This is a genomic window from Algoriphagus marincola DSM 16067 (assembly GCF_000429405.1).
Lineage (GTDB): Bacteria > Bacteroidota > Bacteroidia > Cytophagales > Cyclobacteriaceae > Algoriphagus > Algoriphagus marincola.
In genome coordinates this window covers 252,992-310,662 of the sequence record NZ_AUBU01000001.1, presented here as the reverse complement: position 1 = coordinate 310,662, position 57,671 = coordinate 252,992, and the positions used below count along the sequence as shown (strand labels likewise).

At 42.6% G+C, this 57,671-nt stretch carries 52 protein-coding genes (1 of these 52 cut by a window edge); 26 read left to right on the top strand and 26 right to left on the bottom strand.

Annotated elements, in window-relative coordinates; genetic code table 11:
* Window positions 1-254 precede the first annotated feature (254 nt).
* Window positions 255-2,042, bottom strand: coding sequence for a TPR end-of-group domain-containing protein (locus G457_RS0101440; RefSeq protein ID WP_026944889.1), 1,788 nt, complete (start codon window positions 2,040-2,042; stop codon window positions 255-257).
* Window positions 2,043-2,101: 59 nt separating this feature from the next.
* Between G457_RS0101440 and G457_RS0101435 the strand changes: the two genes are divergently transcribed.
* Window positions 2,102-2,320 carry a PspC domain-containing protein gene (locus G457_RS0101435; RefSeq protein WP_024281691.1) on the top strand — a complete coding sequence of 73 codons (219 nt, stop codon included), beginning with the start codon at window positions 2,102-2,104 and terminating at the stop codon, window positions 2,318-2,320.
* Here G457_RS0101435 and G457_RS0101430 read toward each other — a convergent pair.
* Entirely contained in the window at window positions 2,317-3,312 is a 996-nt protein-coding gene (locus G457_RS0101430) for a glycosyltransferase family 2 protein (RefSeq protein WP_026944888.1), read from the bottom strand. The two genes, G457_RS0101435 and G457_RS0101430, sit on opposite strands and share 4 nt — an antisense overlap.
* Window positions 3,309-3,644, bottom strand: coding sequence for a YbaB/EbfC family nucleoid-associated protein (locus G457_RS0101425; RefSeq protein ID WP_024281689.1), 336 nt, complete (start codon window positions 3,642-3,644; stop codon window positions 3,309-3,311). Before G457_RS0101425 ends, G457_RS0101430 begins: the two co-directional genes overlap by 4 nt.
* 143 nt (window positions 3,645-3,787) lie before the next feature.
* Here G457_RS0101425 and G457_RS0101420 point away from each other — a divergent pair, with 143 nt between their 5' ends.
* Window positions 3,788-4,069, top strand: a complete 282-nt coding sequence (locus tag G457_RS0101420) for a hypothetical protein (RefSeq protein WP_024281688.1) — start codon at window positions 3,788-3,790, stop codon at window positions 4,067-4,069.
* On the opposite strand, the gene hisS is transcribed toward G457_RS0101420, so the two are convergent.
* On the bottom strand, window positions 4,070-5,434 hold the full coding sequence (gene hisS / locus G457_RS0101415; RefSeq protein ID WP_026944887.1) for a histidine--tRNA ligase: 1,365 nt from the start codon (window positions 5,432-5,434) through the stop codon (window positions 4,070-4,072).
* A 164-nt stretch (window positions 5,435-5,598) separates the two neighbouring features.
* Here hisS and G457_RS22950 point away from each other — a divergent pair, with 164 nt between their 5' ends.
* The gene (locus G457_RS22950) at window positions 5,599-5,742 is read left to right on the top strand and encodes a hypothetical protein (protein ID WP_165967632.1); all 144 of its coding nucleotides are present in this window, start codon (window positions 5,599-5,601) and stop codon (window positions 5,740-5,742) included.
* Between the two features lie 53 nt (window positions 5,743-5,795).
* Here the strand turns inward: G457_RS22950 and G457_RS0101405 are convergent, their stop codons facing one another.
* Window positions 5,796-6,299, bottom strand: a complete 504-nt coding sequence (locus tag G457_RS0101405) for a metallophosphoesterase family protein (RefSeq protein WP_026944886.1) — start codon at window positions 6,297-6,299, stop codon at window positions 5,796-5,798.
* 68 nt (window positions 6,300-6,367) lie between these two features.
* On the opposite strand from G457_RS0101405, the gene G457_RS0101400 reads away from it, so the two are divergent.
* The 3 genes from G457_RS0101400 to G457_RS0101390 all read left to right on the top strand — a co-directional run bounded on the left by G457_RS0101400 (window position 6,368) and on the right by G457_RS0101390 (window position 9,196).
* Window positions 6,368-6,769, top strand: coding sequence for a rhodanese-like domain-containing protein (locus G457_RS0101400; protein WP_026944885.1), 402 nt, complete (start codon window positions 6,368-6,370; stop codon window positions 6,767-6,769).
* The gene (locus tag G457_RS0101395) at window positions 6,766-8,133 is read left to right on the top strand and encodes an NAD-dependent succinate-semialdehyde dehydrogenase (protein ID WP_211230213.1); all 1,368 of its coding nucleotides are present in this window, start codon (window positions 6,766-6,768) and stop codon (window positions 8,131-8,133) included. Before G457_RS0101400 ends, G457_RS0101395 begins: the two co-directional genes overlap by 4 nt.
* A gap of 82 nt (window positions 8,134-8,215) precedes the next feature.
* Complete coding sequence (locus G457_RS0101390) at window positions 8,216-9,196, top strand: pyruvate dehydrogenase complex E1 component subunit beta (RefSeq protein ID WP_026944883.1); 981 nt, start codon at window positions 8,216-8,218, stop codon at window positions 9,194-9,196.
* 134 nt (window positions 9,197-9,330) lie between these two features.
* Here G457_RS0101390 and G457_RS0101385 read toward each other — a convergent pair whose 3' ends face one another.
* Window positions 9,331-11,835 carry a TonB-dependent receptor domain-containing protein gene (locus G457_RS0101385; RefSeq protein WP_035483012.1) on the bottom strand — a complete coding sequence of 835 codons (2,505 nt, stop codon included), beginning with the start codon at window positions 11,833-11,835 and terminating at the stop codon, window positions 9,331-9,333.
* Window positions 11,836-12,093: 258 nt separating this feature from the next.
* Here G457_RS0101385 and G457_RS0101380 point away from each other — a divergent pair, with 258 nt between their 5' ends.
* From G457_RS0101380 to G457_RS0101355, 6 genes are all read left to right on the top strand, one after another.
* Window positions 12,094-13,176 carry a sensor histidine kinase gene (locus tag G457_RS0101380; protein ID WP_026944881.1) on the top strand — a complete coding sequence of 361 codons (1,083 nt, stop codon included), beginning with the start codon at window positions 12,094-12,096 and terminating at the stop codon, window positions 13,174-13,176.
* Window positions 13,173-13,916: a LytR/AlgR family response regulator transcription factor gene (locus tag G457_RS0101375; protein ID WP_026944880.1), complete on the top strand. Its 744-nt coding sequence runs from the start codon at window positions 13,173-13,175 to the stop codon at window positions 13,914-13,916. Before G457_RS0101380 ends, G457_RS0101375 begins: the two co-directional genes overlap by 4 nt.
* A 137-nt stretch (window positions 13,917-14,053) precedes the next feature.
* Window positions 14,054-14,530: a nucleoside deaminase gene (locus G457_RS0101370; RefSeq protein WP_026944879.1), complete on the top strand. Its 477-nt coding sequence runs from the start codon at window positions 14,054-14,056 to the stop codon at window positions 14,528-14,530.
* 447 nt (window positions 14,531-14,977) lie between these two features.
* Window positions 14,978-16,225, top strand: a complete 1,248-nt coding sequence (locus tag G457_RS0101365) for a hypothetical protein (RefSeq protein ID WP_026944878.1) — start codon at window positions 14,978-14,980, stop codon at window positions 16,223-16,225.
* Window positions 16,218-17,015, top strand: coding sequence for a hypothetical protein (locus G457_RS0101360; RefSeq protein WP_155847061.1), 798 nt, complete (start codon window positions 16,218-16,220; stop codon window positions 17,013-17,015). Before G457_RS0101365 ends, G457_RS0101360 begins: the two co-directional genes overlap by 8 nt.
* Complete coding sequence (locus tag G457_RS0101355; protein WP_155847060.1) at window positions 17,005-17,580, top strand: porin family protein; 576 nt, start codon at window positions 17,005-17,007, stop codon at window positions 17,578-17,580. The genes G457_RS0101360 and G457_RS0101355 overlap by 11 nt, the downstream gene beginning before the upstream one ends.
* Before the next feature lie 309 nt (window positions 17,581-17,889).
* On the opposite strand, the gene G457_RS0101350 is transcribed toward G457_RS0101355, so the two are convergent.
* On the bottom strand, window positions 17,890-18,114 hold the full coding sequence (locus tag G457_RS0101350; RefSeq protein WP_155847059.1) for a hypothetical protein: 225 nt from the start codon (window positions 18,112-18,114) through the stop codon (window positions 17,890-17,892).
* 238 nt (window positions 18,115-18,352) lie between these two features.
* Window positions 18,353-19,690: a signal recognition particle protein gene (gene ffh, locus G457_RS0101345; protein ID WP_026944874.1), complete on the bottom strand. Its 1,338-nt coding sequence runs from the start codon at window positions 19,688-19,690 to the stop codon at window positions 18,353-18,355.
* Between the two features lie 145 nt (window positions 19,691-19,835).
* On the opposite strand from ffh, the gene G457_RS0101340 reads away from it, so the two are divergent.
* The 3 genes from G457_RS0101340 to G457_RS22710 are packed head-to-tail and all read left to right on the top strand — an operon-like array spanning window position 19,836 to window position 23,490.
* On the top strand, window positions 19,836-22,253 hold the full coding sequence (locus G457_RS0101340) for a YfhO family protein (RefSeq protein ID WP_026944873.1): 2,418 nt from the start codon (window positions 19,836-19,838) through the stop codon (window positions 22,251-22,253).
* Complete coding sequence (locus tag G457_RS22715; RefSeq protein WP_026944872.1) at window positions 22,237-22,959, top strand: class I SAM-dependent methyltransferase; 723 nt, start codon at window positions 22,237-22,239, stop codon at window positions 22,957-22,959. The genes G457_RS0101340 and G457_RS22715 overlap by 17 nt, the downstream gene beginning before the upstream one ends.
* A gap of 3 nt (window positions 22,960-22,962) precedes the next feature.
* The gene (locus G457_RS22710; RefSeq protein ID WP_026944871.1) at window positions 22,963-23,490 is read left to right on the top strand and encodes an FKBP-type peptidyl-prolyl cis-trans isomerase; all 528 of its coding nucleotides are present in this window, start codon (window positions 22,963-22,965) and stop codon (window positions 23,488-23,490) included.
* Between the two features lie 38 nt (window positions 23,491-23,528).
* Here G457_RS22710 and G457_RS0101325 read toward each other — a convergent pair whose 3' ends face one another.
* From G457_RS0101325 to G457_RS0101305, 5 genes are all read right to left on the bottom strand, one after another.
* Complete coding sequence (locus G457_RS0101325) at window positions 23,529-24,488, bottom strand: ABC transporter ATP-binding protein (protein ID WP_026944870.1); 960 nt, start codon at window positions 24,486-24,488, stop codon at window positions 23,529-23,531.
* Window positions 24,485-24,835, bottom strand: a complete 351-nt coding sequence (locus tag G457_RS0101320) for an MmcQ/YjbR family DNA-binding protein (protein WP_026944869.1) — start codon at window positions 24,833-24,835, stop codon at window positions 24,485-24,487. Before G457_RS0101320 ends, G457_RS0101325 begins: the two co-directional genes overlap by 4 nt.
* A gap of 225 nt (window positions 24,836-25,060) precedes the next feature.
* Window positions 25,061-26,101, bottom strand: a complete 1,041-nt coding sequence (locus tag G457_RS0101315) for an MBL fold metallo-hydrolase (protein ID WP_026944868.1) — start codon at window positions 26,099-26,101, stop codon at window positions 25,061-25,063.
* 4 nt (window positions 26,102-26,105) lie between these two features.
* On the bottom strand, window positions 26,106-27,014 hold the full coding sequence (locus G457_RS0101310; RefSeq protein ID WP_026944867.1) for a helix-turn-helix domain-containing protein: 909 nt from the start codon (window positions 27,012-27,014) through the stop codon (window positions 26,106-26,108).
* A gap of 1 nt (window position 27,015) precedes the next feature.
* Window positions 27,016-28,074, bottom strand: coding sequence for an NAD-dependent epimerase/dehydratase family protein (locus tag G457_RS0101305; RefSeq protein ID WP_026944866.1), 1,059 nt, complete (start codon window positions 28,072-28,074; stop codon window positions 27,016-27,018).
* A gap of 199 nt (window positions 28,075-28,273) precedes the next feature.
* Between G457_RS0101305 and G457_RS0101295 the strand changes: the two genes are divergently transcribed.
* From G457_RS0101295 to G457_RS0101285, 3 genes are read left to right on the top strand one after another with little or no spacing between them, the layout of a single operon-like run.
* The gene (locus G457_RS0101295; protein WP_026944865.1) at window positions 28,274-29,410 is read left to right on the top strand and encodes a Re/Si-specific NAD(P)(+) transhydrogenase subunit alpha; all 1,137 of its coding nucleotides are present in this window, start codon (window positions 28,274-28,276) and stop codon (window positions 29,408-29,410) included.
* 3 nt (window positions 29,411-29,413) lie between these two features.
* Complete coding sequence (locus G457_RS0101290; RefSeq protein ID WP_024281668.1) at window positions 29,414-29,725, top strand: NAD(P) transhydrogenase subunit alpha; 312 nt, start codon at window positions 29,414-29,416, stop codon at window positions 29,723-29,725.
* A 1-nt stretch (window position 29,726) separates the two neighbouring features.
* Window positions 29,727-31,139 (top strand): NAD(P)(+) transhydrogenase (Re/Si-specific) subunit beta, encoded by a 1,413-nt coding sequence (locus tag G457_RS0101285; RefSeq protein ID WP_035482921.1) that lies wholly within the window; start codon window positions 29,727-29,729, stop codon window positions 31,137-31,139.
* 39 nt (window positions 31,140-31,178) lie between these two features.
* On the opposite strand, the gene G457_RS0101280 is transcribed toward G457_RS0101285, so the two are convergent.
* The 4 genes from G457_RS0101280 to G457_RS0101265 all read right to left on the bottom strand — a co-directional run bounded on the left by G457_RS0101280 (window position 31,179) and on the right by G457_RS0101265 (window position 35,926).
* On the bottom strand, window positions 31,179-31,541 hold the full coding sequence (locus G457_RS0101280) for a transmembrane 220 family protein (RefSeq protein WP_026944863.1): 363 nt from the start codon (window positions 31,539-31,541) through the stop codon (window positions 31,179-31,181).
* Between the two features lie 11 nt (window positions 31,542-31,552).
* Entirely contained in the window at window positions 31,553-32,089 is a 537-nt protein-coding gene (locus tag G457_RS0101275) for a gluconate 2-dehydrogenase subunit 3 family protein (RefSeq protein WP_026944862.1), read from the bottom strand.
* A 76-nt stretch (window positions 32,090-32,165) separates the two neighbouring features.
* Window positions 32,166-34,448, bottom strand: a complete 2,283-nt coding sequence (locus G457_RS0101270; RefSeq protein ID WP_051260656.1) for a patatin-like phospholipase family protein — start codon at window positions 34,446-34,448, stop codon at window positions 32,166-32,168.
* A 53-nt stretch (window positions 34,449-34,501) separates the two neighbouring features.
* Window positions 34,502-35,926: an amidohydrolase gene (locus G457_RS0101265; RefSeq protein ID WP_026944860.1), complete on the bottom strand. Its 1,425-nt coding sequence runs from the start codon at window positions 35,924-35,926 to the stop codon at window positions 34,502-34,504.
* A gap of 216 nt (window positions 35,927-36,142) precedes the next feature.
* On the opposite strand from G457_RS0101265, the gene G457_RS0101260 reads away from it, so the two are divergent.
* The 3 genes from G457_RS0101260 to G457_RS0101245 all read left to right on the top strand — a co-directional run bounded on the left by G457_RS0101260 (window position 36,143) and on the right by G457_RS0101245 (window position 41,257).
* A complete protein-coding gene (locus G457_RS0101260; protein ID WP_026944859.1) occupies window positions 36,143-37,135 on the top strand; it encodes a c-type cytochrome in 993 nt (330 codons plus the stop codon).
* Between the two features lie 163 nt (window positions 37,136-37,298).
* On the top strand, window positions 37,299-38,969 hold the full coding sequence (locus tag G457_RS0101255) for a bifunctional metallophosphatase/5'-nucleotidase (RefSeq protein WP_026944858.1): 1,671 nt from the start codon (window positions 37,299-37,301) through the stop codon (window positions 38,967-38,969).
* Window positions 38,970-39,172: 203 nt separating this feature from the next.
* Window positions 39,173-41,257 carry a penicillin acylase family protein gene (locus G457_RS0101245; protein ID WP_026944857.1) on the top strand — a complete coding sequence of 695 codons (2,085 nt, stop codon included), beginning with the start codon at window positions 39,173-39,175 and terminating at the stop codon, window positions 41,255-41,257.
* Between the two features lie 3 nt (window positions 41,258-41,260).
* Here G457_RS0101245 and G457_RS0101240 read toward each other — a convergent pair whose 3' ends face one another.
* Window positions 41,261-42,217, bottom strand: coding sequence for a carbon-nitrogen hydrolase family protein (locus G457_RS0101240; RefSeq protein WP_026944856.1), 957 nt, complete (start codon window positions 42,215-42,217; stop codon window positions 41,261-41,263).
* A gap of 119 nt (window positions 42,218-42,336) precedes the next feature.
* Between G457_RS0101240 and G457_RS0101235 the strand changes: the two genes are divergently transcribed.
* Window positions 42,337-43,431 (top strand): endo-1,4-beta-xylanase, encoded by a 1,095-nt coding sequence (locus G457_RS0101235; protein ID WP_026944855.1) that lies wholly within the window; start codon window positions 42,337-42,339, stop codon window positions 43,429-43,431.
* Window positions 43,432-43,504: 73 nt separating this feature from the next.
* On the opposite strand, the gene G457_RS0101230 is transcribed toward G457_RS0101235, so the two are convergent.
* The 3 genes from G457_RS0101230 to G457_RS0101220 form a co-directional block, all read right to left on the bottom strand.
* The gene (locus tag G457_RS0101230) at window positions 43,505-44,365 is read right to left on the bottom strand and encodes an ROK family protein (protein WP_026944854.1); all 861 of its coding nucleotides are present in this window, start codon (window positions 44,363-44,365) and stop codon (window positions 43,505-43,507) included.
* 63 nt (window positions 44,366-44,428) lie between these two features.
* On the bottom strand, window positions 44,429-46,756 hold the full coding sequence (locus tag G457_RS0101225) for a PIG-L family deacetylase (RefSeq protein ID WP_026944853.1): 2,328 nt from the start codon (window positions 46,754-46,756) through the stop codon (window positions 44,429-44,431).
* Window positions 46,757-46,988: 232 nt separating this feature from the next.
* Window positions 46,989-48,485 carry a DUF294 nucleotidyltransferase-like domain-containing protein gene (locus G457_RS0101220; protein WP_322786328.1) on the bottom strand — a complete coding sequence of 499 codons (1,497 nt, stop codon included), beginning with the start codon at window positions 48,483-48,485 and terminating at the stop codon, window positions 46,989-46,991.
* On the opposite strand from G457_RS0101220, the gene G457_RS0101215 reads away from it, so the two are divergent.
* From G457_RS0101215 to G457_RS0101205, 3 genes are all read left to right on the top strand, one after another.
* Complete coding sequence (locus G457_RS0101215; RefSeq protein WP_026944851.1) at window positions 48,484-48,978, top strand: gluconokinase; 495 nt, start codon at window positions 48,484-48,486, stop codon at window positions 48,976-48,978. The two genes, G457_RS0101220 and G457_RS0101215, sit on opposite strands and share 2 nt — an antisense overlap.
* A gap of 67 nt (window positions 48,979-49,045) precedes the next feature.
* The gene (locus G457_RS0101210; RefSeq protein WP_026944850.1) at window positions 49,046-50,419 is read left to right on the top strand and encodes an amidohydrolase family protein; all 1,374 of its coding nucleotides are present in this window, start codon (window positions 49,046-49,048) and stop codon (window positions 50,417-50,419) included.
* Window positions 50,420-50,460: 41 nt separating this feature from the next.
* Window positions 50,461-51,597: an aldose epimerase family protein gene (locus G457_RS0101205; RefSeq protein ID WP_035482920.1), complete on the top strand. Its 1,137-nt coding sequence runs from the start codon at window positions 50,461-50,463 to the stop codon at window positions 51,595-51,597.
* Window positions 51,598-51,618: 21 nt separating this feature from the next.
* On the opposite strand, the gene G457_RS0101200 is transcribed toward G457_RS0101205, so the two are convergent.
* From G457_RS0101200 to G457_RS0101180, 5 genes are all read right to left on the bottom strand, one after another.
* Complete coding sequence (locus G457_RS0101200; RefSeq protein WP_035482918.1) at window positions 51,619-53,118, bottom strand: glycoside hydrolase family 3 protein; 1,500 nt, start codon at window positions 53,116-53,118, stop codon at window positions 51,619-51,621.
* 115 nt (window positions 53,119-53,233) lie between these two features.
* The gene (locus G457_RS0101195; protein ID WP_026944847.1) at window positions 53,234-54,499 is read right to left on the bottom strand and encodes an MFS transporter; all 1,266 of its coding nucleotides are present in this window, start codon (window positions 54,497-54,499) and stop codon (window positions 53,234-53,236) included.
* Window positions 54,496-54,975, bottom strand: coding sequence for a GNAT family N-acetyltransferase (locus G457_RS0101190; protein ID WP_026944846.1), 480 nt, complete (start codon window positions 54,973-54,975; stop codon window positions 54,496-54,498). The genes G457_RS0101195 and G457_RS0101190 overlap by 4 nt, the downstream gene beginning before the upstream one ends.
* Window positions 54,972-56,603, bottom strand: coding sequence for a glycoside hydrolase family 10 protein (locus G457_RS20835; protein WP_155847058.1), 1,632 nt, complete (start codon window positions 56,601-56,603; stop codon window positions 54,972-54,974). Before G457_RS20835 ends, G457_RS0101190 begins: the two co-directional genes overlap by 4 nt.
* Window positions 56,604-56,609: 6 nt before the next feature.
* On the bottom strand, window positions 56,610-57,293 hold the full coding sequence (locus G457_RS0101180) for an N-acetylmuramoyl-L-alanine amidase (protein WP_026944845.1): 684 nt from the start codon (window positions 57,291-57,293) through the stop codon (window positions 56,610-56,612).
* Between the two features lie 161 nt (window positions 57,294-57,454).
* Between G457_RS0101180 and G457_RS0101170 the strand changes: the two genes are divergently transcribed.
* Window positions 57,455-57,671: the 5' end (the start) of a DeoR/GlpR family DNA-binding transcription regulator gene (locus G457_RS0101170; RefSeq protein WP_026944843.1), read on the top strand. It continues 533 nt past the right edge of the window; the window shows 217 of its 750 coding nt (coding positions 1-217); it begins with the start codon at window positions 57,455-57,457; its stop codon lies beyond the right edge, outside the window.

Genomic DNA, 57,671 nt, shown 5'->3' with positions numbered 1-57,671 from the left:
CTCTAAGTTTTAATTTCCATAGGCTAATATTAGGTTTTAGGACTGTTCTTAATCATCAATGTTAAAGAATCTAAAACAAAATTCAAATTTCTTTTCATAAATATTCTTTCGAAAAATTTTATCCGCACGAAACCTAATTTGTCAATTTTTGAAAATTAGACATGGTTATTTCAGTATTTCAGTGAAAAACAGTGCCTTTCACAAAAAAAGATGTCAATTTTTGAATAAATAGAAGTTCTAGAATATAAAATTTCCTAGGATTGGGTTTTTCGCTCAGATTCAAAAAAATCATCCATTCCCCGGATTTCCTCGAAGCTTGGATCATAAAGCATCCATCGATAGAGCTCTTCATTGAGTGAAACTGCCCGCTGAAGTTGAATCAAGGCCACTTCCTTCTGACCGGCATTTATTGCTAGAAGCGCCAATCCATAGTATCCATACCCAAAGGATCTATTCTGGATCACCGATTCTTCAAATGCGATCGAGGCCTGAGAAAAATCACCAGCAAGAAAGAATGCCAGTCCTTTATTGAAAAGGTCTTTTGCATTATCAAAAGAATAATCAAATCGTAAGGTAGCAAGCTTGTAATCTCCACGAATAATATCCAAAGCTCCTCTTAGAGCTTCATTCCTTTTTAAGAAGTCTGCATTCTTCGTGAGAGTGGATGCCTCCGAAAGCAATCTGTAAGCCTCCCAGAAGTTTCCTCTCAAAGCTGCTATTTGACCTTTATTATGTAGAGAGTACCCATTAGGCTCCAATCGAATAGCCTGGTTGAGAAGCCATTCTGCCTCAGTCCATAGATTCTCTTTGATATCCTCATCAAAAGTTCGCTGGGCTTCCCTCATTTTTATTACCGCTAGATTATTATAAGGTAATACCGAGCGAAAAAGCTCTGTCATTTTGGTATAAATTTCAGTCTTCTCGTTCATCCTGGCAGAGGACTCTGCTGCGGTAGCCCAATCCACAAAACTCAATTCACTGACTGATGAATTACCGGTCAGCTCTTTTTCCAAAATAGCCATCTTCTGCATGCCTATCCCCCTCCCGGGTTTGGCTCTGACTTCTATTTTGGCAGCTCTAAGTTTAGGGTACAACTCTCTCGATACTTGATCAAACCCCCTGACTCTTTTGAGGCTTTCCTGCTGAGTCAGGTAATCCTCTCCGTTCATCAAAATATCATACAACTGATCTTTGACCGAGGTTGAAACTTGTTCATAATCCCTCAGCAGTAGTCTAAAGTCAAACCAATCGTTCCACCTGGCTTCTAAGTCTATCAGAGAGTCCCTCAAAATGATGTTCTTGTTCAAAATCGCGGACTTTACCGCTTCCGCTCGTTCCATTCCTAGTCGGCTTGATTTGCCCTCTTGAGTTTCTGGAGATTGAATTCCAGTAATTTTAATGGAAGTTATGTCAGGATTCGTTGTTACAAACTCACGCAACTGGCTTAGCTGAGCTTCATTCGCTCGAGTAGCCTCAAAATCAGAAGATCCTGGCCGAAACTGAATCAGGTATGTCACAGTCTGATCATTCCCTCGGTCCGCGACTCCTCCGGGAATAAAAAGTCCAACATCTTGAATCTCTTCACTTGGAGCAAACCGACCAACTTTCGCTAAAAAGGGAGTGGTAATGATTCCTTTAGCCAATACCCTTTTTTCAAATGGTTCGGACTGTTCTCTTTTCCCCTGAAAAAATGACAATTCTAGAAAACTCTCCTGCATCCAGGGCTCAAAAGCAAACCGATAGGATTCGCTGAAAGTATATTTCGAGAGGTTTTTTTCTAGGGGTATTTCTCCCAATTCTAAAATATTACCTGCAGCTTTCAGGGAAAGCGTCATCCTAGGATTTCGGGGCGTGACTACGGATTCTATCGGAATACTGCCTTCGAGTTGAAACCGTACTGAATCTCGAAAATATTCAAGTTTAGCCGGTCTTAGGTTTACTTCTTCGATAAAGCGATATTCTTGAGCAGAAGCTGACCATCCTAAGAAAAAAAAGAGGAGAAAGATGATTTTTTTACAGTTTTGAAACAATCGGGCAGGCATTTTGCTTTATAGTTCCTAAATAATTTTTTTATACATTCGAATACTAAATCAACACAAAAATGGAAAAATTAAAACTGTTTTTCGAAGAAAGAGCATTCGGAGTTTGCTCTCGATTGGGTGAAAAACTCAATTTTCCCATTGATAGTATCAGACTCTTCTTTATTTATTCATCCTTCGTCACTATGGGTTCACCGATCATTATCTACGTGTCGATGGCCATGATGATGAAGATTCGAAAGTACTTCAGAAAAATGAATAACCCGGTTCTTTTTGATTAAAGGTCAGAGAATTTCTTTTTTCCTCTGAAAAAGAAATCCAGAAAAACATACTTAGAAGGCCCCAGGAATGGGGCTTTTTTTATAGCACTTCTTTGGAGGAATTCTTTCCTCATTTTAAAAAATCCTGTGTACCCTTTCCAAACTGCATTAGCAGAATCCCTTTGACCTTTTAGCAAATAACCAAGAGCAGCAAGTCCTTCTAAAATGGCCTTTTGCCCAAAAATCCACCAGAATCTTGATCTACTTTCATTTTTGTAGATCATGGCTAGGCTATTTCTGATATTCAATTCCAACTTTCGCGGACTACTTCTATCAAGGGTCGCCCCTCCCAAATGATATACTGCTACTTTTCCAGTATACCCCATTCTAAAACCTTCCTGTCTCATACGCACACAAAGATCTATTTCTTCCATATGGGCAAAAAAGTGCTCATCAAAGCCCTGGAATTGATGAAATAGATCACTTTTGATCACAAAACAGGCTCCTGAGGTCCAGTCAACCTCCAAATCATCGTCATACTGACCTTGATCTATTTCTATCTCGTTCCAAATCCTACCTCTGCAGTACGGGTAAAAAAGATGGTCTAAAAAGCCTCCCCCTGCTCCGGCATAGTCGAAAAGCCTCTTGTCCTTCGCCGATAGAATTTTTGGTTGGGCGCTAGCAAACTGCCGATTCGTCTCTAAAAATTGGACTAAATCTTGATCCCAGCGGGAAGTAACTTCCACATCTGAATTGAGCAAAATATAATATTGATAGTCACCTTTCAGCTGCGCCAGGCCCTGATTGTATCCACCGGCGTACCCAAAGTTCTGACTAAGGCGAATTACCGAAATCTGAGGAAATTCCTGCTCAAGAATGGCAACCGACTCATCCTGACTGGCATTGTCAATCACCCACAGATCAAAAGTAGAATACTCTACAACTCCAGGCAGGAATCGCTTGAGCATCTCAGCTCCATTGTAGTTGAGAATTACAATGGCGCAGTGGTTCATCGAAACATTCCTCCCAAGTCCATTCCAGGAATATTTGGCATCATTCCTTCTGTGGCCGATTTCATCTCTTCCTTGATTTTCCCTTCGATTTGCTCCATGGCAATGTTGGTAGCCGCTACGATCAAATCACTCAGCATCTCTTTGTCCTGAGGAGTAATCAATGATTCATCCATATCGATCTTGACCACTTTGCGATCTCCATTGACGGTCACCTTTACCATTCCTGCTCCAGCTTCTCCTTCGGCAGTCAAGTGTACCAATCGCCCCTGTACCTCTTTGACCTTGGCCTGTACTTCCTTGACCTTATTCATCATATTCATGAAATCAAACATAGCTCTTGTATTTTAATTCTTTTTTATTTCTAAACACAGAATATTATTCTGTAAAAATGATTTTTATATAACCTATAAGTAAATTTTCTGTAACCCTAGCCTAATTTTCTCTGTTTCTATTATTTGTAACCGAATTATCCATCATGAGAACAATAGAACAAATCGAAAAGGAGCAAGTCAGCATGATCAATTTTGCCAAGCAGGACGTTCTTTCTGACCCTCAAGCCATTAAATTAAGAATGGCAGACCTTCATCGTTCACAAACGCTCGGCAATCTACTTCAGACCAAGGTCCGATTGACTTTCCGATCCATCGACGAGCAAGTTTACGAAGTCCATACGACCGTTTGGGCTGTCGGTTCGGACTTTGTGGTTCTTAAAGGAGGAGTTACAATACCTATTCGCTCCATCCTTCGAGTGGAATAATTAGATCAATCGATTAATCGCATCCTCCACTTTCATAGATTCCTGCTCTCCGGTTTCAAGATTTTTGAAAGCGATGGTCTCATTTTTTATTTCATCGTCACCACAAATCGCTACGAAGGGTATTCCTTTTTTGCTTGCGTAGTCGAGCTGCTTCTTCATTTTGGTCAGATCCGGGTATACTTCTGCCCGGATTCCTTGAGTTCTGAACTTACTCAAAACTCCCAAGGCATATCCATAGGCCTTTCTATCGAAATGTGCCAATAGTATCTGAGAACCTGTCAGCGTCTGATCCGGAAATAATCCCAATTCCTCCATGACATCATAAATCCGATCAACGCCAAAGGAAAAGCCTACCCCTGACATATCAGGCATTCCAAAAACCCCTGTCAAATCATCATAGCGTCCACCTCCACTCACAGAACCGATCTGCACTCCGTGAGCCTTCACTTCGAAAATAGCTCCTGTGTAGTAGGAAAGCCCTCTTGCCAGTAGAAAATCCAATACCAAATGCTCTTGATCTGCACCAAGACTATTTAGTAGCTGAAGCATCTCATGAAGCTCTTTAATCCCTTGTAGTCCTATCTCACTCGCTTGAAGAAAGTCCTCCAAGAAGTTCAGTACTTCAGAGATACTCTCTGCATTACATTCAAATAAGGGTGCAAGCTTTTGAATCGCGAACGGACCAAAACCTCTTTCTAATAACTCCTCCTCTACTTTCTCCCGGCCAATTTTATCCAATTTATCAATCGCCACACATAGCGGTCCTTCTTTTCCAGCCTCACCGATGACCTCTGCAATTCCTGTCAGCACTTTTCGATTGTTGAGCTTAATGCTGTAGTCCTGAATTCCCAACTTTTCGAAGACACGCCGAATCATCAAAATAATCTCCGCTTCGCAAAGCAGACTGTCGGTTCCAATCACATCAGCATCGCACTGATAAAACTCTCTGTATCGTCCCTTCTGTGGCCTATCTGCTCTCCAAACAGGCTGAATCTGAAAGCGCTTGAACGGAAAAGTCAATTCATGCCGATTCATCACCACATATCTCGCAAAAGGTACAGTCAAGTCATACCTTAGCCCCTTTTCCGCCACTTTGGGTAAGGTCGCAGCTGCTCCCTCTTGAATATCTTGTGGAGTTACTTTTTTGAGAAAATCCCCGCTATTTAGAATTTTAAATAGCAACTGATCTCCTTCATCACCATATTTTCCTGTCAGGGTGCTGAGATTTTCCATCGCAGGAGTTTCCAATTGTTCGTAGCCGAATAGTCGGAAGGTTTCCTTGATAGTATCCAAAATAAAATTTCGTTTGGCCATTTGAACCGGGCCAAAATCTCGCGTGCCTTTGGGCAAAGTTGGTTTCTGCATGGAACTCTTTGGTGATTGAAAAGCCAAATTTACCCAAAAAATTACGGAAACACCCGACGAATCAAGGAATTCCCAAATTATTTCCTTTAGGGTTTTAGGCTTTGAAGAAATGTTTTTCTACCTTTGCCGTCCGATTCGGATCTAACACATTAAAATATATTGTCATGGCAGTTACTACTCTTAAAAGAAAACTTCGAAGAAAAAGACAGAGTCAAAATACACGCGTCGCTCAAATCAAGCAGCTGACTGCGAAGCCTGTCATCAAAAACGTAGATGTGGAAGAATTGAAAAAGTCTTTCGACAAATAATAAAACTAAACCACATTTTGAAAGCGGCTTTTTGCCGCTTTTTTTTGTCCGAACTACCTCCCTCGCCTTCCAAGTTCGACAACATTTAAGTTTTTTACCTTTCCATCTTCCAATTCGAAAAGCAGAAAAGTACGCATCTGATGGAATCCTTGCTGACCAATTGCTCCTGGGTTCATATACAAACAATTAAGCTTTTGATCAAACTCTACCTTGCAAATGTGAGAGTGCCCACAAATAAATAACTGGGGCATTTCGGCCTTGATCCTAGGCAGAACCCCTTTCGCATAGCGTGGCGGTTTTCCCCCTATGTGGGTCAAGAGCACTTTTACCCCTTCCACCTCAAAAGCATCCCACTCAGGATAGCGAGCCCGGCAATCTTCATCATCGATATTTCCATATACCGCACGAATCTTTTTGCTTTTTGGTAATTGTTCCATCACCTCTTGAGCTCCAATATCTCCTGCGTGCCATATTTCATCGACACTTTCCAAGTATTGGAGTGTTTTGTGATCAATGTAACTGTGGGAATCAGAAATCAGGGCGATTTTAGTGGACATTTGTGGAGAAAGGAATTAAATTCTCCTCGAATATGTATGGAAAGTACCGCACTCAAAAATTCAACACGATGAAAATTTATCAAAAAACTCTTTTTATCGCCCTTTTATTCATGGGCACCGTCTTTTTCTCACAGGCACAAACTGCCAAAGATTCAGCGAAAGTTGTCTCTGTAGAAAAGTTTGATAAACTTATAAGTAAGAAAAAAACGACGCTACTTGATATTCGGACACCAGAGGAAATGGCAGAAGGTCATATTCCAGGAGCTGGAAATATGGATTTTCTTGCCGAGGATTTTAATGAAAAAATTCAAGAACTAGACAAATCCAAGACCTACTTACTTTACTGTCGAACAGGTAAGCGTACTGCCAAAGCCGGAGCAGCAATGAAAGCAGCTGGATTCAAAAAGGTCATCATGCTAGATGGCGGAATTACGGCATGGAAAGAAGAAAATAAACCCGTCAAAGAATGAGCATTCAATCCATCAATCCCTACACAGGAAAACTTTTAAAGGAGTACGATTTATATGATGAAAAACAAATAGAAAAAGCCTTATCCCTTGGCCAGGAAACTTTTCAAGATTGGCGGAAAGAGGAATTCAAGAAGCGAAAAGAATTAATGCTTGCTGCAGCCGCTGAGCTTCGGGATAATCAGGAGGAATATGCGCTTTTGATCACTTGGGAGATGGGCAAAGTAATTCAGGAATCTAGAGCTGAAATCGAAAAGTGTGCATGGGTATGCGAGTATTATGCCGAGAAAGCCGAAGAATTTTTATCAGCTAGAGCTATTTCCTTGCCTGACGGAAAAAAGGCCAAGGTTTTATACCAGCCATTGGGAATAGTCTTAGCCGTTATGCCATGGAATTTTCCGTTTTGGCAAGTTTTCAGATTCGCAGCCCCGACCCTGATGGCAGGAAATGTAGGAATCTTGAAACATGCATCCAATGTGCCTCAATGTGCTTTAGCAATCCAGCGGGTTTTTGAAAATGCAGGCTTCCCAAAAGGAACTTTTCAGTCCCTTCTGATCGATTCTAAAGCTACTAATGAATTGATAGCAGACCCAAGAGTAAAAGCAGTCACGCTCACTGGTAGTGAAAAAGCAGGCTCGGCCGTAGCCTCAAGTGCAGGCAAGCACATCAAAAAATCACTGCTTGAATTGGGGGGAAGTGATCCATTTATAGTGCTCGAAGATGCTGATGTGGAGAAAGCTGCCAAAACAGCCGTCAAAGCAAGAATGATCAATTTTGGGCAAAGCTGCATTGCCGCTAAGCGATTTATCGTCGTAGAGGAGGTTTTTGAATCTTTTTTGGAAGCTTTTACTGAAGAAATGAAAAAGCTCAAATCCGGAAATCCTGAAGACGATGATGCTGACTTTGCCTGCATGGCAAGACCTGATTTGGCGATGGAACTTTACGAGCAAGTCAAAAAAAGTGAAGAAGCCGGCGCGAAAATTATTTTGGGTGGCGGCAAGCCAGCTGAGGGCAAAGCAGCCTTTGAACCAACCATTCTGATCGACATCCCAAAAAACAGCCCTGCTTATTCAGAAGAGCTATTTGGGCCTGTGGCGACAATTTTCAGGGTGAAAAATGAAAAGGAAGCCATTGCACTTGCCAATGATTCTGAATTTGGCTTGGGAGGATCACTTTGGTCCCAAAACCTAAATCGTGCAGAGACTCTAGCCGCTCAGATTGAGACAGGAGCAGTCTTTATCAATTCCATGACTGCTTCCAATCCACACCTCCCTTTTGGAGGAGTCAAAAAGTCAGGATATGGGCGAGAATTAAGTCAGGAAGGCATTCGGGAGTTTGTAAATGCAAAAACCGTCTTCCTCGGCTGATTTAATGCCACAATAGCCTCAGCTATTTTTGCTTTTGAGGGATTCCTTCCTATTTTTACGAGCCATAATTTTGACCTAAAAAATGAGAGAAATACAGTTTCGAGAAGCCCTCAGAGAGGCCATGTCTGAAGAGATGAGACGTGATAAAAACGTCTTTTTGATGGGTGAGGAAGTAGCAGAATACAACGGAGCCTACAAAGTGTCTCAAGGAATGCTTGACGAGTTCGGTCCCGAGCGCGTTTATGATACTCCTATTTCTGAATTGGGATTTGCAGGTCTCGGTGTCGGAGCAGCCATGAATGGCCTTCGTCCGATCATCGAATTCATGACCTTCAACTTTTCTTTGGTAGCCATCGATCAGATCATCAACTCGGCTGCCAAGATGTATGCCATGTCTGGCGGAGCTTACTCCGTTCCGATTGTCTTCCGAGGTCCTACCGGAAATGCCGGTCAGCTAGGTGCTACCCACTCTTCCAACTTCGAAAACTGGTTTGCTAACACTCCAGGTTTGAAAGTAGTCGTACCTTCTAACCCTCATGATGCAAAAGGATTGCTCAAATCCGCAATTCGGGACCCAGATCCGGTGATTTTCATGGAATCTGAATTGATGTACTCCGACAAAGGAGAAGTGCCTGAGTCAGAATACCTTCTTCCTATCGGAGTAGCAGATATCAAGCGAAAAGGAAAAGACGTGACTTTGATTTCTTTTGGTAAAATGATGAAAGTGGCTCTAGAAGCTGCAGAGCAAATGGCCAAAGAAGGGATTGATTGTGAGGTGATTGACCTACGAAGTGTCCGTCCGATCGATTACGCTACTTGCGTAGAGTCTCTCAAGAAAACAAACCGAGCAGTCGTAGTAGAGGAAGCCAATCCAGTAGCGGCTATTTCTTCTGAATTGACCTATCACTTCCAGCGATATGCTTTTGACTATTTGGATTCTCCGGTGATTCGAGTGAATTCAATGGACATCCCACTCAGCTATGCTCCTACCTATATCGATGCAACCATCCCAAATGTAGAGCGAACAATAGCAGCTATCAAAAAAGTTACTTACAAGGATTAATCCTGTTAAATTTTCAAGTACAAAAAAGCCCTGACCTAGCAGTCAGGGTTTTTTGTTACCCAATCTATCTATCTACAAAAAAAGGGCTGGTTCAAATTGAGCCAGCCCCGCTTATTTTGATTCTGGATTTTATTTTAGCGGTTTTGGTTCATTTGTCCATTCATACCTCCATCATCTCCTCCTTTAAGGTCATCATTGCTGACTGACTTCTTTTTTCTTCTGTCATTCATCGATAGCTTTCCAATTCGGTAGCTAAAGTTGATCTTGAAGTTCATATTTCGAATGGCATTGGTACTGTTCTGAATGATGGTAGGCGTGATTGTTTCATTTCGAATTATGAATTCACGGGCTAAGAAGTTTTCAACTCCAAATCCAATACTTCCACGCTTCTCTTGGAATTGCTTATTGAAACTCAATCCATAAGCTGCGAATCCTCCGCTTGTTCCCTGCAACTGCACTCTTCTACCTCTGGCAAAGGTGAAAAGCTGTGCCTGCCAGTCTTTAGGCAGAGTATAGTTTGCGAACATCCGTCCACTGATTACCCATCCTTCATTTTTCGCAGCTGTCATGGGATCGGACAATCCATTGTCAAGCATGCTGTAGAAAAGGTCCATTCCACCATTAAGTGAGAACTTATTATTGATATTCACATTGGCAAAAATATTGGTACCTACTGCCTGCTCCTGACCGATATTTTCAAACGTGGTGTAGATTACATCATTCTCCTGAAGTGTTTGAACTGCTTGAATCGAACCGGTGGTGTTCCGGTAGAAACCGGTGAAGTTTAACATCGTTCCTTTGATGAAGGTGCTGTATCCCAACTCGAAATTATCGGTGAATTCAGGATCCAAAACCGGATTACCCTGAGTAATCTGCTGTGGATTGACTGCTTCGATGTTTGGATTCAGGAATCGCAAAGAAGGACGAGCCAATCTTCTATTGTAAGCTGCTTTGATCAAGTTGCCGTTCTTTAATTTTCGGCTGGCATTTAAGCTAGGAACCAAAGAACCATATGAAGGAATATCCACATCAAATTCATCAGAAAAATCAGCTGTAATCGTCGTGTACTCATAGCGTACCCCTGGCTTTAAGGTGTAGTTTTTCAGGAAGTTAAAAGTGTATGAAATATACCCTGCTGTCACATTTTGATCATAGCTGAATTCGTTGCTTAGTGTCGGGTCAACCAATTCAATAAACTCACCATTGGCACCTTCTCCTCGGAAATACGCAAAGTCAGAAAAAGCTCTTCGTGTAATCGTCTTCGCACCATATTCCAAGATCTGCTCTCCGTTTTCACCCATTGGTGTTACAAAGTCTAGCTGGGCAGTAAACTCCTCGTTTCGGCTTGGGTTGTCATTTTTAAGGCGAGAATCGATGGTTTGGAAGTCCTCTTCAAAAAGCGTGTTGATGAAGAAGTTTTCCCGATTATCACGGCTATACAAAGTCAAGAGGCTGATTTCCTTTCCTTTTTTGTCAAAAGTTCTGGTGTAGTTCAAACTCACATCCAATGAATTTGACCGATCCTCAGAATTGGTTTCACGAAGCGCTGAGCTCAAAAGCGTTTGTCCGGCAAATCGCTGTGTCAAGAAATCATTCTGTACATTATCAGAATTTCTAAGACCAAAATTGGCAGAACCCGTGATGAAGTTGTATTTGTTGATTTCGTAATCAACCCCAAAATTATATCTACCAAACATGAAGTTCCGCTCGGTATCTGCCGATTGGGTCAGGCGAGTTTGAGAACCATCCGAGTTTAAAAGCAACTGAGTATTATCAAAACTACCAAAGGTATTGTAGCCGGCACGACCAAATCCACCCAAAGAGAAACCAAATTTTCCAATTCTAGCACCACCATTCAATCCCAAATTCGATCCTCGAAGCCCCACACCACTATTGATGCTCAGGGTCATTCCTTCGAGGTTGTTTTTCTTAGTCACGATATTGATGACTCCCGAAGTACCCTCTGCGTCAAATCTTGCTGAAGGAGAAGTAATCACTTCCACCTCTTTGATTTCATCCGCAGGAATCTGACGAAGTGCATCCGTTATAGAGCTTGCAGCGATGGCAGATGGTCTATTATCGATCAAGACGGTAATATTGCTACTTCCTCGCATAGAGACATTTCCGTCCAGATCTACAGAAAGCATAGGAACCCGACGAAGTACATCTGTCGCATCACCACCAGCTACCGTTTTATCATTTTCAGCTTTGTAAATCGTACGATCTACCCGCTCTTCAATCAATTCCCGCTGACCTTGAACGGTCACTTCTTCCAAAGCCACACCTTCATCAGACATGGTCAATTCACCTAAATTGATATCACCGGTTAGGCTTTCGACATTAATATTATCTACTACAAGGGTTTCATATCCTATAAAGGTGAGTTGAAGGGAATACTCTCCCAATTCAAAACCTGTGATAAAAAATTTGCCATCGCCATCAGCTACGGCACCCGCCATACTGACATCCATGCCTTTTTTGTAAAGTGCCGCTGTGGCATAGCCAACAGGGTCGCCAGTTTTTGCATCCTTGGCAATCCCTACGATACGGGCTGGTTCTTTGCCATCTTGCTGCGCCAACAGGATATTATTGCCAGCAAGGATTAGGACAATTGATAGTAAATTGAATAGTTTTTTCATGGTTTTGTTTTCAAATAAAGAGCTGTCACTCATTCAATACCCCAAAACAAATAGCTTTGTTGTTGATAAAAGTGTCCAATAGACCAAACCCCAAGACTAATCGACAAAGCCTAGAATTCATCAGATGAATATTCACCGCTTCCTTACTTTGAGATTCATCGGTTTTGATTTGCTTTTTATCGATAGAAAGTTTGGTTTGGTAGATTATTGAGCTAGAAAAGCCAAACTTTATATTAGTTTGCGTTGAATATCAGTGATATGGCTATTAACACCTCCCGTAAAAATCTCTCCATACTAATACATACCCTTGGCTGGGTCATGCTATGCGTCGTATTGATGCTACTCTCACCCCTTTCTTGGAGAATGGGAGAAATCGACCTTCCTGTGGAATATTGGTGGAAACAGGTGTTTTTGGTGATTTCTCTGATTGCCATTTTTTATGCAAACCAATTCCTGATCGTTCCCAAAATTCTTTTGAAAGGGAAAACCTATGTCTATTTGCTTCTGGTTTTGGGCGCTGGCCTGCTGTTTTATTACACTGTTATCACTTTTGAGCAGCTGATCCAATATCCACTCCGAATGCATGAAACTTTCAATCCAGACAAGCCTTTCGTCCCAGGGAGAAGGTGGATTTATGGAGATATGTTTCAGGCCATGCTATACCTAGTATCCATTGGACTGAGTACCTCCTTGGCTCTGGTGCAGAAATGGCAAAACGATGAAGAACATCGGCAAGAGCTGGAAAAGCAGCGGATCAAAACCGAGCTTTCCTACCTCAAAGCCCAGATCAACCCTCACTTCTTCTTCAATACGCTCAATAATATCTATTCTTTGACCAACCTGGATATCAAAAAAGCACAAGAAGCTTTGCTGAAGCTTTCACGGATGATGCGCTATGTGCTCTATGAAAATCAAAAGGAAAATACGCTGCTGAGCAAGGAAGTTGATTTTATCCGGGATTATATTGAGCTAATGAAAATGCGTCTGACAGATAAGGTTAAGCTGCATATTCAGCTGGATGAGCCCACGGATAATCACATCATTTCTCCTATGTTGCTATTGCCATTTTTAGAGAATTGCTTCAAACATGGCATCAGTTCCCAGACCGAAAGCAGCATTCATGTCAAACTGGAAATTATGGGTAAAACAGTCTTTTTTGAGACCCGAAACCATATTTTCCCGGTAAATACCGAAAGCCCCGAAGGCAAAGAGCATGGCATAGGGTTGGTCAATACCCAACGAAGACTGAGTCTTTTATATCCGGGCAAACATCGCCTGAAATTTGGCAAATCCGACGATAATCAGGAATATTATGTAAACCTGACCCTCAATCTGGAATGAAACTCAAATGCATTGCTGTCGACGATGAACCCTTGGCCCTTCAGTTGGTTTGTAAGTACATCGAGCAAACGGCTTTTTTAGAATTAATTGGCCAATTTTCCAGCGCGATCGAAGCCTTGGGATTTATCAATCAGCATGAGGTACAATTGATATTCATGGATATCCAAATGCCCGACCTCTCCGGAATGGAGCTTGCCCGGGTCTTGGATGGGAAAAAGGATTCGGATCAGACCCGGATTATTTTTGCGACAGCCTATCATCAGTTTGCCATCGAGGGATACAAGGTTGATGCTTTGGATTACCTTCTAAAGCCTTACAGCTACGAGGATTTCTTAAACGCAGCCACCAAGGCCTACAATTATTTTGAGCGAAAAAGCCGGTCCCAGGAAAGCGGGTCTACCAAGTCAGATCAGGCTCTAGACTACATTTTTCTGAAAGTGGAATACCAACTTGTCAAGGTCATGCTCAATGACATCACCCATGTAGAAGCCTATAAGGACTACGTGAAGGTACATCTGCGGTCCAAAAGCAGTCCCCTTCTCTCCCTGACCACCTTAAAAAACATGGAGGAACTTCTTCCAGAGGGTAAGTTTATGCGAATTCATCGCTCCTTTATCATCTCTTTGGACCATATCGAGTCCGTTTCCAAAAACAGTGTACATATCGGAAACCATGAAATTTCGATCGGAGAAAACTACAAAGAGGCATTTTTGGCTTTTATGAGCCGATGGATGAGTTGAAAGAAATTAGAAACTAGAAGCTAGAATCAAGACTTTTTACCATTTAAGGGTAGAGGCCCCAATCTTTTAGGAAGCTAGCTTATTCCTAAAACAAAGGATTACCAATATCTTCCAAACAAAACCTGTAACTTCACCTGATGACAGATTCTCAAAAAGAATTTATGCGAAAAGCGATTGCCCTTGCCAAAGAAGGGATGGAAGCGGAAAAAGGCGGTCCTTTTGGTTGTGTGATTGTCAAAGACGGAAAGATCATCGGACAAGGCTCAAACATGGTACTCACCAGCAATGACCCCACAGCCCATGCTGAAGTAGTTGCTATCCGGGATGCCTGTAAAAAGCTTAACCATTTTCAACTCGAAGGCTGTGAAGTCTATACTTCCTGCGAACCTTGCCCCATGTGCTTGGGAGCTATTTTCTGGGCCAGACCGAGTAAAGTCTTTTATGCCTGTAGCAAAGATGATGCAGCTGATGCAGGGTTTGACGATGATTTTATCTATGAAGAAATCAAAGTCGATCCAGCCGACCGAAAGATTCCCATGCTGAATGGAATGAGAGAAGATTCTCAGAAAGTCTTTGAGCTATGGAAGAAGAAAGAGGATAAGAAGGTGTATTGATTTTCTAATTATCCGCAATCATGCCTTTGCCTTATTTTCTTTGCTTGACTGGTTGGAAGACCGATGACCGAAGACCGAAGCCTACGGATTCTAATCCTTTCAACAGAAAATAAGCCGTCTTTTTGTCAATACTAGTTAGAAAGCGGCTATCCTTAATTAATTTTTAAAATTTAGAAGCGAGAGGCTAGAGAAAAACTATAGTCTCCAAAAAACATTTCACACCAATATTTTTTCAAAGAAAAAAGCAAGTTCTATTGAAGAGTTTTGCTCTATAACCTTCAAAAGCTATAATTCATTCTTATTTTCTATATAAAAACTTTTTCAAGGAATTTTTCAAACTAAGGAAACTATTGTTTTTTCAATTACGTCAGAAATACCAACTACTCTTTATGTATTTCTTACTTTAACTTTTCCAAGCAAATAAAAACCTTACAAATACTATTAGTATTGGGAATTATTTTCTCTTCCTGTCAAGAAATAGAATTGGCGCCGGCAACCAATATTGGAAATGAAAATGCTGAACTTGAAATTCTTCCACCGCAGCTTGATCCTTCGGGTAGAATCAGTTTTTCCAACTTACCTAGTTTTTCAAATTATTTGGAAAAAAATATCGATCGACCAGTTGAAGAATTAGATCTTTTTGAAAAGAACTTTATCTCACTCAGGAAAAGAAAAATTCTGCTCGCTGAGTCCAACCCAGAGTTGTTTCGAGTCAATGGAGGGAATTTTGAAGAAGATTCGATCATCGTCGATGAATTTACAGCATCACTCGTAAATGAAAAGCGGGAACTGATAATCGATGGAAAGGTCGTCCGCTACACGGCCTTTGGAACCTGGGTGTATCATGATGACTTTACGGCTAGAGTAGATGAACTCCTTCCCACCATGACTGACGCACAAATGAAAGAGATCTACGCCACCCATGATTTTGCCGAAGATCCTTTTTACGAAATAGAGCCCGGAATATTCTTGTTTGGTACCACCGAGCAAGCAAATGCCGAAATGGAGCTGAAAACGGTGGATTATTCCAATGCGGCGTTAGCCCCATGGAGTCCTAATCCATTCCACTTTCCATATTGCAATAGAACTACAAATCGAAGAGACCCATATATCCATCCAGATAATAGGTGGAGAGGCTCAGTTGAAATCACCAGTCAATGGGTGTTTGATAATAATCGAAGATTCAGAGCCAAGGCCTGGTCCACAAATTACGTAACGCATGCCACAAGTGGCTTCCATACAAAATTACAGAGGAGAAGACTTGGTATATGGTGGGCTTCTGAAGCTGACGAGATATCAGTTGCTGTCAGAGGAAAAGTTTACTTTCCATATTTATTATCTGACCCAAATTTAGAAGGATTATATATTCCGATTAAGTTGGATCCATGGCTATACAATAATGGATTTAGACTAGAACAAACTCAAAATAAAGCAAGCGTTAGCTTTGGTTTAATTACCGCACAGGTAGGGTTAACTAGTAACCTAAATAACTTTATTAGCTCTTTTGCTTTCTGCGATCCTAACAAAGACTTTGGTCAAAACTCCGGAAGCTTTATAAACGGTAGTTCCAAATTCTGTAAACCCAAATGGAAAGCTGCGAAGAATGTCAAAATAAAAGAAAGTGAATCTTGCCATTATGTCAAAAAAGGCTCCTTTCAAGGTGAATTGCAGATCAAAATGAAATTTAATGACTAAACTTCTGTTACTAATTTCTGTTTGTTGCTTAATTCATACTACTTCTTTCCCCCAAGGAAAGTGGTCCATGGGATTTACTATGGCTAGCCGATCAGAATGGAGACAGTATCAGGATTCCTACCAATACTTATTTAAGGGTAGTGGACAGGGCTTTTCTTTTGGTGGAAGTTTAGCCTATCAGCACAATGAAAAGTGGCGCTGGGAAACCGGTCTTTTCAGCACCCCTTATTCGAATACTGTCGGCGTCTACTACAATGAACCCGGCTATCGAAGAATGCTAAACAGACCAGTAATGTATGTAAGCCATACAAATACGCTCGAAATTCCACTAAAGGCAATTTATTCCACTCCATTGAAATGGAGAAACATTCAAATAAATGTAGTAGCAGGGTTTAATACCTACCTTTTGGCAGAGAACATCAATAGTCAAGGATATGCGGGACTTCCGGCTATTCCAGTTTCACCTGCACCCCCAACCAACTTGTCAGTCGTATATAATGACCGAAACCTCTCAAAAGTGAATTTTAGCTTGGAAGCAGGAGGTGAGGCATTTTGGAAATTGAGTGAGCGGTTTCATTTTATCTACAGACTGTCAGGAAGAGTGGGCTTTATAGAGATGGTAGAAATGCAGGGAGATTACAGAACTGGAGATAATCTAACTCTCAGTCCGGATAAAATATATCCATTTCGTGTAGTTTCTAGAGGTAGTGCTTTGCATCATACCTTTAGTCTCCGATTTGTAATGGGAAGAAAAAAATGGAAAGAAAACTGGTGGGAAGATGAAGACTAAACTATGTATACTTGCTCTTTTTGGCTTTTTGACAATAGGTGATCAACTCTATGCTCAAAGTAGAAAAACTGGAAATCCACTAGAGAAAAACGGGCTTAACTATATTGGCTTGGGGCTTGAGGTTGGTCCTACACTTAATCAATTTAGCAAAAGCTACCCCGTTCATTTCGGTCTTCCAGTCAAAGTGTATTTAGGAAGGCAAAAAAAAGGAAGGCTTATTTTCAGAACTGGAATTCATTATTTTCCTGCACCTGACAAGAATCTATCTACTGATTTAAGAAGTGCTCACTATCTCATTATTCCTCTTGCCATTGGGTACCGAAGAAATTTCCAAGATTGGTATGTAGAAGGATCAATTGGCGCGGCTTCTACCCAATTTAGAAGAACCTATACAGATGATGTATTCCCACCCACAAAAATCTACTATCAAGAAATCAACTATGGGCTGGAGGTGGGGAAGCAACTGGGCAATCTGGACGTAGGAATAGCCGCATACAACACAGGTCCTTTCCCATTGAATATTCTTTGCTTAGGAATCAAAGCGAGCTACAGATTGAAATGGTGAAGCGGAAAGAATCCCAAAAAGTCTTCGAGCTATGGAAGAAGAAAGAGGATAAGAAGGTGTATTAAAGCTTAGAAGCGAGAGGCTAGAAGCAAGAAAAAACCCGATCCTTTCAGACCGGGTTTAAATTGATTTATAATAATTCGGATAATTTTCAAATCACAAGGGTGAAAAGGAATACCCAACACAAACATCCAATTCAACATTTCCTCCTCCTCACTTGAAATGGTATAATGGAAGGTAGTACTATATTGATCTCAATTCGTGATCAGGGTGTCCTCAATGCCAACCTTTGACCTTGAATTATTGATCCTATTCCAACCATACCTCAAATTGCAAATCACCGATAACTTCACCTTCTGGTTCATACCGAAAGATATAACTATCCGAATAATAATCGGATCGGATCAGCGTGTCATAGGCTCCATTTCCTTCTATTTTGAAAAAACCGGCAAGGTATGCAACTCCTTCAAAGTCTCCTGAAATCCGAATATTTTGATAATGAACGTAGCCCAGATTACAATTGCTAAAATCCATTTTCTGTTCATAAACTTGATTTAAATCGAAATCAGGGACTATTTTTTTACAGGAATCTGGCGAACATGCAAATAAGCCCAGACAGAAAGATAAAAATGTTGTGACTTTTAGATTCATTGAACTCAAGAAGACTTAAATTAAAACTATTAAATCAAAGCCTCATCAATTTTTTTACAAAAAAACCCGATCCTTTCAGACCGGGCTCATTCTAAATTCCAAATACTTTATTCTTAACGGACTACCTTCTTCCCATTCCGGGCATCAATTTACCCATGGCAGCTTTGGCGCCACCCATTTTATTCATCTGCTTCATCATCTTCCGCATATCGGAGAATTGCTTCATCAGATTATTTACCTCGGTGATGGATCTTCCTGAGCCATTGGCTATACGCTTTCTACGGCTTCCATCCAGGACATCAGGGTTTTGGCGCTCGTAAGGAGTCATACTGCGAATGATAGCTTCGATAGGCTTGAAGGAATCATCATCGATATCCAATCCCTTCATCGCCTTGCCCATTCCTGGGATCATTCCCATCAGGTCCTTGATATTTCCCATCTTTTTGACCTGCTCCAGTTGGGAAAGAAAGTCTTCAAAGTCAAAGTTATTCTTTCGGATCTTTGCATTGATTCGCTTGGCTTCATCTTCATCGAAAGATTGCTGCGCACGCTCCACAAGGGAGATAACATCGCCCATTCCAAGAATTCGCTGAGCCATCCTGTCGGGATGGAAGACATCGAGATTCTCCATTTTCTCTCCCGTAGAGATAAACTTGATCGGCTTTTCGACCACGTGGCGGATCGAAATGGCTGCACCACCTCGGGTATCTCCGTCCAACTTGGTCAAGACTACTCCGTCAAAATCCAATAGCTCATCGAAAGTCCGGGCTGTATTTACAGCATCCTGACCGGTCATGGAGTCCACCACAAAAAGTGTTTCCGAAGGATTCAAGGCTTTTTTCAGCGCCTCGATCTCATTCATCATTTGCTCATCCACTGCCAAGCGACCCGCGGTATCAACGATGACCGTCTTTTTCCCGGTCTTCTTCGCATAGGCAATCGCATTGTTGGCGATTTCCAGCGCATTCTTATTCTCAGGCTCCGCATAGACCTCCACGCCGATCTGCTCGCCCAGTACTTTCAACTGATCAATCGCAGCCGGGCGATAGATATCACAGGCAACCAAGAGGACTTGACGGCCTTGCTTTTTCAGATAGCTTCCCAGTTTACCGGTGAAGGTGGTTTTACCCGATCCCTGCAAACCGGAGATCAAAACTACTGCGGGCTCTCCGCTGAGTTTAATATCGGCCTTCGTACCTCCCATGAGCTTGGTAAGCTCTTCTTGGGTGATTTTCACCAAAAGCTGCCCTGGAGAAACGGAGATCAAGACATCCCTACCCAGCGCTTCGGTTTTGATTTTATCAGTGACTTCTTTGGCCACTTTATAGTTGACGTCAGCATCGATCAAAGCTCTGCGAATCTCTTTGACGGTAGTGGCGACGTTGATTTCGGTGATTTTCCCGGTTCCTTTCAGGGTTTTGAAGGCCCGGTCTAGTTTCGAACTTAAATTATCAAACATGTGATTTTTTCGATTTGCTGCAAAAGTAATGATTTTAGCGCCTGTAAGAAAGCTTAAAGGACCCGAATCCCATCTTTCAGACCAACGATTTGACTATTAATTCCTAATTTGCAGCCTTTGTTTCAATCCCGAACGTAATTTCTGCATGAAGCTGAATTTTCAAAAAGACCTACTTCCCCATCTGCTGGGAGTTGCCATATTTTATCTCTTGATCGTCTTTTACTTTTCCCCCTTGATATTTGATGGAAAAGTCATCTTTCAGGGGGATATCCTACAGTGGGAAGGCTCAGCCAAGGAAGTACTGGATTACCGTGAAAAAACCGGTGAGCAGGCGCTTTGGACCAATTCCATGTTTGGAGGAATGCCAGCCTATTTCATCAGTCTGGAGTTTCCGGGCGATATTACCAATGCTTTGGTGAAGGTGTTGACTCTTGGGCTACCCCATCCTATCAACGGGCTGTTTTTTGGCATGCTGGCCATGTACATTTTACTGTTGAGTTTTCGGGTACGTCCCATCTTTGCCATCGCAGGAGCCATTGCCTTTGCTTTCAACACCTTCAATCTCCTTTCTTTGGAAGCGGGTCACAATGCCAAAATCTGGGCTGTATGCTTGATTCCGCTGATTCTTGCGGGTATTCATTTAGCATTTGAGCGAAAACGAATCCTAGGAGCGGCCCTCTTGGCCTTGGGACTTCTTCTTCAACTTAAATTCAATCACTTACAGATTACCTATTACACGCTGATTGTTTCGGTGATTTATGTGCTAGTCCGATTGATTTTCCATTGGAAAAAAGATGGAATAGCGGATCTGGGAAAAATCCTGGCCTTTTTGACTCTCGGAGCTCTCTTAGCAGTGGGTGGAAATATAGGAAGGCTAGCCACGGCCTTGGAATACAGCCCCTACTCTACTCGTGGACAAGCTACTTTAGAGACAGAATCCAGCGGCCTGGATCGGGAATATGCCTTTTCTTGGTCCAATGGAAAACTGGAAACCCTGACACTCTTGATTCCGGATTTCTACGGAGGAGGCAGCCAAACACCGTTGCCTGATAACTCCGCTTCGGAAAAGGCCCTACGCGCCAATGGAATCGATGCTGCACAAATCAATGGCTTTGTCAAAAAAGCTCCCACCTATTGGGGCGATCAGGCTTTCACAGGTGGCCCGATCTACGGAGGAGCCATTTTGGTCTTCCTGGCCATTCTGGGGATTTGGGCTGCGCCAAAAGAGAGTTTGTACACCTTTGGAGCGATTATCATCTTTTCCCTTCTCCTTAGTTGGGGTAAAAACCTGGCTTGGTTCAATTATGCGCTTTTCGATATTTTACCCGGATACAATAAATTCCGGGCCGTCTCCATGGCATTGGGAGTGACGCTTTTTGCCATTCCGGTTTTGGGAATGATTTCCTTGGACCGATTGATTCAAAAGGGAGAATTGAAGCCTCTTTACCTCGCAGGAGGGATTGTTGCTGGACTGACCTTTATTCTCGCTGTTGCCTCCGGGGCATTTTTCAGATTTGAGGCCCCTGTCGATACCAATCTTCCAGAATGGCTTGCCTCAGCTATGCGAACAGATCGAAAAGCCATGCTTTCTGCTTCGGCCTGGAAAAGTTTTGGTTTTATCATCGCAGGAGTCGCATTGGTCTTTTTGAAACTGAAAGGGAAAATTTCTGATTTGGTTTTGGGAGGCGGACTGATTGTACTGATTGCCGTGGATTTGATTTCCGTCAATCGACAGTACCTCAATTCGGAATCTTTTCAAGCAAACCCGTCCAGACAATACTTCGCTGAAACTCCCGCAGAAAAGGAAATTGCTCAGGACTCAGATTATTTCCGGGTTTTGAGTTTGACCGAAGGTTTGACTCAGGGTGCCCGTACAAGCTACCGTTTTTACAGCCTTGGGGGCTATCATGGAGCAAAGCTTAGACGCTATCAGGATCTGATCGACTATCAGCTTCAGTCCGAAATTCAGGATTTTGTCAGCAAAGCGCAGGAGGGGAATTTTGACTGGGAGGGTATCTCAGTCATCAATATGCTGAATACAAAATACCTAATCGCCGGACAAGATGCTAACTCGGTTTTTGAAAATCCTGCTGCCAATGGTGCTGCTTGGATCCCTTCGGAGATCGTTCCCGTTCAAAGCAATGAGGAAGAGATTACCGAAATCGGAGAAATTGACACCCAAACTCAAGCTACGGTCAACACCGAGGAATTTGGAGATATCGCTGCGGGTTCAGGAAGTGTTACATTAGCTTCGCAAAGCCCGAACGAACTACGCTATTCCGTAGCAATGGAAAAAGCAGGTTTGGTGGTTTTTTCGGAGATTCACTATCCCAAAGGCTGGAAGGCGACCATTGACGGAGCGGAGCAGGATATTTTGCGTGTCAATTACTTACTGAGAGGTTTGGAAGTACCGACTGGAAGTCATGAAGTAGTTTTCACCTTTGAGCCATCCAACTACTATGCCACCAAGACTCCCATGATCATTTTCCAATATTTGATTTTGGCCAGCCTTTTGGCAGGAATTTTCATCACATACAAGCAAGAGAATGAATCCAGCCAATGAAGATAAAGTAGTCAGCTTTTACGATCAATTCGCTGACAAGCAGGAAAAGACGGGGATCAATTCCCGCCACCTATCCATACTCGACAAGGTAATGGCGGCAGGATTACGCTCTGATCATCATGTCTTGGAGGTTGGCTGTGGGATCGGCACAGTGTCATCTCTTCTAGCGAGACAGGTACCCAAAGGAAAAGTATTGGCAGTCGATATTTCTCCCGAAAGCATCAGCAAGGCAAAGAAAATCTGGAAAAGTCAGCAAAATCTAAGTTTCGAGGTGTCGGATATGTCGGACTTTGACAAGGTTGATCAGCAATTTGATTTCTTTGTATTTCCGGATGTGCTGGAGCATATCCCCGTGGATCAGCATCAGGCACTTTTTCAAAAAATCCAAAAACACGCACATCAGGACTCTGTGGTCTTTGTACACATTCCCGCTCCACGATACCTGCAGTGGATGATTGACCATGAACCTGAAAAGCTACAGGTGATCGACCAACCCCTGGACTCAGGGGATCTTATCAAGAGCCTGAATAACGCAGGGTTTTATTTGGAAAAAATGGAAACCTACTCGGTCTTTTTTGAAGAAAAAGATTACCAGTATTTTATCTTCCGATCCTCCAAACCGCTGGGAAAATCTACTCCACTACCCAAGTGGGACATATTAAAAGAACGAATTCGAATCCGCCTGAAATACGGCTTAATCAATTAATCTATGAATATCGAAAACCAAGCCGTCGTGGGTCTGACCTACGAACTCAAAGTCAGCAAAATCGAAGATGAAATCGAGTCTGTGCCATTCAGTGTAGAAGTCCGGGATGAGGACGATCCTTTTTATTTCTTGTTTGGACAAAGCGGTTTGCCTGAAAAATTTGAGGAGTACCTATCCGGAAAGAAAGAGGGAGACTCCTTCGAGTTTGTGCTCAAAGTGGCCGAGGCATACGGAGAGGCGGACGATGAGCTATTGATCAACTTGCCCAAGGAGCAGTTTTCCAAGGAAAGAGGTTTTGAGGAAAGTATGCTAAAAGAAGGCGAATTCCTGCCCTTGATGGATGAAAATGGGCACCCTATGCAGGCAAAAGTCCTAAAAGATCTCGGTGAAAGCTTATTGCTTGACTTCAACCATCCATTGGTGGGTTTCGACTTACACTTTGAGGGAAAAGTCCTGGAAGTGCGTGAAGCAACTCAGGAAGAACTAGACCACGGACATGTGCATGGAGCTGCTGGCGAATCACACAGTTAAAATCAAAAGAGGCTTCCTGATCCAGAAAGCCTCTTATTTTATCTGGCTAAATGAAGTTCCTTTTCTTTATCCCAACTCACATAGACTCGATCCCCAATTTGAAATCTCCGCTGCGGATCATCGACTTCCCAAATCAATCCGCTTTCTTTTAGTCTGATTTGAAGTGAATTGAAATGAATCAAATACCGAGAATCGACAACATGGGCAAGTAGTCCTCCTTTTGTCCGCAATTTGACATCCGTGGGTCGAATAAAACAATTATCAGTATCGGGAATGGCATTGATAGGAGAAAAAAGTCGGGCGATATATCTGCTTTTGGGTTGCTCGCAAAGCTCCTGAGAACTTCCTTGCTGCACGATTTTTCCTTTTTGCAAAATCAACAAATCATCAGTCAAGCGCAGCGCATCATCCAAATCATGGGTGACAAATATGACTGTGGTTTGGGCTTCTTTGAAGCTCTCAGCCAGTTCGCCTATCAGTTGATGAGTCTGAATTGTATCCAAGGAGGAAAAGGGCTCATCCAAAAGCAAAACCTCAGGTTCGATAGCCAAAGCTGCGGCAATAGCTACTTTTTGCTGCTGTCCACCGGAAAGTTGTCTTGGAAATCGATCTGCTAGTTTATTTAGCCGAAACTGCTTCAGTAAAGTCTTAACGCGCTCCTGGGCGTATTTTTTATCATAAAGGAGGAGCGGTCGAGCAATATTCTCTTCCACAGTACTATTGGGGTACAAATGATAATCCTGATGAATCAGCTTGATCTCGTCATACCCTGCTACTAATTTTTCACTTGGATTGAGAATTTTCTCCCCATTCAAATAGACCGATCCAGAATCTTGCTTTTCCAGCCCCGCCAAGATCCGAAGTAAAGTAGATTTGCCAGACCCACTTTCGCCTACAATGGACAAAAGGCTTCCTTTCTGAATTTCAAGTGAAAAATCGTGAAGGGCTGTTTGATCGGGGTAAGATTTCCGGATTTTTTGGATAGAAAAAAAACTCATGGACGGATTTTGGTTTGAAGCTTTTTGGGAAGTGAGGCAAAGATCAACTCATAGGAATGATCTACCAAATCCAAAATTAGCTGATCGGGTACATTTCCGAGTACCGAAACTGAGTTCCACCATTTCTTATTCATGTGATAGCCTGGAGTGATGCCCTCAAACTTCTCCCGCAACTCGGCCGATCGCTCCGGGTCACACTTCAAATTGATGTATTCGAACACTTCCAAATCTGTGATCGCAAATATTTTCCCTCCCACTCGAAAGCAAAGTGTATTGGCATCAAAAGGGGTATCCTCTGACGTACCGGGTTTTGAAAGGCAAAAATCTCGGAGGTATGAAAGGGTCATCGCTGAAATTATTTATTATAACTATCCAGAATAAAGCCAGATTCCTCTTTTCATAGCTTAACAGGCTGGAAGTCGGAAGCCTGAAGATCCAGCCACGGCTGGCAGGCGAAGTTTCCAGATTTTAAACCTCTAAACTCATCCCAGGCCGTATTAATTATTTTATTTATTGGCTGTAAATCAGAAATCAACTTTTTTGACTGAAGATAAGAATGCCCTTCTTAAGATTCAATATTCAAGCCACCATTCTTCCCAATCTGTATCTAAGATAGATCTCACCTGACCTATCTGAGGAATGATAAAATCCACTTCTAATTCCCTTGCCTTTTGGACAAAAAGCTCTACGGGTTCTTTCCAGTGATGAGGTGCTAGCGTAAAGCCGGCCCAGTGAACAGGCATGATCTTTTTAGCGAGGCCCTTCTGGGATGCAATGACCGATTCATCAGGGAACAAATGCAACTGACGCCAATGCTCATTGTATTGACCACATTCCATAAAGGCAAAGTCAAAGCCGCCAAATCGTCGACCGATCTCTTCAAAATGATCACCAAAGCCTCCGTCCCCGCTAAACCAAATGGATTCATCTGAACTTTGAAAAACCCAACCACCCCAGAGCGTCTGAGCCCGATCCGTCAGCCCTCTTCCCGAAAAATGCCTGGTCGGAGTAAAAGTGACTTGGATGGGACCAATCATCCTATCCTGCCACCAGTCAAATTCATCGATCAAATCTGCATCTACTCCCCATTTCACCAGGTGCCTTTTCACTCCCAAAGCCACCGCATAGCGCTTGGTCTTAGCTTTGAGTTTCCGAATGCTCTCCAGATCCAAATGATCATAGTGATCATGCGTCATCATCAGCAAGTCTATCTCCGGCAGATCATCGATCATGTCCAAGGTTCCATCCGAAAATCGCTTGGTCTGAAATGGAGCAATCGGTGAAGCATCCGGTCCCATCATCGGATCAATAAAAATCGTCATTCCACTCATTCGGAGTAAGATGGCGGAATGTCCGTACCAAGCAAAGCGTGCTCTTCCAGCCTTCTCCATAAACTTTGCTTTATCAAAGGATTCCATCGGAATCTGACGGTTGGGCTGTCTTTCGGACCTTCCTTTGAACTGCTGGACCAGTACCTTCGGAAAGTCCTTCAGGTCGATTCCCAAATTAGTCGGCTGCAAGTTTTGAAACCGCCCGTTTTTCCAGTTTTCAGATTTTCCGTAATGATCTTCTAAGCCGGAGGTCACCTTACCGCCAAATTGATGAAAGGGCATATTCCTAATTTTGATTTCTATACTCCAGGGGTGTCAATCCTGTTTTACTTTTAAATAATTTACTGAAATGCTGCGGATATTCGAATCCAAGATCGTATGCTATTTGAGAAATCGGATCAGTTGATCCAAGCAGTTGATTTTTTGCTTTCTCCAGAAGGGCATGATGGATAAACTCCTGTGCATTTCGACCAGTCTCTTTTCGAAGCATATCACTCAAATAGCTAGGTGACATATTCAGATTTTCTCCTAAATACTTGACTGTCGGCAGCCCTTTTCCTATTAAATCATCGGACTCAAAGAACTTTTGTAGCAGTTTTTCAACCCTTCCGACAATTTCCTGATTCCTATTGGTCCGCACAAAAAACTGTCGGTCGTAATACCGCAAAGCGTAATCCAAAAACAGCTCAATACTATTGACGATTAACCGTTGACTATGACGGTCGATTGGATGTTGGATTTCCCATTCGATTTTTTGAATAATATCCAACAGAGCTTTTTGCTCTGCCTCCGAGACGTGAAGCGCCTCATCGGTTTCATAGTCAAAAAAGCCATACTCTTTTATATTTTCACCTAGTGCACTCTTTCGAATAAGATCAGGGTGAAACAAAAGCAGGTAATTATCTGGCTTTGGGTTAAATTCATGGCTGTCGGCTGTAATCACCTGCCCTGCCTTGATAAAAGCTAAAGTTCCTTCCTTGAAGTCATAGGTACTTCTGCCATACCCAAATTCACAATCAGCTCCTTCCTTCATCCAAATCTGGAACAGGTCGATTCGTAATCTCACGCTTTCTGTCAGCTGCTTAAAGTGCATATCAGTCGTGCGAATCACCGATACCAATGGATGGCTAGGTTTGGGAAGACCCAAGAACTGATGGGCTTCTGCCACAGAATCCAAGACTAAGATTTCTTGCATATCAGATTAGCTTGTGGTCAATCATGTCCTGGAAGGAATCATGCAAAGTCTCCTGAAGGGGTCTGTAGCTCATATTCAGTTCTTTCCTTCCCTTAGAATTATCTGCTTTCCAGGTAATATTTACATTGTTTCGGATAAATTTTCTCGTGATACTTTTATTCACAAGCGGACCGATAAGCATCAAAAGCCACTTTGGAAGTGCACCGCTCGGGACCTTGTATTTGTCTCCATAATCTTGGTGAAGAATTTTTGCCATTTCAAGCATGGATGAGCTATGCGCACAGATAATATTTCTTCCATTTGCCTCCGGCAAAAAGCCTGCATTGAAATGAGCTTGAGCCAAATCCCGAACATCTACTACCCCGATTCCTAGGTTTGGCACACCCATTTTTAAGGTACCATCTCCCAATTGCTTGAGGATTGTAAAGCTCTCCGAAGTCGCAGTCTTGGGATTGGTAGCAGGACCCAACACTAAACATGGATTGAGTGTGACTAAATCCCATTGATTTTGTGATTCAGCAATCTTCCAAGCCTCTTTTTCTGCCAAAGTTTTAGAATAAGAATAAGGCTGGTACTCAAGCGAAGCTGTGGTATTCCAAATCTCTTCTGTAAGTATTCCATTTGGCGTTTGATGAACATCACTCGCATCTGTGTAGATAGCCGCACAACTACTAGTCACTACGACACGCTTTACAGAAGGGGTTTTCGTGGCTTGGTTCAGCACATTTCTAGTTCCTTTCAAAGCCGGGTCGATCAATTCTTTCAGGGGATCTTTGACCTCCAAGGTAAAGGGAGAAGCGGTATGATAGACCAATTCGCAGTTGTCCATTGCTTCCGCATAGCTACCTTCGTCTAAAAGGTCTGCCTTAAAAAAACGGATAATCCCCGGACTATCTGCTGCAAGCTTCTCCAAATGACCAATTTTAGATTTATTATCGGGATTTCTGACAGCTGCATGCACAATCAATCCCTCGTCTAACATTTTTTTAACAATCCAGCCCGCCACATATCCCGTAGCCCCTGTCACTAATACAGGTTTACTTTTATCTATATTTTCCATTTCAGTTTTTTTTGATAGATACAAAGTTCTGATATACCCGATTATTCAAATTATACATTTTGCTGATGTATGTATATATATCAAAGAATAAGTCATTGATACTCAAGTTAGCCTTTCTTAAACAATTTGCTGATTCTGATGATTTTCATTTGCCAAATAAACTTTTAACTTTAGATAATTCAGTTTTAACCACCTGTCCATGACCATTGGCCTTTTGAAAGAACCCGAGGGGGAAAATCGGATCGCACTTCTGCCAGAAAGTGCCAAAGCCCTCATTCAGCTACAAGTTCAAATAATCGTAGAAAGTCGTGCCGGCGAAAAAGCTTACGCCTCCGACAAAGATTACGAAGCGATAGGAGCAAGTATCCATTCCCGCGCTGAAGTACTTCAAGCAGACTTGATTCTGGGAATCCAACCCCCTTCTGAGGAGGAGCAACTTTCCCTCAAAGATGGGCAGGTCCTTGTCTGCCTTTTTCAGCCTTTATCCAATAAGGAGCTGGTAGAACGTTTTTTGGACAAAAAAATTACCAGCTTCTCCATGGACAATGTACCTCGTACCACCCGAGCTCAGGCGATGGATGTACTCTCTTCTATGGCAACCGTAGCAGGCTACAAGGCAGTACTGATGGCAGCTAGTCATTCACCCAGATTTTTCCCCATGTTTATGACTGCTGCAGGTAGCATTATTCCTTCTAAAGTACTTATTCTAGGCGCTGGTGTGGCAGGGCTTCAAGCAATAGCCTCCGCAAGAAGATTGGGTGCAGTTGTCGAAGCCTTTGACGTGCGGGCAGCAGCAGAAGAAGAAGTGAAAAGTCTCGGCGCTAAATTCGTCAAAGTAGAAGGAGCCAAAGATGAAGCGAGTGCCGGAGGATATGCCGTGGAGCAAAGTGAGGAATACAAAGCCAAGCAGCAGGCTCTTATTCAAGAGCATGCCCGAAAATCAAACATTATCATCTGTACGGCCCAGATTCCGGGTAGAAAAGCTCCCGTGCTAATTACCTCCGAAACCGTAGAAGCCATGGCTCCGGGTTCAGTAATCGTGGATTTAGCAGCCTCCACCGGAGGTAATTGTGAACTTACCGAGAATAATCAAATCATCGAAAAACATGGGGTTACCATTATCGGTGATTCAAATTTACCAGGGACTATGCCTATGGATGCCAGCAAAATGTATGGTAAGAATATGGTGAATTTCCTTAAACTCATCATCGGTAAGGAAGGCGAACTCATGCTTAATTGGGAAGATGACATCGTACAAAATACCTGCGTGACACATCAAGGAGAAATCCGAAGCGAACGCGTTAAAAATATCCTTTACCCATCCGAAATCAATTGATAAATGGAAGAAATACTGAGTTTATTTTATGAAAACAGAGAGTTTATCTTTCTGATCATCGTTTCGATTTTCCTCGGTATCGAGGTGATTTCCAATGTCCCCGCAGTATTGCACACTCCGCTAATGTCAGGAGCTAACGCAATTCACGGCGTAGTCATTATCGGCTCCATTATCATTATGCTTCAAGCCGATCCCAGTAATTATTATGCATTGATATTAGGGTTTCTAGCTGTGATTCTGGGGACCTTAAATGTGGTTGGTGGATTTGTAGTGACCAATCGGATGTTAGAAATGTTTAAGAAAAAAGCCAAGTAATATGAATACAACTATACTTGGACTCAGCATCCTGGAGCTATCTTACATTGTCGCATCAGTCACTTTTATCTTAGGACTTAAGATGCTTTCTAGCCCAGATAAAGCACGCAAAGGCAATCTGATAGCCGGATACGGAATGGGACTTGCCATTGCGGCAACCATCTTGTTCAAAGAAGAGTTTTCCGCCGATAAATGGCTGAATTACAGCTTGATTTTAGCGGGATTAGTAATTGGGACAGTAATCGGCATGCGTATGGCCATTAAGGTGAAGATGACTGCCATGCCCCAGATGGTCTCCTTCTTCAACGGCATGGGGGGCGCCTGTGCGGGGGTAATTTCCTTGGTAGAATTTGATCACCTTCGACACGGAGGAGAAATCTCAGCAGGAATGCTAATCGTAATTTTGCTTGGATTGATTATAGGCTCGGTATCCTTTTCTGGTTCTATGATCGCTTATGGAAAACTAGAAGGAAAAATAGCAGATAAAGCACTTCCAGCAGGTCAAATCATCAATATTGGTTTACTCATCGCAATATTCGGCCTTGCAGGCTATTTGGCATTTTCTGGACACTTGAGCATGTCACTGATGTACACATTGCTTATCCTTTCCTTATTGTACGGAGTGTTATTTGTGATGCCAATTGGCGGTGCAGATATGCCGGTTGTGATCTCCCTTTTGAATAGTTTCACAGGAATGGCCGCTGCCTTTGGAGGCTTTCTTTATGGAAATCAGGCCATGCTTACCGGTGGTATTTTAGTGGGTTCTGCAGGAACAATCCTGACGGTATTGATGTGTACGGCCATGAATCGATCCCTGACCAATGTGATCATCGGGTCATTTGGAGGTGGTGGAGCTACAAGTACCAAATCTGGTGAGCAGGGGACTATCAAAGAAATCAGCGTAACAGATGCAGCGATTCTACTTGCCTATGCCAATAAAGTGAGTGTTGTACCAGGCTATGGTTTGGCAGTAGCACAGGCTCAACATACGGTCCACAATCTCGAAAAAATATTGGAAGACAAGGGAGTTGACTTAAACTATGCGATCCACCCCGTGGCTGGAAGAATGCCCGGACATATGAATGTCCTACTAGCCGAAGCTGATGTTCCCTATCCTAAACTTTTGGAAATGGAAGATGCCAATGAGGATATGGCAAGCACAGATGTGGTCTTGGTCATCGGAGCCAATGATGTCGTCAATCCAGCTGCTGAAAATGACCCTTCCAGTCCTATTTATGGTATGCCAGTTGTCAAAGTCTGGAATGCTAAAAACATTATCGTTTTAAAGAGATCCATGGGTAAAGGCTATGCCGGGATTGAAAACGAATTATTCTTCCATCCAAAAAACCGAATGCTTTTTGGGGATGCCAAAGATTCGCTTGAAAAGCTGATAGCAGAGCTTAAAAACTTGTAAAAAAAGCTGGCCAATTAAAATCTGGCCAGCTTTTATGTTTTATTTCTTCCAAGACCGGATTAATCCCGGAAGCATCACTAAGGCAACAATAAATAATCCAAAAGACTCTCGTCCTTCTTCCATCTCAGGAGTTTTCATGGTAAGGTCTCCTTGTTCGATTTCTTGACCAATCCAGCCGGATACGGATTCCGGCCAAAAGTATACGGCCCCCACCAAGCAAGCCACAACAACAATGGTGAGCGGGTATCTCGGGAAAATCCCTCTAATGCCCATCAAACAGAAAATAATCGCTACTGCATAAATGCTTACCCAAACCTCCGGATCAGGATCATTAAACTGCCAATAGGAAAATAGTGCAAAAGCAATAATCCAAAATCCGTAGAAATATTTCCAAAACTTCATAGTCAGTATTTTTAGATCAAAACCTCGGAAGCAGGGACACAACCTTTGAACCCTCCTGCGGCTACTTTGTAGCCATGATATTCCACCATGACTTCCCTTACGGTTGTAAAACCATAAATCGTTTGTGATTTCATCAGTTGAAAAAATCGCTGATCAGCTTCATTTTCTGAATCTTGCATATTGATCAAAATATCTTCTTTAGCTTTTTGATCTTTGGCTAAAAAATCCAAAGTACCCAACTGATCGAGTCCTCTTTTGATGATTTCTTGATCCTCCTTTTCATAGCAATGCTCAAAAAGACGAATCAAAAACTTATCCGTACCTGTACTCAAAGCACCGATGGGTTGGGCATTTTCTGGAGCTACCGAAGGAATACCTGCAGGAATGATGGTATCTGCTACCGCAGTGATTAATTTTTCTTGCTGTAAGCTGAAAAAACCTTGATGGGTGAGTTGGTCCACCAGCTGCCATTTCCAGTCAGCGAATACCAGTCCTGCTATTCCCAAGCCTCCTGCGCCTAATATTTTTAGGGATTTTCTCCGATCCATAGCTTCAAAACATTTTTTTGAATTTAATGGATTTGCACCATAGGACAAATAGCCACTGATGTAATTTGCTCATTCCTTATCGATCTTGATAATTCAGACTGAATCCAATCGAAAGGTAGGTTCGAAGCTTTTTGTCCGTAGAATTAGAGCCAAGACCCAAGGTAATGGGGCCCAAAACAGATTGATAGGAAATATCCGCTCCATAGCCAAGAAGTGTATTCTGAGTAATCGTTTCTGAGCCCACAATATCTCCCAATGGAATATTATTAGAATAGCCTAACCAGTTGACTCCGCTCCTTAGAAATATTTTTTTTATCGGGATTACTTGCAGCTCCATCCCGATTTTAGCAAAGTTTTGTGCGGAAATCTCGGCGTAATTCAATCCCCAAAATCGATTATCGATAAACCGGACCATCTGATACCCTCCTATAAAAAAGTCGCGGAAAGATTTCAGATTTTGGTCTGAAAGGGTAAAGCCCCCTCCCACAAAGGGTTTGATTTGGACAGATTCGGAAATAGGGAAAAGCTTGGAATATCTGCCTAACAAAGTCAAATAAGAATTCGGCGTCAATTCTTTCACAAACCGATCCAGTTGCTCACTTGTCAAAGGAAACTGAACTTCGTTTGCATCGATAAAAATGGTGTCTACCCCTTTTTCAAGATTAATCTTTAGCCAGGTTTTGAACCTATATTCGGCTTCCAAAAGTCCCTCTGCTCCCTTGGTGGGAAAGTTTCGATCATCTTGGGAGTTTCGATAATATCGGGCTCTGGCACTTAGGTAGTTATCAACTCCATTTCTGACTCCATCAGGAAGTACCTGATCAAACTGAACTTTGGATGCACTCAAATCTGCTATGAACCCAAGATAAAAAGCTTCCTTTAGAGAATTGGTGGTGATGATCTGCACCTCAGTCCGATTTTCATTAAAAATATTGATCCTAGATAGCTCTCCTTGTTCATAACCTGGAAATTCCTGTCTCAGGAAATTGTATCGAAAGTTGAACGCCACCTTTTTCTCTGATCCCAAATACTTGTAGTGGTCCACTCTGAATTTCGGGTTTTCAGAAATATCGGCTACAAAAACAGTTCTTGACGATTGACCTATCCAATTTCGAGTGGTCCAGTTGGCTAGGATACCAACAGAGAAGAGGTTATCGTAATGCAGTGCAGTGGAAAATGCCGTTTTGGGTTTTTCTATTGTTCGGACATTAAGGTCATAAGTTTGATCCTCATTTTGTTTTAGCGAATAATCCACCTTGTGAAAACCATTCACCCCAAAGACATTCCTGATACCTTCTTGTAAGTAATCCCGATCGACCAATTGACCTGGAGAAATATCCAACTTTGATTCGATTAATTCATCTGAAAAAAGTTGATTCCCATCTATTTCCAATGAACGGATTTTTATTTCTGGTGAAACAGGAGTTTCAAGTTTTGCTGGACTTAAAACTCCAAGACTATCTGCCGCATTTTTAAATTTGTCAAAAAACTCCTTCCCTACCTGTTCCCCTAATTTCAAAATCGCATCATACTCAGCAAAACTTCCTGTAGAATATGGCCCTAAGTCAGGCTTGATATAAATATCTGTCTCTTCAATGTTCACACGGGTTTTGCGAAGCGATTCGGCCATCGCTATTTGCATCAATATTCCCCCAAAGCCTCCCAACTCCTCAATTTCCAAAAAATCCTCATCGGATACATTCACACCGATTACAAAGTCTGCCCCCATGGACCGGACAATATCTACGGGAAAATTATTTACAACCCCTCCATCAACAACAACTGTACTGTCCAAATCAAAAGCAGTAAAAGCTGTGGGAATCGCAATACTTGAGCGGATCGCATCATGCAAATAACCCTTATCAAAAATGATAGGTTGACCAGTTCGTACATCTGTCCCAATACATCGAAATGGTATGGGGAAATCATCAAAATCCTCATACTTGGATGCCGGAAAAGTATAGTAATGTAAAATCTCAGAAAGAACTTGTCCGTGGATCAAACCGGACGGAAGCGCAAGCTTGCCACTGTTGAAAGGGATTTCGAGTAGGTAGCGGTTGTAATATTCTTTTTCTTCAAAAGCAATATCTTTAAAATCCACCCGATTAGAAACAACCAAGTCCCAATCCGTAGATCTGACTACTTCTTCCAGTTCATCGGCACTATATCCAATGGCATATAGACCTCCAATCACTGAACCCATACTGGTACCAACCACATAATCTGGTCTGATACCTGCTTCCTCCATTGCTCGGATGACTCCTACATGAGCTATCCCTTTAGCACCTCCCCCACTTAATACAAGACCTATCTTGATTCTATCCTCATCTGATTCTTGACAAAATGAAAACAAAGGCATCCCCGCAAGGATGCCTATCAGAAAAATTATCGGTAGAGAAATCCTAGAAGAGATCACTTTCTATAATCTAACGGTGCCTCTCTATCTCCAACCAAAGCCTCATAATTAAACCCTGCACCTCTGCGTCTATTCAATTCTTCATTTGCCTTGGTAGCAATTTCTGGATTTTTAATTACATCCAAAGCTGTCAAAGCCAATGTTTTTGCAGCAACCATCATACCTTTCGCACCGATTGGGGTTCCACCAGCTGCTACAGCTTGCCAAGTGTGAGCACTTGTACCAGGTACCCAAGTCGCCACTCCCAATCCAGCCGTTGGAACCAACCAGCTTACATCCCCGACATCGGTTGATCCTCCAGTTCCAGTTTCCCGCACCATAAACGGATCAATTTTCATCGCATCCTCCGCTGGATTGATTGATAGGTCCGGGTAGCTCTTGATCAATTCTTCTGCAAACTTCTCATCCTCTTCACTGTATTGGACACCACCAATGATTTCCAAATTCTTATGCATCACCCGGGCGAGGGTTTCATTGGGTAAAAGGTTGTAAACCCCATTAATAATTTCATACTCCATGGTAGTCTGTGTTCCTTTTGCAGCTCCTTCGGCCGCTGCCACCATCTTTTGGAAAATCTCCTTCACCACTTTGACATCTGGATGACGGACGTAATGATAGGATTCTGCAAAGGCAGGAACAACGTTAGGTGCTTCACCTCCACGGGTGATCACGTAGTGCATCCGAGTCTCTTGAGGCACATGCTCACGCATGAGATTGACCATGAAATTCATCGCCTCTACTCCGTCAAGGGCGGACTTTCCACGCTCTGGAGCGGCTGCGGCATGAGAAGCTACTCCATAGAATCGAAATTTTGTGGAAATATTTGCCAAGGAGGAATTAGCTCCGGCATTATTTCTGGAGCCTGGATGCCAATGAAGCATGACATCTACATCATCCATCAATCCAGCTCGGGCCATATAGACCTTACCTCCACCACCTTCTTCAGCTGGTGTTCCGTAAACTCGGATAGTTCCTTGACCTCCGTTAGCGTCTAACCAGTTTTTGACCGCAATTCCAGCAGCTACTGAGGCAGTACCAAACAAATGGTGTCCACATGCATGACCTGCTCCACCCTCAACGACTGCTTCGCGAAAAGGAGATGCTTTCTGCGATACCCCCGGTAGCGCGTCGAATTCAGCCATAATTCCAATGACTGGCTTTCCTGAACCAAACTCAGCCACAAATGCAGTGGGTATTCCGGCTACCCCAGCCTTGACTTCAAATCCAGCTTCGGAAAGTGTTTGTTGATGTAAAGCAGAGCTTTCGCTCTCGAGGTATCCCAGTTCTGGGTTTTCCCAGATCTGCATGGCAATTTTAGTATACTGTTCGGTTTTTGAATCAAGTTCTTTAATCACTGATGACTCCTGAGCTAGTGCCAATACTGGAATCAGTGTAATTAAGAAAAGAATGAGCTTCTTCATTTAAGGTGGATTTAATTTTGATTTTTTCGATTTGATATTGTTATGAAAAATAAGCCTAATTCGAGTCAGACACAAAACCTGCAGCTAATTTTGATTCTGTAGCTCGTCCCAAAAACTCACTTCATTGGTAAAAAATCTAATTTTATATGAGATTTTTAAAATTTGATTAAACCAATTTTTATTGTATTTTTCTTATAACCAACCTGTTACAGCACTATGAAAAAACTATTGAAAATTTTTTCGATGATAATTGGTGCAATTATCATTTTGCTCTTGATAGCTTTCTCCTATCTACAAATGAGCTATCCTTCTGTCCCTCCTGCCGAGGAATTAACAATAGACTATTCTCAGGAGCGAATCGAGCGCGGAGCTTATTTAGCTAATCATGTTACCGTTTGTATGGACTGTCATTCAGCCCGCGATTTTTCCTATTTTTCAGGACCACCAACACCCGGTACCTTAGGAAGAGGAGGTGATCGATTTGACCATTCTATGGGTTTTCCTGGTGTATTTTATGCAAAAAACATCACGCCCACAGGCATCTCCCAATACAGTGATGGTGAACTTTATCGAGTGATTACCACCGGAGTGACCCATGATGATCGAGCCATGTTTCCCTTGATGCCTTACATGTATTATGGAAAAATGGACCCTGAAGACATCTATGATATTATTGCCTATATCCGTTCCCTAGATCCTCTCCCCAGTCAAATCCCCGATTCAGAAGCAGACTTTCCAGTCAATTTGATATTAAATACCATCCCTCAAGAAGCGCAACCTCAAAAAAAACCAAATTCTTCTGATCAAGTAGCCTACGGAGCCTATTTGGTCAATGCCGGGGGATGCATCGAATGCCATACGCAAGTCAATGAACAAGGAATGATTATACCTGAGAAAGCATTTGCAGGAGGAAGAGATTTCTTATTTCCTGATGGCTCCAAAGTCACTTCAAGTAATATCACTTCAGATCCAGAAACTGGAATTGGAAACTGGACCTCAGAGCAGTTCATAGACCGTTTCAAACAATATTCAGACTCCACTTACTTAAGGGAAAAAGTGAAGCCTGGAGATTTTAATACTATCATGCCTTGGATCATGTATTCGGGTATGAAGGAGGAAGATCTGCGAGCCATATTTAGCTACTTAAAGACTCTACCCCCTCAAAAGAATCAGATTATTCGATTTACCGCAGCTTCTCAAACTCCTTGATTCCATTCATCCCCGCATTTATCTCGCGGGGATTTTTCTTTTGTGACCACTGTCACCAATTTATTTTTTTCCCAATAAGTATCTTCAGGGCATAATGGGAGGGAATTTTCTTTCTCAAAATCAGAAACTTGCCAAATATTAGTTGCAATAAACCCATCTATTCATGAAGTACTCTCGAAGGAAATTTATGTCTCAATTAGGTGCCCTTGGAGCAGGAACGGGACTTTTGAGCCTGTCTCCTCAAGTGGCCCAAGCAGAAGCAAAAAAACTTAAGCCAAAATCATTTAAGCTTACTATTCTACAAACTACTGATGTCCATTGTCAGATCCATCCGCATGATGAGCTTTTCTGGGAAAATGGAAAAGCAGTTTATCGCAAAACGGGTGGATATGCACATTTGAAGGCCTTTTTGGACCAAGAAAGAGAAAAAGCCGAGCATTGCTTAGTCATGGATACAGGCGATATGTTTCAAGGTTCGGAGCTTTCCGTAAGAACCACCGGTGAGGCGATGGTACCCATCCTAAATGAAATTGGGTATGACCTTTACCTTCCCGGAAACTGGGAGGTAGTGTATTATAAGCAGGCCATGCAGCACCTTCTGGGGTCACTACATGCCCCTAAAATCTGCGCGAATATGTACCATGATTTAGGAGAAGGTAAAAGAGGCGAATTGATCTTCAACCCTTATCATATTTGGTCGGTAAATGGGGTAAAGATTGGATTTTTGGGATACACAGATCATTTGGTTCCAAAAAGGCAATCACCCAATTATTCAAAGGGAATTCTATATACCAAGCCTGAAGAAAACTTGTCTCACTATGTAGATGTCCTGCGAAATCAGGAAAAATGTGCTTTTGTCTGTATCATAGCTCATTTAGGTCTTTCTCAGCAAATCAACCTAGCCAACTTGCCCGAGTGTGAGGGTGTAGATTACATCTTGGGTGGTGACACCCATGAGCGCGTAAGGAAACCTATCCAAGGTAAGTATGCCAAAGTAGTGGAGCCGGGAGCTTTTGGTTCTTTTGTAGGAAAGCTTGAACTCACTATCGAAGATGGTAAGGTAGTCCAAGATGATTACGAACTCTTGGAAGTCAACTCAGATAAAATCAAACCTTGCCCAGCAGTAACGGAAATCATTGATCAAAATGAAGATCCGTTTGAAGAAGACATTTACAAAATAGCGGGTTACAGTACCGTGCCACTTTATCGGTATTTTGTAATTGAAAATCCGATCGATACGATGATTTTGGACGCCATCAGCTGGCAAGTACCTGAAATCGATATTGTATTATCCAATGGGTTTCGATTCTGCCCACCTCAGACTACGCCTGACAGCACGGGAAATATTCCGATCACAAACGGCTATATTTTCGATATGCTACCAGTCGATTCCCAAATTAGAACAGGTAAAGTAAAGGGATCTCAAATAGCAGCATGGCTTGAAAAAGAGCTAAACAATGTTTTTGCGAAGGAAGCTTCCAAGCGATTTGGAGGTTGGGTAATTAAGTTCCGCGGAATGGAAGTGGAGTTTCTAGCCTTTGGAGAGGAAGGAAATAGAGTCCAAAAGGTAACTGTACATGACAAACCTTTGGAAATGGATCGAGTGTACAGCATCTGTGCCTGTGAGCGCGATGGGGATCCTGATGATATGCTTTGTCGCTTTACCGGTGTGATGGAAACTGAAAATACTGAGTACACACTGCACCAAGCCGTAAAAAACTACCTAGCCGAGCATTCCCCTGTGACTCCAATTCCTCCCAAATCGGCGGTAGCTTTGGATGCACCGGCTACCCTCTTGACTCAGGTGTATGGAGTGGATTACGAGTTTAGATAGATTTTGAAAGAAAAGCGTTTATTCACCGAAAAGCCGGCATTAGTCGGCTTTTTTATTTTTTCAATTTTGAAAATTCAAAAAATAAACCGCTAATTCCGATTCCAAAATCAAACCTATGAAATCGAGCACGAGGTACCCGTCAAACAGAGGGTTGATTATAATTGCGAGATTCCATATGACCATTAAAGAGCAATTATAAACATATGAAAAAATCTTTTTTTGTACTTCTTGCGGTTCTTGCCATCCAGTCCTGCCAAAGTGTTTTACAACCATCAGGTTGGGATACCTCAAAAGTTGAAATTGCTAGAGATGAATTTGGAGTACCTCATATTTTTGGTGAAAGGGATGCAGATGTAGCATATGGTTTGGCGTGGGCTCATGCTGAAGATGATTTCGAAACCATTCAAAAGACGCTACTTGCAGGAAAAGGCCTAGTAGGTCGGGTATACGGGGAACAGGGAGCTGCTGTGGATTTTTTTGTTCACCTTTTAGAAACCCAAAAGATTGCCAAAGCAAAGTACGAGGATAGCTTTTCAGATGAGTTCAAAGCAGTACTCGAGGGCTATGCTGCTGGAATGAACGACTACGCTGAAAGTCATCCCAAAGAAGTTTTGTATTCCGGAGCCTTTCCTGTGAACCCATTGGATATTACCTCCGCCTACATTCTATCGCTTGCTCAAATGTCAGGTGCTGATCGGGCAGTTCAGCAAATTGTAAATGGAGAAGCCGGAAAAGTGCTCCCAGACCCCAATCCAAAAGGCTCCAATGCAATTGCTATTCACTCTTCCCGAACAGAATCAGGGGAAAACTTTCTGGCTATCAACTCTCACCAACCACTGGAGGGGCCAGTTTCCTGGTATGAGGCGCATCTCCATTCCGAAGAAGGTTGGAACATCTTAGGTGGATTATTCCCCGGTGGAGCCATGATTTTTCATGGTGTCAATGAGCATTTGGGTTGGGCTCACACGGTAAACTTTCCTGATTTGCTGGACACCTATCAATTAGAAATCAATCCGGAAAACCCCGGTCAATATACAGTGGACGAGGAATGGCTTGAACTTGAGGAGCGGACTATCTGGCTTAAGGTCAAACTTTGGAACTTCATTACCTTGCCAGTTCCAAAAAAAGTATGGAAAAGTATCTATGGCCCCACTTTAGTCACCGAAAATGGTACGTTTTCTATAAAACTAGGCGCCCTAGATCGGATTGGGGCTCCTGAGCAATGGTGGCGAATGAATAAGGCTCAGAACTTCTCAGAATGGAAAGCCGCTATGGAAAGCGTTCAATTGACGAGTTTTAATACCGTCTATGCGGACAAATACGATACGGTATTTTATGTAAGCAATGCGCTTCTACCGATTCGTAACCCAAAATACGAGTACACAGAAACAGTTCCTGGAAATACCCAAGAAACCAACTGGAGTAGCTACCATACTTTTGAAGACCTGCCTCAGTACCTCAATCCAACTTCCGGATACCTTTTCAACACTAATCATAGCCCATTCACGGCTTCCGACTCAGCAGACAACTTAGATCCAAACAACTTCGCAGAGGAAATGGATTATTCTCGCCGGGAAAACAATCGCTCCACCCGCTTTCGGGAAATCATGCCAAAGGAGGGACTGCTAAGCTGGGAAGATTTTGAGCGAATCAAATTTGATGATCAATTACCTGAGGTATTAGCCTTCCGAACAAATATGGATGCGCTCTTCTCGCTTGATCCTGAAAAATTCCCTGAGATCAAGGCTCAAATTGAGACACTTAAAAACTGGAACAAGCGTGGAGACGTCAACTCTGAAGGGGCTGCTCTTTTTGCTTTCAGCTACTATTACTGGTGGGAGGAATTTGAAGAGAATGGAAGAAAATGGGAGACTACCTTAAGTGAAGAGGAGGCGGCGGAAGGACTCTTAAAGGCCAAAGATCATTTTGAGAGCCATTTTGGCAAAGAACTTGTTACTTTAGGTGAATACCAAAAACTCGTTAGGGGAGAGAAAGCATTACCACTATGGGGGCTGGATGATGTGATCACCGCTATGCGATCCGAGCCTTGGAAAAATGGTATGCGAAAAGGAGTTCAAGGCGAATCCTATATCATGATGGTACGATTCGGGGAAGGACTACCAAAAATTGAAACCATCAATGTATTTGGGGCGAGCAATCGTCCTGACAGTCCTCATTACGATGATCAAATGGAACGCTTTTTAGCCAGAGATTTAAAACCCATGAGCCTAGATAAGAAAAGCGTACTAAAAGATGCTGTACGAGTTTACCACCCGGGAGAGGAATAGAAATTACTCCCCATCAAAATCTACTGAGGATTGTCGGCTTCGATTGACTTGAAGCTTCAGCACATCAGGTCGGGAGTAGTGTCCTACAGGATCAAAGTTTTGGCGCTCCTCCAAAACTCGATTGAAATCCAAGGTTTGGATCAATAATCCCTCCTCATCAGCCACTGGTTCTAAAATCCATTTTCCATCAGGTCCAGCGATGCAACTTCCCCCATTGCCCAAAACCTCAGGGCAGTTTTCCAAAATCAAGTCTAGATGTGGGGTATTCGTAGGAAAATCAGCTTTTCGCATCAAACTAGAAACGGAAACCACGAAGGATCGACTTTCCTGAGCAATCATTCGGGTAATCATTTCCGTGTTTCGTACTGCTCCGGGCCAAACTGCAATATGAAGATTTTCCCCTTGTCCATAAAGTGCTGTTCGTGCAAGGGGCATCCAGTTTTCCCAGCAGTTCAGCCCACCAACTCGAAAGTCCTTCAAATTATGAACCTGCAAACCATTTCCATCCCCCGGAGACCAAGTCAAGCGCTCATCATAAGTCGGTTGAAGCTTTCGATGTACAGACCGTATTTCTCCTTCCTGATTAATATAAACCAAAGAGCAATAGAGACTGTGCCCTCCCCGATCGATTGGTCGCTCGATTATGCCAAGGTAAACGGCAATCTTTTTTTGTCTGGTTAATTTCTGAATCTCTATTAGGTCTCCCCTTTCGATCTGTACTGCGTTTCGAGCAAAATGCGCATGAATTTCTTTTTGGTTAGGGTCATCCCAAGCAGAGGCATGGGTAATCGATAGCCACCAAGGATACCCCGGCAAAAGCCCTTCCCCAAAAATGATTAACTCGCAACCTTTTTGCGCAGCTTCCTGAATAGAAGTTTTTACTTTTTCCAAAGTTGCCTCTCTATCCAACCAAACGGGTGCTATCTGGGCGAGTGCTAGGATTAAATTATTGGGTCTCATGAGGAAATTCTTTTTTTAACTGATATCTCGCTCAAAATAGCTAAAGGTAATTTAATCAAAAAATGTAGAGATTAAGAGCAGGTCTTTTTACCTTTAGAAAAACCTATAAAACCCTGAAAATGAAACGCTCTCTTTATTTTATCCACATCATTTCAGCCTTTGTTTTTTCCTGCCATCCTCCTACCGAGAGGGGACTAAAAGATGAATTTCAAGACAAATTTTTTATCGGAGTTGCAGTTAATGGCCGCCAGATAAATGGTAGTATGCCTAAGGCCGATTCGTTACTGAATCTGCATTTCAGCTCACTGACTTCAGAGAATGGTTTGAAATGGAGCAATATCCACCCAAAGGAAGGCGAATATGCCTTTGAATTTGGAGATAATTATGTGAGGAAAGGAGAAGAAATGAACGCCTTCATAGTAGGTCATACGCTAGTCTGGCATCAGCAAGTGCCTACTTGGGTATTTCAAGATCAAGATGGAAGTTTTCTTTCAAAAGAGGAATTACAAGACCGGATGAATGAGCATATAGAAACCGTAGTGGGCAGATACAAGGGAAGAATTGATGGATGGGATGTGGTCAATGAGGCTTTTGAAGATGATGGTACCTGGCGAAAAACCCATTGGTATTTGATTTTGGGTGAAGACTATATTGCGGAAGCTTTTAAAAAAGCCAATCAAGTGGATCCAGAAGCCGAATTGTACTACAACGATTACAATGTCTGGAAACCGGAAAAGCGCCAGGCTATCTTAAAGATGGCTCAAAACCTTAGAGAACAAGGAATTCGGATTGACGGGATCGGAATGCAGGGACATTACCGCTTGGATCATCCAAGCTTAGATCAAATTGAAGCCGCAATATTGGATATTCATCAGGCCGGCTTTCAGGTGATGATTACCGAATTGGATGTAGATGTATTGCCTAGACCCAGTGACTTTGATGGTGCAGATTTAACTATTTCGATTGAAGATTCAGAAATCTGGAACCCATACACAGATTCCTTGCCTTCGGCTATTCAGGAGAAATTGAAAAACCGATATACTTCACTTTTTGGGCTATTTAGCAAGCATTCAGACAAAATCAGCCGAGTGACCTTTTGGGGCTTGCATGACGGAAGTTCTTGGCTCAATAACTGGCCAGTGAGAGGCAGGACAAATTATCCATTGCTTTTTGACAGGGAATTAAATTTGAAGGTTCCTTTCAATAGTGATTAAAAAGCCAAAAAAAACGGTCTCAATCGAGACCGCATTTTTCTTTCACTAAACCAACTATCATTTTAAATTTTTGCTAATTATTGATTACTTCTGGCTCCAAATCCACCAATGCCACTGCACCGTGGATGGCTGTCTCATCCAATTCGGAAAGTAAGATTTTCACCTGCTCCAAAACCATGGGATAAGCAAAAGTAGAAAGTGATTTTTTTAGGGATGCTTCGAAAAGCGGATAGCTCTTTCGAATCGACCCACCAAGTACAACTGCTTCAGGAGCAAGCGCATACAAAATATGCTTGATCAACTCCCCTAAATGATTTCCATATTCTTCAAATGCCTTGATTGCCTCAGGGTCTCCATTTCGTGCACGCTTGGCCATTGCTTTCGGTTTGGTCTGATAGTATGCATGAAAAAACTTCCCACTACAATAATGCTCGAAATTGTGTTCCAGATAAGGTGCGCTACACCATTCTCCTGCAGCTGAAAACATACCCGAATATAAATGCCCATTGATTACGATACCACCACCTACACCCGTTCCGAGCGTGATACCCACCAGATTTTTGAAGGGCTTTCCCACCCCAAACTTATGGACCCCGATCGCAAAGCAGTTTGCATCATTATTGATGAAAACCGGCTTAAAAAATCGCTCTTGAATGAATTTGGCTAATTCCACATGTTGAAAAGCAGGAATATTTGCAAGACCTAGCACTTCGCCGCGTTCTACATCCACCAATCCCGGGATACCAATACCAATTCCCGCAATATCATAATCCAAGTAGGATTCGATGAATAGGGCAATGGTCTCCAGGATGAATTCCTTGGATTCATGCGCTGGTGTTGGAATCGATCGAATATCTTCGAGATGTCCATTGACGTGGACTCCTCCTTTGATTCCCGTACCGCCAATATCTAATCCCAGAATGGCTTTTTCCATGTGCTGAGTACTAAGGTCAATTTTGGTTTAAATAGGTCTGGTTTGAGGCTCTCAACCTCTTTTTTATAGCATTCCTTCGATAGACTTCTCCAATTCTCTAGCTGTCGCCAAAAACTCTTCCACATTCATGTCCCGGAAGAAAATCAGTCCATGACTTGCCCGAACTTTTGCACGCTCGTGAAGATAGAAGAAGTTTTTGCCTAGTAGCAACTGAATATCATTCAACTGTCCGACCCAGGTTCGTTTGGCGACAGTACTGAACTTTCCGTTGTGTGAATAACTAGGGAAAGATGCATTTACTTGGCTAAGATAGCAATTCGCAAAAGAATCTTCCATGACTGACATATCGCCTAGGGATACAGGCACGATTACATTGGCCTCATGTGGTTCAAATTTGAACCATACATTTCGATAACCGATGATGCGAAGGTCACTGATATCCTTTTCTTCACCCCACTTTTTGACGGCTGCTGCTGTGGCCTGCAATACCTTATAATGAGTATCTGGACCTGAACCTTCAGGATCAAGGGTTAAGCTAATCTTTGTTGGGTTGACTTTTCTAAATAATTCCACGATCGGTTCTACATCGCGGGTTTTATCAGGCTGTTCGGTGAAAATATCTCCAGTATAGAAGCCTAGTCTCAAGTGATGTACATTTTTGACCTGCACACCAAAGTGAGCCCATACCAACTCCTCTTCAAATTCCCGGATCATCCCTTTCAGCTTTTGAATTTTCGCCGGATTTTTCTCTCCATCGTAGCTTTTACGAAGAATGCTGATTACATCATTGATCGTTTCGCGGAGTTGGGTCTTATTTTTCACTTCATAGACGCTAACCAAGGCTCTGACTACCCGATGGCAAAGCCCTCTCTTTCGAGCCTCGGCATTTTCTGAGGCCACGTTTGTCAAGTAATGGTATACATCTTTATCCGTCTTTAGACTATATCCCACTGAGAAGAAGTCGTCATAATCGACCATTTGGATTTTACCCTCGTCGAGTAACTTTTTGGTATGTTGTAAAGTCTCGATGACGAAGGTATTGGTCACAGCAGTAAAGCCCGAAGTCAGGACTGAGAAATGTGCCTCATTGGTAGGCTCATTCAGCTGATTGGTGATGTGTGGCAGGATACCAAGAGAAATATCATCATGGTGTGGGCCTGTATGGAGCAATCGTTGATTTTCTTCCTGCTCCAAGCCTTTCGCCAATTTCGCATCAATACTTTTGATGACCTGATTCACCGTGTCTTCTGAAAGGTCGGGGATAAGTTTGCAATATTTATCAGCCTTTAGGTCACTAAGCTTGAGCCTGTGACCATATTTATTGAGTTTCTTGCACAGATCTATTACTGCGCGTTCGGTCTTTTCAAATGTCCACTCTCCTTTCTCATAGTAAGCATCCATGGAGTCAGTCAACTTGACAGCCGCTCCTTTGGTAAGATAGAATCGACCATTTTTAAGTTTTTGTAAGACAGTAGCTGGATAGACGTTGTTCAGTTTCGTCTCCAAAGAATCTTTGACAATTCCCGCCTTTGCCTCACCGGCTGCGATGATAATTGCCACTGCATCAGGATTGTGGACGATGGTATCGAGGCCAATGGTAATGACCAATCGGTTGGCAGAAACCTCAATTCCTCCCAAATCCCCTGCTGCTACAGCCTGGGTTTCGAAATTAGTCTCGGTTAAGCGCGTAACGGAGTAAATATGAGAACCTCGGGTGTTGAAAGCGATGTGACCATCAGGACCAATTCCTCCTAGGAAAAAACCTATCCCGCCAAGGTCGCGAATTCGCTTTTCATAATCTGCACACCACTGATCGATCATGTAAATCGATTCTTGTTGTAGTTTTTCAAGATCATTTACTGGATCTCTGAATCTTAGCGACAGATCCACTTTCAAATCGGGGAAAATCTCCGAATAATGTTTTCCTTCAGCCAAAGGAATCTCATCTGAATTAATCAGGATAGCCTTCTCTTTGGACAGTCCAAAGCCTTGAATGTAAAACTTGTTTACATAATCGTAAAAGCTGTTGTGCTGCTTGGATGATATCGGGTAAAACTCATCAATCTGAACAAATGTAAGATCCTTCAAGACAGGCTTTTTAAGATCTCCCATTCCATATTTTTGACGGATATCCTTGCCTTTTTTTGTATCCCAATTTTCAAGCAAAAACTGCGTCCACTTGATAAAAAACTCCGGAGTTTTACCGGTGGGAAGACTGATAACCCCCTGAGGATTTGCAGCGGCCCATTCCAAAAATCTACAGGCTGTCAACAAACCTAATTTTGGGAAATTATCAACCGTCAAGTAAGGGATTAGAGTAGTGATTTTATCTACTCCAGACTCTTGGAGAAAGCTTTTTTCTACTTCAGAAAGCGGATAGTTGCTGAGCATGGTTTTCTAGGCTGATTAGCGTGATGATAAATTAGATACACATTCCAAATAAAAGATAAAGTGCAATCGTTTGATCTCCAAAAAAAATTTTTCCAATTTTATTTTTGTAAAATTTAATTAGGATTAATAAACACTTACAATCTTTTCTTTCACTCAACAAAATTAAAAAACTTTATTAAATAAAAAATAACTTTTATAAAAAATTTAAAGAAGTCTAATTCAGATCAAGAATTTATAGACTCTTGGTAAAGGAAATTCTCATGCGGGCCTGAAAATCACGAATAACTTTAAAAATCTCAATCAGCGTCACTGTTTGCACTTTGGTCAGTCGATCTATTTTTACCCAGTTGAGTGGCTGCGGGGATTTTGCCATGATGATTTCAGCCTGATTTTCCAATCGTAAAGCCATTAGGTAGGAAAAAGCATGATTAAGTTCTTGGCATTCAGCTTCGGAAAAAACACCTTTCCCCTGTAGGCTTTGGATTCGTTCAGAAGTATTGGTGGCTTGAACTTGATACCGCAGCGCATAGACCCGGGCTAAATCTACCATGGTTCGCATAGCGTGCTTGAGGTTAAATTGCTTTTCCCCATCAATCTTCTCAGTACGAATCTTTCGAAAGAATGTCAACGGAGGCTCATACTGAAGTGCATTGTAGCCCAAGTTGACAAAAAATCGCTCAGGAGCTGACTCCACCAATTTATACATGTAATTTTTCAATTCTTCGAGTAAGCTTTCTTCTCCAAAAATTGCTCTACAGTCAAAAAAAGTGGAATATTTCATGGCAGTCTCTTGGGAAGCATCAGCAATCCAAGACTCATAATTTCTTTTCCAATGAGAGAGGGAATGAGTCCATTTAGGGTTCATCGCCATCAAATCCCCTTCGCAAAGGTCAATCCCAATTTGATCCAAAGCTGTAGAAACTCGCGTCGCAAAATCCAAAAAGTAAGCACGAACACTTTCTCGTTGTTCATTAGCCTTGTCCTCATAGATGATCGCATTGTCCTGATCGGTATTGAGTGTCAACTCTCCTCTACCTTCACTTCCAAGCACAAAGAACACAAACTTTGCAGGAGCAGGACCTATCTCCTTGATCACCCGCTCGATGACCCGCTGTGTAATCGTATCTGCAACAGTGGTGATAATTTGATTCACATAGGCTGCCTTCATGCCACAGCTTAGCAAGAGGTGGATGATCTCGGGCATTCTATCCCATTTTGATTTCAACTCGGAAATCTGACGAGCCTCTTTTACTGACTGAATAAACATAAAAGGCCCCTGACTCTGCTCTGTCAAAATCTTATTTCTGCTGATCCAGCCTACAAATTGGAATTGATCTTCAACTAAGAGATACCTGGACTTGGTACGAAACATCAAAAGCAAAGCCTCCACCAAACTAGCATCCGGGCTAATGGAAACCATTTTGTATTCCATAATTAGCTTGACAGGCTCATCAGGTGATAGCCCCTTTGCCAAAACCTCATCGCGTAGGGTAATATCGGTAATGTAGCCTTCGATCTGATCTGAGGATTCACCCACAAACAGACAGCTTACCTGCTCTCTTGCCATTCGCTTGGCACAGTCTTGAATGGAAGTATCTGAAGAAACAAGCCTTAAATGCCTAAAGTGAAGGTCTGATACAAGCTTGGTATAAAATTGATCCGAAATAAATGAAGGTGCATTTTCCATCTTTCCCAAAATAGACAATCTTTGGATGATTCTATAAAGCATGACAGCAAACTATCAACTCATCATTATCACAGGTGTATCTGGAACTGGCAAAACCACTCTTGGCACCGCATTATCGGAAAAGCTATCCTTGCCCTTTTACGACGCAGATCTTTTCCATCCAAAAGAAAATGTAGCAAAAATGAGTAATGGGATCCCTCTGACCGATCAGGATCGTCAACCTTGGCTAGAGGCCCTCGCTTCAAAACTCGAAGAATCCAAAAAGTCCGGTGGTTGCATCTTGGCTTGCTCCTCATTGAAAGAAAGCTATCGAAAAATACTAGCTGGAGGGAATGATATAAAATGGATTCATCTCAAAGGAGACAGAGATCTTATCTGGGATCGAATGAAGGCACGAAAAAACCATTACATGAAGGCAGAAATGCTTGACTCGCAGTTTTCCACATGGGAGGAACCGAATTATGGCAAGAAGCTTTCAATCGATCAAACACCTACAGAGATTCTAGAAGAAGCATGGGATTATTTGAAGAAATAGAAATTACAGGACCGGATTGGAATAGCCACCTGAATAGCCGAAATTGGAGAGCAACCCACAAAAAACTATGAAAACCCTCAAGATCCTATTTGGCTTTTTCTGGACTTTCTTATCCATACCCACGCTTTCTGCACAGGATTTCTTGGTTACCAATGTGCATATCGTCACCATGGATGGAGAGGAATTGCTGGAAAATCACGCACTTTTCGTAAAGGAAGGCAAGATTGATCGAATCATTCCTCTTACGCCTCAAACCCCTCGGATGAGCCATGAAAATCTGATTGATGGACAGGGTGCTTACATTTTTCCGGGCTTGGCTGAATTTCACGCCCACCTACCAGTAGCCGGAGATGGCAGTACTCAATTGCAGGAAGAATCACTTTGGCTTTATTTAGCCAATGGTGTTCTTCGTATTCGAAGTATGCTGGGCCATCCCAGTCATGTGGAGCTTCGGGAACGCGTGAGAAATGGAGAGATTCCCGGACCACGTGTTTTTATATCAGGCCCGTCCTTTAATGGAAATTCAGTAAGCAGCCCAGAGCAGGCTTCTCAAATGGTCAGGGAGCAAAAAGCTGCTGGCTATGATCACTTAAAAATACATCCTGGAGTTGAACTGGATGAAATGTGGGCAATCTCCAAAACAGCCCAAGAAGTTCAAATTCCTTTCGGCGGGCATGTTCCTTTGGCTGTTGGAATAGAAAATGCACTCGCTAGCGGCTTCAAATCCATCGAACACATGGATGGGTATATGGAAGGATTGCTTCCGGATGATTTGACGATCGATCCGACTACCTCGGGTCCATTCAATCTAAAGCTTGTTGGAGAGGTGGAAATGGAAAAGCTTCCTGCTTTGATCGAGGAAACCTTGAAAAAAGGAACTTACATTGCCCCGACTTTGACGCTATTTGATAGGTATTTCGGCTATGTCCCTGCCGATGAATTTCGACAGGCTCCAGAAATGAAATACTTACCCGGGCCCCTGATTCAGCAGTGGGTCAATACCAAAAAGCAACTTGAGCGTGCGGGGATGCTAGACCGGGAGTTGGTTGAGCCCTATCTTCAATTTCGTAATCAGCTCTTCATGACCCTTCATCAGGCCGGGATTCCGGTCCTTTTAGCCTCAGACTCCCCTCAGGTTTTTAATGTCCCGGGTTTTTCCATTCATCACGAAATAGAGTTGATGTCCAAAGCGGGCATGAATAATTATGAGATTTTGAAAAGTGGATCAGTAGAACCTGCTAAATATATGAATACCTCGGCTCAATGGGGAATGATCAAAGAAGGAATGGAAGCCGATTTTGTGATGGTCAAAGAAAACCCACTAGAAAACCTGGAAACTATGCAAAAACCACTCGGCGTATCAGTGGCTGGCAAATGGATAAGTGGAGAAAAACTTCAATCAGAATTGGAGCGAATAGCCAAAAATCACGAGCGTAAGTAATCCTAAAATCAATATTAAATCATTGGTAAAATCACAAAACCATGAAGCTCTACAAAATTTATGTTTTAGCAATTTCTCTGTCGCTTGCATTTGCCTGCTCCCAAAAACAAACTCAAGAACCTATTCAAGAAGAAATCAACCTTATGATCAAATCAGAAAAAGTAGCTGAGCATAATGGCCAGCCCGTTTTTCATTATACCCTAGACAATGGCACCATGCAGGTAGAACTCTCCAATTTCGGAGGCTTGGTCCACAAAATTATCGTCCCAGACAAAAACGGAAACAAAGAGAATATCACCCTCACGTTTGATACCGTAGAGGAATTCCTGACTAAGCCGAACCCATTTTTCGGAGCCACAGCTGGTCGGGTAGCCAATCGAATTGCCAATGGGGAATTTACCCTTGACGGAAGGCAATATATGCTGGCAAAAACCAATGGAGATAATCATCTTCATGGAGGAGTAGAAGGCTTTAATAAAAAAGTTTGGGATGCCGAGCCTTATTCCAATGACTCCACCTTAGGAGTGAAAATGACCTATCTGAGTGAAGACGGAGAGGAAGGCTATCCCGGAAATCTTCAGACTACGCTTTGGATGGAATTGACTACGGATAATACGCTCCGGATCAAATTTGAAAGTAATACAGATAAAAAGACAATTCTCAATTTGACCAATCACACCTATTTCAATCTTGGTGGAGTAAAACGTGATGTACTGGATCATGAATTTCAGTTTTGGGCGGATGCCTACACCCCGGTGGATGAGGAACTGATCCCAACCGGAGAGGTCAAAGATGTGACGGGGACAGCCTTTGACTTTCGAACTCCAAAAAACCTTGGGGAACAAATTGCCGCCAATGGAGAAGGTTTTGATCACAACATGGTGATGAAGCTAGAAAAATCAGATGAGATGAAGCATTTTGTGCAAGTGAAGCATCCCGAAAGTGGCCGTGTCATGGACATGTATTCAGATAACATGGGAGTGCAGTTTTACACAGCAAATTTTGTGAAAGACTTCCAAGGAGCTGATGGAAAAACCTACGATAAACACTGGGGCTTTTGCCTAGAATCCCAGATTTGGCCAGATGCCATCAATCATGACAACTTCCCAAGCCCGATTCTAAGTCCAGGCGAAAAATATGAGCATACCATAGAGTATCGCTTTTCGGTTGAGAAGTAAGAATAAAACTCTCCAAGTGACTCAAAGCCCTTGGAGAGTTTTTGCCATCACTTCCTGAGTTTCCTCAAATCCCTGATACGCACATAACACTGCCTCAAAATCTTCCAGATTTCTAAGGTGAATTAAGGCCAAAGGATTTCCAAAATGAACCAGAATACAAGGTTTGCTTTTTGCTAATTCCTTGATCTCATCCAATACCTCTTGATCCATTCCAAACTGGTTTAATGGCTTGTGGCTGGGTACAAATACGGTGATAATTACTTTTTCGGCCTGCTCAATTGGAGAAAATTCAAGTTTGATATCCTGAGAAAAGCGGCTGGGATTTTGGGTGAAAAATTCTTGAAAACCCAGCTTTCCTTCTCTTGCCAAGGTTTGAAGTTCAGCAGATTTTATCTCACCTGAAATAACAGAAACGTAATTTTCCGCCAACTCCTTTTGCAGTTGAGAATGGCTCTCCCAATCAAAAGTTGGAACTTCAACGGGCTTTGCCTCCAGCACGCCCAAGCACTTTTTCAAGTCCATAATTTTTTGAAAAACCACCTCGACATGTTCATCAGAGGCCTTCTGACTGATTTTTTCAATTCCCTCTTTCACATAATCCGAAAAGCACAGAATTTCATTTCCGGCTTGGAAAGCCTGCCATTCAAGCTCTCCGGGATCGGGATACAAATTGGCCACTGCTTTCATATTCAGCGCATCGGAGATAACAAGGCCTTGAAAACCCATTTCTTCCTTTAACAAATCGGCAATTAACTCTCGGCTGATACTGGCCGGTATATCCTTTCCTCCAGTCAATGCCGGAACTGCCAAATGTCCGACCATGATCATTTCCACCCCTCGGTCGATCCCATATTGGAAGGGTAAAAGTTCTTCGGCTTTGAGCTCTTCCTTGCTTTTATGCAAAATCGGCAAACCTAAATGTGAATCAACCGCCGTATCTCCATGTCCCGGAAAATGCTTCAAACAAGCTCCGATTCCCGCTTTTTTCATCCCTGAATAGGCTGCAAAGGAAAGTTTGGCTACTTTCTTAGTCTGATCTCCAAAAGATCGATAGCCGATCACAGGATTATTCGGGTTGGTATTGACGTCAGCACAGGGAGCCAAATTGAGATGAATTCCCGAACGCTTCATGTCCATTCCCATGCGATAGCCGACTTCCTCAACCCACTTTTCGGCGTCTTTTTTCAAAGCTCCCAAGGTAATTGCAAAAGGGTATTGAGGTGTTTTTTCGATTCGCATGGCCAAACCATATTCCCCGTCTATGCTAATCAATAAAGGGATTCTTGAAAAGGCTTGATAGCGATTGATCAATCCGATTAATTTTTCAAAAGTATCTTCAGTGTCTAGTGATTCCGCCCGTTTTTCGAAATTTGCTGCAGCAGAATGACGGCTGTGAAAAAAAGTCAGTCCACCAATTTCCTGCTCCTGAATCAATTTTTCTATAGCCAGATAATTTTCCTCCGAATCATGGATAAAAGCAGCAGGAGAAAAGCATTGAGCGATTTTTTGATGTTTGTTCATGTAAGAATTATTCTTTCGGCACTTCGTTATTCAACATTCGGAGTTCGATATTCATTATTCAAATGTCAAGTATCGAACGCTTAACATCGAATGTCGAAGATTCAGCTTTCTGACTTTAGCTTTCTGATTTCTTCCCAAACTCCCTCGGATACTTCACCAGATAGGCCATCGCAAAGCTAGGAATCGTGGCAATTACCACCCAAACGAAGAATCCGGGATAATTTAGCCACTCCTGCATGTAACCCGAAATCATACCTGGAATCATCATTCCTAAAGCCATAAATCCAGTTGCCAAGGCATAGTGAGCCGTTTTGAAAAGGCCCTCGGCCAGATAAATCAAAAAGACCATATAGGCTGCAAAACCAAAGCCGTAGCCCAATTGCTCAATCAAAACAACAATTGCCGGAAAATAAAAGCTTTCAGGCTGCTGCCAAGAAAGTAAAACGTAACCCAAGTTCGGAGCATTGATCGCAATCGCCATGGGTATCATCCATCGACCCAAGCCATGCCGGGAAATCACAATTCCGCCAACAATCCCACCAACCAACAAAGCAATCACGCCGAGGGTCCCGTATAGAAAACCTACTTCAGAAACAGTCAGGCCTAGACCACCTTCCGATCGATCATCCAAAAAGAATGGTGAGGCCATCTTCACTAATTGTGATTCACCCAAGCGATAGAAAAGCACGAAAGCCAGTGAAAGGCCAATATTCTTCTTCGTAAAAAAGGTGCTAAATACCTCACCAAAACTTGGCCGATCTGCCTTTTCTACCCGCTTCTCGATCACATTGGGTGTGGATAGAAAATTAATAACCGTGAGTAACAACATGAGTCCTCCGACACCAATCATTGTCCAGGACCACGCTTGAGTTGGATCTCCAAATGTCTCCTCCAAATAGCCTGCGGCTATCACAATCAGCCCCTGTCCGGTAATCATTCCTACTCGGTAAAAAGTACTTCGCATTCCTACAAAAAAGCTTTGCTGATCGGGTTTCAATGCAATCAGGTACAAGCCATCTGAAGCAATATCATTAGTGGCGGAAGCGAAAGCTCCCATCCAAAAGAAAGCGAGTGTAATGACAAAAAACTGATTCAGTCCGGTGGTTAGACCTACTCCTAGGAATGCCAGGGAAAGTATGAACTGCATACTCAGAAACCACTGCTTTTTATTTCCAAAAAGCTCCAAAATTGGACTCCAAATGGGTTTGATCACCCAAGGTAAGTAAAGAAAAGAGGTGTAAAGTCCGATATCGGAATTGGAAACACCCAAGCTTTTGTACATGATCACCGAGACCGTGATGATAATGACATAAGGGACCGATTCGGTCAAATACAGAGATGGCACCCAAATCCATGGGTTCTTGCTAGAATTTTGGGTCATGATTTTTTAAGTAAATGCTGGTAAATACTGATTTCTGAGCCATCGATGATTTTTGCTCCTACAGCCTTTTCATAAAATTCTGCCGGCCCCACTCCCCCGATTATCGCGTAGACATAACCCAATTCCCGAAGCGATTCCAAGGATTTAATCAGTAGAACTTTTCCTATTCCTTTCCCGCGCTCGGACTCCAGAGTACCTGTTGGGCCAAAAAAATTCTTGGCTGTAGACTCATAGCATGCAAAACCCAAAATCTCATTTCCCCGCTGGGCTATCCAGCAACTTACCGGTTGTCTACTGAATGCAACTTCCACTTCCGACTTCCAGTAGGCGCCAAAGTGCTCCATCACCCAATCCGAAACCAATTCCTTCTCAGGGGCTATGGCCCTCCGAAAAATGATTCCCTCTTTTGTGGAAAGCCTAGTCTCTATGTCCAGTGAAGAAGGCAAATCAATCAAACGAACGAGCATATCCTTCATGGCTTTATTTTTTTGGGGGTTTGAAATACCTGAGTTTGAACGATTCTACCAAAATGATCAATCCATCTGATCGCGAGATAATTGGTATTTAAACTATTCACTTCCAGCGCCCTTGCACGTTGACCCCCGACCCAAACTGTGTGAATTTCAGCTTGAGCGAGCGTGTTTAGCTCATCTGCTCCTTGCACCATGGCATAGCGAATGGCAGGGTCTAGAGGCTTTTCGAGTGATACCTTCGTCCAGTCTCTATTTGCTTCTACTTGTAAAACCTGAGGCATTTCAATCAAGACTGGCTCAGTAGGTTCGAAAGCCGGTGGTAGGGTCGGACTATCATAGAGTTCTTGTTTGAGCAAGTTGGCGACATCCTGATTTTTGGAGAAAAGAGACTTTGCAGAGAAAAAGGCATTCCCCTGAATCTCCATAAGCGTTCGCGTGTATTGAACTTGATTATTGATCTCTTTGGGATTATCCCAGGCAATGTCTGCATTATCGCGAATCTTGTAGGGCCCGTTTCCGATATAGACATTGGTTTGATAGCTATTGGCAGCCCACCAGTCATTGAGTTTGCGATAGCTAGCCAACTCATAGTCCATACTCCAATAAAGCTGAGGAATGAGGTAATCAATCCAACCATTTTGCATCCAAGTCAAAGGGTCTGCATACAAGTCATCGTAGTTAGTTTGTCCAGCTCGGGTTGGAGAGCCTCTAGGATCTCTGTCCTGATTCCGCCACACTCCAAAGGGAGAAATCCCAAATTGCACCCAAGGCTTGCTTGTTTTCACGGTTTGGTGGATAGCCTGGATCAAAGAATTGACGTTTTCCCTTCTCCAGTCTTCAATAGACTGGCCTGGCTTTTTATACTTTTCAAAAGTCTTTTGATCAGGAAATCTCTGATTTTGAACCTTGTAAGGATAGAAATAGTCATCAAAATGAATAGCGTCAATATCATAGCCATCCACCAACTCCTTGATGACTGCCAAAAGTTTCTCCTTCACCTCCGGCAAGCCCGGATTGTAGTAGTATTTGGTGCCGTACTTGAGCATCCAATCGGGATGTTGGAAAAAATCATGTTCCTGACTCAAGGTTTCTGTTTTATCATCAAAAGTCGCGCGGTAAGGATTGAGCCATGCATGAAATTCTAAACCCCTATCATGTGCCGCTTTGATCATCCAAGTCAACGGATTCTCGGAAGTTTGAGGAGCTACACCTTCCTTTCCAGTCAAATATCTGGACCAAGGGGCATGCCGACTCGGGTAGAAAGCATCTCCCGCAGCCCGTACCTGCACAATCACAGCATTGAAATTTAAATTCTTGTAGTGATCTAGAAGGGCGAGAAAATCCTCTTTCTGCTTAGGCCAACTATCGGTACCAGACTCTGGCCAATCAATATTGACTACCGTAGCAATCCAAACGCCTCTGAATTCACGTGGAATTTCCGGCATTTCGAAAGAAAGTGGTTGGAGCAAAATGGGGGAATCAGGCAGAGGTCTAGTCGGTACTTCTTCATCCTTTACATCAGGGGTATCTGTTTTTATATCTTGTCGGTCTTGCGAAAACTCCTGTTGAGATTTACAAGCGAAAATGGATACTAGTAACAGCGCAAAAACAAATCTTGAATAGATTTTCATTAAAAATTACAGTTGAGGAAGTGGTTTTAATCCAAGGTCTGAAAGGTTTTTGCGAAGCTTCTCCATAAACTCATCTCCTGGATCAGTTTTCACAGTGCGGTAATCTGGGTCGGCCTCCTTCCACAGGGGAGTGTCCTGGAAAAGTTGGTATTCATGATGCCCGATTACGTAGTCAATGGCCGGGTATTTTTTGCGGAGATAGCGAATCAATTCCTCGTTTGCACGAAGCTGGGCAGCAGTCAAAGGAGCCTCAGGTCCTCCTACATTTTCTATCCCCACAGCGCAATAATTCAACCCAATAGTGTGTCTGGCAAAAGTTGTATCAGGTAAAAGCCGAAAAATCGTCCCATCCCGATCTATCAGAAACTGACTTGATACATTCAGATTGCTGGCACTTGTCAGATCTTCCCTTCCTCCCAAAGTCGGGGAATCAAAGACATCAAAAGTGACTTCAACATTATCAATTGCGGTCCAGTGAACCACTACTATTTGGGGATCGATAGTGGCCTGAGCTTTTTCCAATCCGTGACGGTCTTTTAAGTATTGAATGGAAAGCTGCTCGCGTTCAGCATTCCAAGTTATCGGCTTATCAATGATTCGAAAAGTAGCCTCCTGTTGGGATTTACAGGAGAGAAAAAGTAATGGTATCAGTAGGCTAAAGATGAAAGGGTGAGTTTGGTGCTTCTTCATATTTTGGGTCAAATTTTGAATAGTACTCGATAGCTAAACTACCTAGAAATTTGCAGGATTGAGAAGAAAATCCCGCAATTTTTTGCAAAGCACATCTAAAATGCCGGATTTTTTGCAAGTTTTTGCTGTTTTGATTAGCTTCCAAAAACAATCAACCCAAAATGCTTAAAGAAGAACGGCAAAAGTTCATTCTCGACCAAGTACATCTTCATCATAGAGTTTTGCTCAATGACCTCGCAGAAGCACTCGAAGTCTCTATCGATACGGTTCGTCGCGATGTCAAGGAACTCGACAAGGAAAAAAAGCTAAAAAAGGTCCATGGTGGAGCCACATCATTTGGCTTTATGAACTTTTCCAAAGAAGATGGAAATACTTATC

Coding starts and splice junctions, on each gene's coding strand:
- G457_RS22710 (WP_026944871.1), top strand. CDS start 22,963: ATGAATATCGAAAACCAAGCCGTCGTGGGTCTGACCTACGAACTCAAA.
- G457_RS0101435 (WP_024281691.1), top strand. CDS start 2,102: ATGGAAAAATTAAAACTGTTTTTCGAAGAAAGAGCATTCGGAGTTTGC.
- G457_RS0101240 (WP_026944856.1), bottom strand. CDS start 42,217: ATGAGACCCAATAATTTAATCCTAGCACTCGCCCAGATAGCACCCGTT.
- G457_RS0101190 (WP_026944846.1), bottom strand. CDS start 54,975: ATGAAGGATATGCTCGTTCGTTTGATTGATTTGCCTTCTTCACTGGAC.
- G457_RS0101430 (WP_026944888.1), bottom strand. CDS start 3,312: ATGAACCACTGCGCCATTGTAATTCTCAACTACAATGGAGCTGAGATG.
- G457_RS0101310 (WP_026944867.1), bottom strand. CDS start 27,014: ATGCAAGAAATCTTAGTCTTGGATTCTGTGGCAGAAGCCCATCAGTTC.
- G457_RS0101340 (WP_026944873.1), top strand. CDS start 19,836: ATGAAGCTGAATTTTCAAAAAGACCTACTTCCCCATCTGCTGGGAGTT.
- G457_RS0101245 (WP_026944857.1), top strand. CDS start 39,173: ATGAAAAAATCTTTTTTTGTACTTCTTGCGGTTCTTGCCATCCAGTCC.
- G457_RS0101285 (WP_035482921.1), top strand. CDS start 29,727: ATGAATACAACTATACTTGGACTCAGCATCCTGGAGCTATCTTACATT.
- G457_RS0101260 (WP_026944859.1), top strand. CDS start 36,143: ATGAAAAAACTATTGAAAATTTTTTCGATGATAATTGGTGCAATTATC.
- G457_RS0101180 (WP_026944845.1), bottom strand. CDS start 57,293: ATGAAGAAGCACCAAACTCACCCTTTCATCTTTAGCCTACTGATACCA.
- G457_RS0101440 (WP_026944889.1), bottom strand. CDS start 2,042: ATGCCTGCCCGATTGTTTCAAAACTGTAAAAAAATCATCTTTCTCCTC.
- G457_RS0101315 (WP_026944868.1), bottom strand. CDS start 26,101: ATGCCCTTTCATCAATTTGGCGGTAAGGTGACCTCCGGCTTAGAAGAT.
- G457_RS0101225 (WP_026944853.1), bottom strand. CDS start 46,756: ATGCTCAGCAACTATCCGCTTTCTGAAGTAGAAAAAAGCTTTCTCCAA.
- G457_RS0101270 (WP_051260656.1), bottom strand. CDS start 34,448: ATGCCTTTGTTTTCATTTTGTCAAGAATCAGATGAGGATAGAATCAAG.
- G457_RS0101370 (WP_026944879.1), top strand. CDS start 14,054: ATGACAGATTCTCAAAAAGAATTTATGCGAAAAGCGATTGCCCTTGCC.
- G457_RS0101200 (WP_035482918.1), bottom strand. CDS start 53,118: ATGAACAAACATCAAAAAATCGCTCAATGCTTTTCTCCTGCTGCTTTT.
- G457_RS20835 (WP_155847058.1), bottom strand. CDS start 56,603: ATGAAAATCTATTCAAGATTTGTTTTTGCGCTGTTACTAGTATCCATT.
- G457_RS0101350 (WP_155847059.1), bottom strand. CDS start 18,114: ATGGATTTTAGCAATTGTAATCTGGGCTACGTTCATTATCAAAATATT.
- G457_RS0101210 (WP_026944850.1), top strand. CDS start 49,046: ATGAAAACCCTCAAGATCCTATTTGGCTTTTTCTGGACTTTCTTATCC.
- ffh (WP_026944874.1), bottom strand. CDS start 19,690: ATGTTTGATAATTTAAGTTCGAAACTAGACCGGGCCTTCAAAACCCTG.
- G457_RS0101355 (WP_155847060.1), top strand. CDS start 17,005: ATGAAGACTAAACTATGTATACTTGCTCTTTTTGGCTTTTTGACAATA.
- G457_RS0101405 (WP_026944886.1), bottom strand. CDS start 6,299: ATGTCCACTAAAATCGCCCTGATTTCTGATTCCCACAGTTACATTGAT.
- G457_RS0101195 (WP_026944847.1), bottom strand. CDS start 54,499: ATGACCCAAAATTCTAGCAAGAACCCATGGATTTGGGTGCCATCTCTG.
- G457_RS0101325 (WP_026944870.1), bottom strand. CDS start 24,488: ATGAGTTTTTTTTCTATCCAAAAAATCCGGAAATCTTACCCCGATCAA.
- G457_RS0101205 (WP_035482920.1), top strand. CDS start 50,461: ATGAAGCTCTACAAAATTTATGTTTTAGCAATTTCTCTGTCGCTTGCA.
- G457_RS0101230 (WP_026944854.1), bottom strand. CDS start 44,365: ATGGAAAAAGCCATTCTGGGATTAGATATTGGCGGTACGGGAATCAAA.
- G457_RS0101420 (WP_024281688.1), top strand. CDS start 3,788: ATGAGAACAATAGAACAAATCGAAAAGGAGCAAGTCAGCATGATCAAT.
- G457_RS0101220 (WP_322786328.1), bottom strand. CDS start 48,485: ATGCTTTATAGAATCATCCAAAGATTGTCTATTTTGGGAAAGATGGAA.
- G457_RS0101375 (WP_026944880.1), top strand. CDS start 13,173: ATGAAACTCAAATGCATTGCTGTCGACGATGAACCCTTGGCCCTTCAG.
- G457_RS0101400 (WP_026944885.1), top strand. CDS start 6,368: ATGAAAATTTATCAAAAAACTCTTTTTATCGCCCTTTTATTCATGGGC.
- G457_RS0101395 (WP_211230213.1), top strand. CDS start 6,766: ATGAGCATTCAATCCATCAATCCCTACACAGGAAAACTTTTAAAGGAG.
- G457_RS0101390 (WP_026944883.1), top strand. CDS start 8,216: ATGAGAGAAATACAGTTTCGAGAAGCCCTCAGAGAGGCCATGTCTGAA.
- G457_RS0101275 (WP_026944862.1), bottom strand. CDS start 32,089: ATGGATCGGAGAAAATCCCTAAAAATATTAGGCGCAGGAGGCTTGGGA.
- G457_RS22950 (WP_165967632.1), top strand. CDS start 5,599: ATGGCAGTTACTACTCTTAAAAGAAAACTTCGAAGAAAAAGACAGAGT.
- G457_RS0101320 (WP_026944869.1), bottom strand. CDS start 24,835: ATGACCCTTTCATACCTCCGAGATTTTTGCCTTTCAAAACCCGGTACG.
- G457_RS0101425 (WP_024281689.1), bottom strand. CDS start 3,644: ATGTTTGATTTCATGAATATGATGAATAAGGTCAAGGAAGTACAGGCC.
- G457_RS0101385 (WP_035483012.1), bottom strand. CDS start 11,835: ATGAAAAAACTATTCAATTTACTATCAATTGTCCTAATCCTTGCTGGC.
- G457_RS0101280 (WP_026944863.1), bottom strand. CDS start 31,541: ATGAAGTTTTGGAAATATTTCTACGGATTTTGGATTATTGCTTTTGCA.
- G457_RS0101305 (WP_026944866.1), bottom strand. CDS start 28,074: ATGGAAAATATAGATAAAAGTAAACCTGTATTAGTGACAGGGGCTACG.
- G457_RS0101360 (WP_155847061.1), top strand. CDS start 16,218: ATGACTAAACTTCTGTTACTAATTTCTGTTTGTTGCTTAATTCATACT.
- G457_RS0101265 (WP_026944860.1), bottom strand. CDS start 35,926: ATGAAGAAGCTCATTCTTTTCTTAATTACACTGATTCCAGTATTGGCA.
- G457_RS0101380 (WP_026944881.1), top strand. CDS start 12,094: ATGGCTATTAACACCTCCCGTAAAAATCTCTCCATACTAATACATACC.
- G457_RS22715 (WP_026944872.1), top strand. CDS start 22,237: ATGAATCCAGCCAATGAAGATAAAGTAGTCAGCTTTTACGATCAATTC.
- G457_RS0101235 (WP_026944855.1), top strand. CDS start 42,337: ATGAAACGCTCTCTTTATTTTATCCACATCATTTCAGCCTTTGTTTTT.
- hisS (WP_026944887.1), bottom strand. CDS start 5,434: ATGCAGAAACCAACTTTGCCCAAAGGCACGCGAGATTTTGGCCCGGTT.
- G457_RS0101295 (WP_026944865.1), top strand. CDS start 28,274: ATGACCATTGGCCTTTTGAAAGAACCCGAGGGGGAAAATCGGATCGCA.
- G457_RS0101290 (WP_024281668.1), top strand. CDS start 29,414: ATGGAAGAAATACTGAGTTTATTTTATGAAAACAGAGAGTTTATCTTT.
- G457_RS0101255 (WP_026944858.1), top strand. CDS start 37,299: ATGAAGTACTCTCGAAGGAAATTTATGTCTCAATTAGGTGCCCTTGGA.
- G457_RS0101215 (WP_026944851.1), top strand. CDS start 48,484: ATGACAGCAAACTATCAACTCATCATTATCACAGGTGTATCTGGAACT.